The following is a 57671-nucleotide window of genomic DNA, read 5'->3' on the forward strand; positions in this document are numbered from 1 at the left end:
TCCATCGAGCCGAACACCGCGCCCGTGGCGAGGAAGACGCCGAGCAGCGGGGCGAGGCCGGGGGAGCGCAGCGGGGAGCGGGCGGCGGCGGCGCGCGGGGCCACCGGCGGTTCCGTGGCGCGCTGGGCCGAGAAGATCAGCACGCCCGTCATCAGGAGCACCGCGCCGGCCAGCGACCCCGCCTCCGGGAACAGGGCCGTGCACAGGAACGCGGCGGCCACCGGGCCGAGCATGAAGCACAGCTCGTCCACGGCCTGTTCGAAGGAGTTGGCGGTGTGCAGGGCCGCCGGGTCGCCGCGCAGGACGTGCGCCCAGCGCGCCCGGGACATCCCGCCGGTGTTGGGGGTGGTGGCGGTCGCGACGTAGGAGGCGAAGAGCGTCCAGTCGGGCGCGCCGAGGCGGACGCAGAGCAGCAGCGCCAGCGAGCCGAGCACCGCGACCGCGGTGGCGGGCACGGCGATACGGGCCTGGCCGTGGCGGTCGACCAGCCGGGCCGTCCACGGCGCGACCAGGGCGGTCGCGGCCAGTCCGGTGGCGGTGACGGCCCCGGCGAGGGCGTACGAGCCGCGCGCCCCGGCGATCATGATCACGGCGCTCACGCTGAACATGCCCATGGGAAGCCGGGCGATGAGGTTGCCCAGGGTGAAGGCGCGGGCGCCGGGGACGGCGAAGAGGCTGCGGTAGGGGGCGGTCCGGGCGGTCTTCCCGGGCGCCGTGCGGCGTGGCCCGCGGGGAGCGCGCTCGTACGGAGCGGGCCCGGCGAGCACCAGGGTGGAACCCGAGACGGTCATGATCTGCGGCATGTCCCGAGCCTCCCCGGACCGGGGCGCGGCCGTCCAACACCTGATCAGAGGCCATTTACGCACTTCCGTTGTCAACGGCCGTACGGTTGACTGCCGTCGTGACCCAGGACATCGACCCGCGGCTGCTGCGCGCGTTCACCGCCGTCGCCGAAGAGCTGCACTTCACCCGGGCCGCCGCCCGGCTCTTCGTCGCCCAGCAGGCGCTCAGCCGGGATGTGCGCCGGCTCGAACGCGACCTGGGCGCCGAGCTGTTCGTGCGGACCACGCGCGCGGTGGAGCTCACCGCCGACGGTGAGCGGCTGCTGCCGTACGCGCGCCGGGTGCTCGCCGCCCACGACGAACTGCGGGCGGCCTGGGCGATGGAGGCCCGGCCGCTGCTCGTCGACATCAGCGCTCCCGTCGGCACCGGCCACCGGGTGCTGACGCGCGCCCGGGAGGCGGCGCCCGGGCAGGAGTTCGTGGCGCGGTATCTCAGCGGGCTCACCGGGGCCGCGGCCGACATCCTCGCCGGGCGCCTCGACGTCTCCTTCGGCCGGGTCGCCGGGCTCGGCCCCTCGGTGCTCGCGGGCCTGGCGCACCAGCCGGTCCGCTACGAGCGGATGGCGGTGCTGCTGCCCGAGGGCCACCGCCTCGCGCGGCTCGCGGAGGTGCCCGTGGACGCGCTGGCGGGGGAGACGCTCTATGCGGGGGCGGGCAATCCGGCCACGGCCGAGTGGACGGATCTGGCCATGCGTCTCTTCACCGGGCGGGGTGCGGAACTGGCCGCTCCGTTCCCGGAGATCTCCGGGAAGGAGGAGTTCGCCCGGGTGGTGCTGGCACGCGGCTGGTCGGTGCTGGTCAGCACGGACTTCCTGGAGATACCGGGAATGGTGCTCCGGCCGCTGACCGCTCCCGTACCGCTGTCACCGGTGTCGCTGGTGTGGCGCAAGGGGCTGACCCACCCGGGTCTGGGGGTTCTGCGGGAGGTCGCCCGGCGGATGGGACAGGCGGCCGGGTGGCTTGATCTGCCCCCCAACAGCTGGCTCCCGGAGGAGGATCTGTCGCTGATGTCCGTGTAATGGCTTTCTGGTGTTCCAGTTGAGGAACAAGACCCGGCACACGAACGTGGCTCACAGCCGTGTGCGCTACATTCATTCCCCGGGTGCGGTGTGGTAGTGGGGGTGCGTGGAACGGGTGGGGACCCGATCCGGAACGCAGCGCCCGCTAGAGGAGTGCGCGCAACCCGCGAATCATCCAGTGGGGAAGTGCGTACGCAAAGTGGACAATTGGCGAAAAGATGCCCCCCAGGGGCGATCCCTGAATCCGGTCGAGGAGCCCCGCGGCCCGCTCGACGACTTCACGATGGAACTGAACGTCGCCGGGCGTCTGCCGGGCGACCCGTCGGCGCAGGACCCCGCACGGGCCCGGACGCAGAGCCGGCCCCCGTCCGCCCCTGAGGAGCGGACGCGCGTCCAGCCCCGCATCCCGTCCCAGCCGCAGCCCCGGATCCAGCCGCCGCAGGAGCAGACCCGGATCCAGCCGCAGGCGTACCCCGAGGCGCATCCGCAGGCGTACCCCCAGGGCCGGCCCGAGGCGCGGGTCCACATCCAGGCCCCGGTCGCGGGCGCCGACCCCGACGGCCCCGTCTTCGTGGACGAGAGCGGCCGTCGCGGCAAGAACCTGCGCCGGCTCGGCTGGGTCTTCGGCCTGGCATGCACCTGCTACGCAGTGATGCTCGTCGGCAGTCTGCTCGGCGGCAGCTCCCGCGCGCCGTGGCTCGGCATACCCGGGCCCGCCGCCAAGGAGAAGAAGACGGAGACCGTCCAGGTCACCCCCGCCCCCACCGAGTCGCACACGCCCCGCCCCACCACCAGGCCCGGCGTCCCCGCCAAGAGCAGGACGCACCCCTCGGCCACCGCCCCCGTGCGGGCCAAGACCTCCGGCACCCCCAAGCCGGCCAGGTCCAGTCACCCCGCCAAGCCCAGCACCGCCTCCCCGCGCCCCGGCACCTCGCAGACCGCGAAGCCGACCGGCGGCCACACGGCGGGCCCCGGCCTCCCCACCGGTTCGTCCGGCAGCCCGACGGGGCTGTCGAAGAAGCCGACTCCGCCCACTGGAGCCAGTACGTGAAAGCCCCTCGCCGCAAGACCCCCAGCACGGGTCCCGGTACCGCCCGCAAGCCCAGACGCCGCAGACTGCCGATGCGCTATCTGCTGCCCCTGCTCTTCCTCGTCGCCCTGCTCGCGATGCTGATGCTGCGCGGGTACGTCCACAACGAGATACTCGCCGACCACCGAATACGCCCCGAGGCGTCCACCGACCAGGTGCCCGAGCGCATCCTGGACGGCGGTCCGGTCATCGACGCTCGGGGCGCCGCCAAGCCCACCAGCCTCGACATCCCCAAGCACAAGCTGGTGCTCACCTTCGACGACGGCCCGGACCCCACCTGGACCCCGAAGGTGCTCGACCAGCTGAAGAAGTACCACGCGCACGGCGTCTTCTTCGTCACCGGCGCCAACGCCGCCCGCTACCCCGGTCTCATCAAGCGGATGGTCGACGAGGGCCACGAGGTCGGTCTGCACACCTTCAACCACCCCGACCTCTCCTACCAGTCGCACGCCCGGATCGACTGGGAGCTCGCGCAGAACCAGCTGGCCCTCGAAGGCGCCGCAGGCATCCGCACCTCCCTCTTCCGGCCGCCGTACTCGTCGTTCGCGGACGCGATCGACGACCAGAACTGGCCGGTGATCAAGTACGTGGGCAGCCGCGGGTACATCACCGCGCTGGACTCCACGGACAGTGAGGACTGGCAGCGCCCCGGCATCAAGACGATCATCAAGAACGCCACGCCCAAGCACGGCAAGGGCGCCATCGTCCTGATGCACGACTCCGGCGGCGACCGCTCGCAGACCGTGGCCGCGCTCGACACCTTCCTGCCCCAGCTCCAGGGCAAGGGCTACACGTTCGTGAATCTGACCGAGGCCCTGAACGCGCCCAGCGCGCACACCCCGGTCACCGGCATGGACCTGTGGAAGGGCAAGGCGTTCGTCTTCGCCGTCCAGGTCTCGGAGAGCAGCACCGACGTCCTGGTGGGCGGGCTCGCCGTGATCGGCGTGCTGGTCTTCGCCCGGTTCGGCCTGATGCTGATCCTGTCGTTCCTGCACGTGCGCAAGGTCCGCAGCCGCGGCTTCCGCTGGGGCCCCGAGGTCACCGAGCCGGTCTCGGTGATCGTCCCGGCGTACAACGAGCGCGAGTGCATCGCCAACACCGTGCGCTCGCTGATGGCCGGCGACCACCCCATCGAGATCCTCGTCGTCGACGACGGCTCCACCGACGGCACCGCGGACATCGTCGAGGCGATGTGGCTGCCGAACGTCCGGGTGATCCGCCAGCCCAACGGCGGCAAGCCCTCCGCGCTCAACAACGGCATCCGCAACGCCCGCCACGACATCGTCGTGATGATGGACGGTGACACGGTCTTCGAGCCGTCGACCGTACGCGAGCTGGTGCAGCCGTTCGGCGACCCGAGGGTCGGCGCGGTCGCGGGCAACGCCAAGGTGGGCAACCGCGACTCGCTCATCGGCGCCTGGCAGCACATCGAGTACGTGATGGGCTTCAACCTGGACCGCCGGATGTACGACGTGCTGGGCTGCATGCCGACCATCCCCGGCGCGGTCGGCGCCTTCCGCCGCACCGCCCTGGAGCGGGTCGGCGGCATCAGCGAGGACACCCTCGCCGAGGACACCGACGTCACCATGGCGATGCACCGCGACGGCTGGCGGGTGGTGTACGCGGAGAACGCGCGCGCCTGGACCGAGGCGCCCGAGTCCGTCCAGCAGCTCTGGTCGCAGCGCTACCGCTGGTCGTACGGCACGATGCAGGCCATCTGGAAGCACCGCGGCGCCGTCTTCGAGCGCGGCCCCTCGGGCCGCTTCGGCCGCGTGGGCCTGCCGCTGGTGTCGCTCTTCATGGTCCTGGCCCCGCTCCTGGCCCCCCTGATCGACGTGTTCCTCCTGTACGGCCTGGTCTTCGGCCCGACCCAGAAGACCGTGGTGGCCTGGCTGAGCGTCCTGCTCATCCAACTGGTCTGCGCGGCCTACGCGTTCCGCCTGGACCGCGAACGCCTCACCCACCTGGTGTCGCTCCCGCTCCAGCAGATCCTCTACCGCCAGCTGATGTACGTGGTGCTCCTCCAGTCCTGGATCACCGCCCTCACCGGCGGTCGCCTGCGCTGGCAGAAGCTGCGGCGCACGGGTGTGGTGGAGGCGCCGGGGGGCATTCCCAGCCAGCGCGGCAGCAAGGAGAACATCGACCGGAGGCCCGTCGGATGACCGCGCCGATACCCCAGCCCTTCGTCGAGGTGCCCGCGGCCGTGGCCGCGGTGAGCGCCGAGAAGAAGCCCAAGGCCTCGGGCCGCGACCGCTATCTGGACCTGCTGCGCTCGCTCGCCCTCGTCCGCGTGGTCGTCTACCACCTCTTCGGCTTCGCCTGGCTCTCGATCGTCTTCCCGTCGATGGGTGTGATGTTCGCGCTCGCCGGATCGCTGATGGCGCGCTCGCTGAGCCGGCCCGCCTGGAGCGTCATCCGCGGCCGGCTGCGGCGGCTGCTGCCGCCGATGTGGGCGTTCGGCGCGGTGATCCTCACCGCGATGTTCGCGGCGGGCTGGAAGCCGGACAAGGAGCAGGGCCTGTGGTGGTGGGCCAAGCTCTTCAACTACCTGGTGCCGGTGGGCACCCCGCCCTTCCCGTGGTCGATCGGCCACAAGGACGGCATGCTGGAGCAGACCTGGGCCGTCCAGGCCGCCGAGCCGCTCTGGTACCTGCGGGCCTATCTGTGGTTCGTGCTCGCCTCGCCGCTGCTGCTGAAGCTGTTCCGCAAGCTGCCCTGGCCGGTGCTGCTGGCCCCGCTGGCGCTGACGGCGGTCCTGGGGACCGGTGTGGTCACCATCCCCGGCGACACCGGCTCGGTGATCACCGACTTCGTCACCTACGCGGCCTGCTGGGTACTCGGCTTCGCGCACCACGACGGGCTGATCCAGCGGCTGCCGCGCTATCTGCTGGTGTCCTGTTCGTCGATGGTGATGGCGTTCGGCCTGTGGTGGGCCTCCGGGCACCCCACCCAGGACGGCTGGGACCTCAACGACATCCCGCTGGCCCAGGCCACCTGGTCGTTCGGCTTCTGCGCGATCCTGCTGGCGTACTCGCCGTCCTGGCCGGAACTGCCGGGCCGGCTGGCCCGCTACGACCGGCTGGTCACGCTCTCCAACAACCGGGCCGTCACGATCTACCTGTGGCACAACACGCTGATCGCGGCTGCCGTGCCGCTCCTCGACCAGCTCTGGAACGTCCCCGGGGTCGGCCCGCACTTCGACGGGTTTCTGACCACGACCTATGACGAGTGGATGTTCGTCCTGGTCTGGCCGCTGATCGGGCTGATGATCCTGTCCACGGGCTGGATCGAGGACGTGGCCGCCAAGCGCAGCCCCCGGCTGTGGCCGGACGGCAGGGTGCGGGGCCGCCGCAGGCGCTGACGGCGCCCCTGCCACCACCCGGCCGATCGCGGTACCCGAGGGCCCGGACCCATGCGTCCGGGCCCTCGTGCTGTGGCCGCCCCCGCTCCCACCCCCCTGTGCGACTGCGGACCCCACCCGTTCCCGCCCCACCCCCCTTCCCCCCAGGATCACCCCGTACAGGCGTGCTCACACAGCAGGGACCGATGCCGTGAGGGCGGGGGGCGAGGGCGGCGGCCTCACCGCATCCATTCACCCCCCGTGAACACAAGGTTGCGCGGCGGTCACGCGGCGGCACGGGGGTGAAATGCGGTCTCCCTACCGTCGGTGTCCGGAACCAGCCGGCGGTGACGGTCCCGTGCGCCGCAGCGCTACGACCCGTCGATCAGGGAGGCGTCATGAAAGGCCGTTGGATCGAGGAGTGGGATCCCGAGGACGAGGTGTTCTGGGAGCGGACCGGGGAGCGGATCGCCCGGCGGAACCTGTGGTTCTCGGTGTTCTCCGAGCACATCGGGTTCTCCATCTGGACCATGTGGTCGGTGATGGTGCTGTTCATGGGGCCCGCCTACCACGTCGACCCCGCGGGGAAGTTCTTCCTGATCTCGACCGCCACCGCCGTCGGAGCGGTCGTACGGATTCCCTACACCTTCGCCGTCGCCAAGTTCGGTGGCCGGAACTGGACCATCTTCAGCGCGCTGTCGCTGCTGGTGCCCGCGGGCGCCGCCTTCGCCGTGATGGAGCCCGGCACCTCGTACACCACCTTCATGCTCGTCGCCGCCCTCGCCGGTATCGGCGGCGGGAACTTCGCCTCCTCCATGACCAATATCAACTCCTTCTTCCCGCTGCGGAAGAAGGGGTGGGCCCTCGGGCTCAACGCGGGCGGCGGCAACATCGGGGTGCCCGTCGTGCAGCTCATCGGGCTGCTCGTCATCGGGACCGCGGGGGCCACGCACCCGCGGATCGTGCTCGGGGTGTACGTGCCGCTCATCGTGGCCGCGGCGCTCGGGGCCGCGCTGAAGATGGACAACCTCGCGCCCGTGAAGAACGACACCGGCGCCGCCCTGGAGGCCGTACGCGACCGGCACACCTGGATCATGGCGTTCCTGTACGTCGGGACCTTCGGGTCGTTCATCGGCTACAGCTTCGCCTTCGGGCTCGTCCTGCAGACCCAGTTCGGGCGCACCCCGCTCCAGGCCGCCTCCCTCACCTTCATCGGGCCGCTGCTCGGCTCGGTGATCCGGCCCATCGGCGGCTCGCTCGCCGACCGGGTCGGCGGCGCGCGGATCACCCTGTGGACGTTCGCCGCGATGGCCGCCGCGACCGGGGTCGTGATCTTCGCTTCCGTACAGAAGTCCCTCGGGGTCTTCCTCGTCGGCTTCATCGCGCTCTTCGTGCTCAGCGGACTCGGCAACGGCTCCACGTACAAGATGATCCCGGCGATCTTCCAGGCCAGGGCCGTCTCCGAGGGCATGGCGGGCGAGGCCGCGGCGGCGTACGGACGGCGGCTCTCCGGGGCCGCCATGGGGCTGATCGGCGCCGTCGGGGCGCTCGGCGGCCTCGGGATCAACCTCGCCTTCCGCCAGTCGTTCATGACGGGCGGCACCGGAACCGCCGCCTTCGTCTCCTTCCTCGCCTTCTACGCGGCGTGTTTCACGACCACTTGGGCGGTATACCTTCGCCGCCCGGTCCGGGCACGGACACCCTCCGAACCCGTATACGCCGAGGTCTAATAGGTCACACGGACCCTTGCGCGCCGCCCCCGCCGTAACGCGGGGGACACGCGCGCGAACCGAGCCTGTCACGCGGGGTTGGCAGGCTCGGGCCAGCCGCCGCACCACCCCGGTTGGAGAGCCATGGTCGACACACAGCACGGACCCCTCGCCGGGTTCACGGTCGGCGTCACCGCCGCCCGCCGCGCCGACGAGCTGGGGGCGCTCCTGCAGCGGCGCGGCGCCGCCGTGGTGCAGGCGCCCGCCCTGCGGATCGTGCCGCTCGCCAACGACGGCGAGCTGCTCTCGGCCACCAAGGAGCTGATCGACGAGCCGCCGCACATCGTCATCGCCACCACCGCGATCGGCTTCCGGGGCTGGGTGGAGGCCGCCGACGGCTGGGGGCTCGGCGAGTCGCTGCTCACCCGGCTCGGCGCCACCGAGCTGCTGGCGCGGGGGCCGAAGGCCAAGGGCGCGATACGGGCGGCCGGGCTCACCGAGGAGTGGTCGCCCTCGTCCGACTCGATGGCCGAGGTCCTGGACCGGCTCCTGGAGCAGGGCGTCGAGGGCCGCCGGATCGCCGTGCAGCTGCACGGGGAGCCGCTGCCGGGCTTCGTGGAGGCGCTGCGGGCCGGGGGCGCCCAGGTCGTCGGCGTTCCCGTCTACCGGTGGCTGCCGCCCGAGGACCTCGGCCCGCTCGACCGGCTGCTCGACCTCACCCTGACCCGCGGGGTGGACGCGCTCACCTTCACCAGCGCGCCCGCCGCCGCCTCCCTCTTCTCCCGGGCCGAGGAGCGCGGGCAGCTCCCCGAGCTGCTGCGCGCCCTCGACCGGGACGTGCTGGCCGCGTGCGTCGGGCCGGTCACCGCGCTGCCGCTCCAGGCGCGCGGGATCAAGACGGTCTCGCCCGAGCGGTTCCGGCTCGGGCCGCTGGTCCAGCTCCTCTGCTGCGAACTGCCCGCCCGGGCGCGGGCCCTGCCCATCGCCGGACGCCGGGTGGAGATCCGCGGCCACGCCGTCCTGGTCGACGGCGAGGTGCGGCCCGTCCCGCCCGCCGGGATGTCGCTGCTGCGCGCCCTCGCCCAGCAGCCCGGCTGGGTCGTCTCGCGGGCCGACCTGCTCCGGGCGCTGCCGGGCTCGGGCACCGACGAGCACGCCGTGGAGACCGCGATGACCCGGCTGCGTACGGCCCTGGGCGCCCCCAAGCTCATCCAGACCGTGGTCAAGCGCGGTTACCGGCTCGCCCTCGACCCGGCGGCCGACGCGAAGTACGCCGACGGCTGAGGAGCGGCCGGACCCAGGCACCGCCCCCCGGGCGCGGGCCGGTCCGGCCGCGCCGGCAGGAGGGCTTCCGGCGCCGCCGCCGGGCGGGCACTCTGGGGGTACGGCACGCACCGGCAACCCCCAAGGCGGTGGCGCATGTTGCGGTTCGACTCCGGGCGGATCTGTCTGGATCTGGTGGCGACCGGGGCGTACGACAGTGATCAGCTGGACAGCGCCGGGCGGCTGCGGCAGTGGCTCGTCGGCGCCGGGCTCGTGCCGCCGGGCACCCCGCTCCCGGAGGCGGACGGGCGGTGGCTGGCGCGCTTCGCCGACCTGCGCGAGCACATCGGGCAGCTGGTCGACGCCGAGCTCGGCGGGCGCGGCGGGGCGGCCACCGCGGCGCTGGAGCGGGTCAACGCCCTGGCCGCCGCCGCACCCCCGGGCGTACGTGCGATCCGCGGCGCCGACGGGCGGCTGGTGCGCGGCCTCAGCGGCGCCCCCGACTGCACCGCGCTGCTCGCCGTGGTGGCCCGGGACGCGGTGGAGCTGCTCACCGACCCGCAGGACCGGTCCCGGCTGCGCCGGTGCGAGGGCGACAACTGCTTCCGGCTCTATCTGGACACCTCCCGCGGGCGCCGCCGGCGCTGGTGCTCCAGCGAGGTGTGCGGCAACCGGGAGCGGGTGGCACGCCACCGGCGGCGCACGGCCGCCGCGGCTCTGTGAGACCCAGGGCGTGGTGCGAAAGTCCGGTCTGCCCCGCGACGCCCGGCACGCCCGGCGGCTGGTCAGCCCGGCCGACGGTCAGCCAAACATTTCTCGCCCGGCGTTTGAATGGTTACGGACAACCGCCCGTATGGAGAGGTGAGCCGGAACGCGACCCGCGCGCCGGCCGGGTCTCGACCGGGAGGTTCTGGTGCGCAAGGATGCCGCCGTGGCCGATGACCGTCCGCAAGGCGCCCGGCACCGCTCCGTCCCCGACGAGGAGCTGATGCGGGCGCTCTACCGCGAACACGCGGGCCCGCTGCTCGCGTATGTGCTCCGTCTCGTCGCCGGCGACCGCCAGCGGGCCGAGGACGTCGTGCAGGAGACGCTCATCCGTGCCTGGAAGAACGCCGGTCAGCTCAACAGAGCGACCGGTTCGGTCCGCCCCTGGCTGGTGACGGTCGCACGGCGCATCGTCATCGACGGCCACCGCAGCCGGCAGGCCCGGCCGCAGGAGGTCGATCCGTCGCCGCTGGAGGTCATGCCCGCGGAGGACGAGATCGACAAGGCGCTGTGGCTGATGACGCTCTCTGACGCGCTCGACGACCTGACACCCGCACATCGCGAGGCGTTGGTCGAGACGTACTTCAAAGGACGTACGGTCAATGAAGCGGCCGAAGTGCTGGGCGTGCCGAGCGGGACCGTCAGGTCCCGGGTGTTCTACGCCCTGCGGTCCATGAAACTCGCCTTGGAGGAACGGGGGGTGACGGCATGAGCACACCGGAGTACCAGTCCGAGCACGAGGCGGTCGCCGCGTACGCGCTCGGCATCCTCGACGACGCCGAGGCCACCGCCTTCGAGGCCCATCTCGCGGGCTGCGACCTGTGCGCGGCCGAGCTCGACCGGCTCGGCGGTCTGGAACCGCTCCTCGCCACCCTGAAGGAGTTCCCGGGCCCCGCCACCAGGCCGCTGCGCCCGGCGCCGCCGAGCATGAGCGAGCGGCTCATCGACGAGGTGGCGGCGCGCCGGGCCAGGCGCAGGCGCCGCACCACGTACCTGGTGGCGGCAGCCGCCGCGCTGATCGTGGGCGGCCCGGCGATCGCCGTGGTGGCCACCTCCGACGGCGGTACGCACCAGAGCGCGACCGTCGAGCCGCACCCGACCAGCCCGGCCGAGGACGCGTTCTTCAACCACATGACCCAGAAGGTGGCGGCGACCGACGCGACGACCGGCGTCACCGCCACCGTCGGCACCGAGAAGAAGGGCTGGGGCACCCACACCGTCCTCCAGCTGAAGAACGTGAAGGGCCCGCTCAAGTGCAGCCTCATCGCGATCGGCCGCGACGGCGAGCAGGAGACCGTGACGACCTGGGCGGTGCCCACGTGGGGGTACGGGATCAAGGACAGCCCGCACAAGGAGGCGGAGTACCCGCTCTATGTGCACGGCGGTACCGCCATGAACCGGGACCAGATTGACCATTTCGAGGTCCGGACCCTCGACGGCAAGGCCCTGGTGGACGTTCCGGCCTGACCGGTGACCGGCCGAGCGGCCGGTCACCGCCTGACAGACCCGCCCCCTTGGCGTACGGTTGACGGCTGCCCAATGCACGTCAGAAGGGGGCCCCCGGTGGCCGCGCAGGAAGCCGCTGTCGACTCGGTCAGAGACCGTGAGACCGGAGTCGAACAGGAACACCTGGACAGGGTGTACCGCCGCCTGGAGGAGAAGATCCACGAGGCGGAGTTCCTGATGAACGACGCCGCCCAGCGCGGCCAGGTGGGAACGCCCGGAGCCCTGGCGGAACGGGACGCCCAGGTCTTCCGGGCCGGGATCCACCTCAACCGCCTCAACAACGAGTTCGAGGACTTCCTCTTCGGCCGGATCGACCTCCTGCTCGGCCAGGACGGCAAGAAGGGCCCCGACGGGGCCTACACGGCCGTGGAGCCCGCCGAGGGGGCCGTACGGGAGGACGAGAGCGGCAAGTACGCCGAGATCGCCGAAACGCTCCACATCGGCCGTATCGGCGTCCTCGACTCCGACTACGCGCCGCTGGTCATCGACTGGCGCGCGCCCGCCGCCGCGCCGTTCTACCGCTCCACCCCGGTCGACCCGGGCCGGGTGGTGCGCCGGCGCGTCATCCGCTCCAAGGGCCGCAAGGTGCTCGGCGTCGAGGACGACCTGATGCGCCCGGAGCTCACCGCGACGCTCGACGGCGCCGAGCTGGCGGTGGTCGGCGACGGCGCCCTGATGGCCGCGCTCGGCCAGGCCCGCAGCCACACCATGCGGGACATCGTGGCGTCCATCCAGGCCGAGCAGGACCTGGTGATCCGGGCGCCCGCCGCGTCCGTCACGTATGTGGAGGGCGGGCCCGGCACCGGCAAGACCGCCGTCGCGCTGCACCGCGCCGCGTACCTGCTCTACCAGGACCGCCGCCGGTACGCGGGCGGCATCCTGATCGTCTCCCCGACCCCGCTGCTCGTGGCGTACACCGAGGGCGTGCTGCCCTCGCTCGGCGAGGAGGGCCAGGTGGCGATCCGGGCGGTCGGCAGCCTGGTCGACGGCGCCGAGGCCACGGCGTACGACGAGCCGGCCGTCGCCCGGATCAAGGGCTCCTCCCGGATGCTCCACGTGCTGCGCAAGGCGGCGCGCGGAGCCCTGGAGACCGCCGATCCGGCACGCGCCAGGACCCGGCGGGGCCACCCCGCCCGGGACAACGGCCAGCTCGCCCTCGGCGAGGAGGCCGGGCAGGGCGGTGAGGCCGGAAAGGGCGGGGAGGGCGGCGAGAAGGCCGCCGGGACGGCAGTCACCCCCACCCGGCTGCGGGTCGTCGCCTTCGGGCGGCGCGTCGAGCTGGAGGCCGAGGAGCTCCGCCGCATCCGGCACGCGGCGCTGTCCGGCACCGCGCCGGTCAACCTGCTGCGCCCGCGCGCCCGCAAGCTGCTGCTGGACGCCCTGTGGAGCAGATCGGGCGCGGCCGGCCGCCACACGGACCCGGAGCTGGCCGCCGAGCTGCGCTCGTCCTTCGACGACGACATCACCTCCGAGGACGCCTTCATCGCGTTCCTGGACGCCTGGTGGCCCGAGCTCACCCCGCGCGGGGTGCTCGCGGCGATGGGCGACGAGCGGCGCCTGGGCCGCTGGGCCCGGCGGGTCCTGACGCCCGGCGAGACCCGGCGCCTGGCCCGTTCCCTCTCCCGGTTGGACGCGAGCGGCCAGGGGCCCCTGTCGGTGCACGACGTGGCGCTCCTGGACGAGCTCCAGACGCTGCTCGGCACCCCGGCCAAGCCCCGCAGGAAGCGCGAGTACGACCCGCTGGACGCGCTCACCGGCCTGGAGGAGCTGATGCCGCAGCGCGAGGAGACCCAGCGCGAGCGCGCCGAGCGGCTGGCCCAGGAGCGCACCGAGTACGCCCATGTGATCGTCGACGAGGCGCAGGACCTCACGCCGATGCAGTGGCGCATGGTCGGCCGCCGGGGCCGCACGGCCACCTGGACGGTCGTCGGGGACCCGGCCCAGTCGTCCTGGTCCGACCCGGACGAGGCCGCCGCCGCGCGCGACGAGGCGCTGGGCTCGCGCCCGCGCCGCCGCTTCGAGCTGACGGTGAACTACCGCAACCCGGCCGAGATCGCCGAGCTGGCGGCCCGGGTGCTGGCGCTGGCGATGCCGGGGATGAAGTCCCCGGCGGCGGTCCGCTCCACCGGCGTCGAGCCGCGTTTCGCGGTGGCCGGTCCCGATCTCGCCCAGTCGGTGCGGGAGGAGGCGGCCCGGCTGCTGGAGCAGGTCGACGGCACGGTGGGCGTGGTCGTCGCGATGCGTCGCCGCGAACAGGCGGCGCGCTGGCTGGCGGGCCTGGGGGAGCGGGTGGTGGCGCTCGGCAGCCTGGAGGCGAAGGGGCTGGAGTACGATGCGACGGTGGTGGTCTCCCCGGCGGAGATCGCCGACGAGTCGCCCGCCGGACTGCGCGTGCTGTACGTGGCGCTCACCCGGGCGACCCAGCAGCTCACCGTGGTCTCGGGCCAGGGCGACGAGCCGGACGCGGACGGGGTGCCGGACCTGCTCCGGGACTGAGCGGCGGGACCCACCCGGGACCACCCGGAATGTCCGGAACGCCGGACTCCCCGGAAAATCCGCCGAAGTCAACCCGCGATGGTCGAATCACTTGCCGGAGTGGTTTGTTAGCCTGGTTACGGCACCGGCTCGATCCAAGCCCCCGGGCCCAACCTTAGTCGCTTCGAGCGACCACTTGCCGCGAGGCGAGCATGGCGGGCCGGTGTCTTCACGTGAGCGACAGGCCCACGTCATCTCCGGATGGCGTGGGCCTGTTGTGCTGTCCGTGGCTTCCGTCGACCGATCATCTCTCGTATGGTGGAAACTGTTTTCCGGAACGAGGGCCCCGTTACCGGCTACCAGCCGGTAGGTGCGAACATCGGATGGCGCTGCCCGGCGAGAGTCCGGGACGCGCTAGCAAAGAAGCTAGGGAAAGCAGAGGAACCCGGTCATGGCAACGGCGCCCAGCGTCTCGTACTCGATGACGGTCAGGCTGGAGGTGCCCGCCAGCGGAACGGCGGTCTCCCAGCTCACCACGGCCGTGGAGTCCTCCGGCGGTTCGGTCACCGGCCTCGACGTGACCGCCTCCGGCCACGAGAAGCTGCGGATCGACGTCACCATCGCGGCCACCTCCACCGCACACGCCGACGAGATCGTCGGGAAGCTGCGCGGCATCGAGGGCGTCACGCTCGGCAAGGTCTCCGACCGTACGTTCCTGATGCACCTCGGCGGCAAGATCGAGATGGCGTCCAAGCACCCCATCCGCAACCGTGACGACCTCTCGATGATCTACACCCCGGGTGTCGCCCGGGTGTGCATGGCGATCGCCGAGAACCCCGAGGACGCCCGCCGCCTCACCATCAAGCGCAACTCGGTCGCGGTCGTCACCGACGGCTCCGCCGTCCTCGGCCTCGGCAACATCGGCCCCAAGGCCGCGCTGCCGGTCATGGAGGGCAAGGCGGCCCTCTTCAAGCGGTTCGCCGGGATCGACGCCTGGCCGCTCTGCCTGGACACCCAGGACACCGACGAGATCGTCGCGATCGTCAAGGCCATCGCCCCCGGCTTCGCGGGCATCAACCTGGAGGACATCTCCGCCCCGCGCTGCTTCGAGATCGAGGCACGTCTGCGCGAGGCGCTGGACATCCCCGTCTTCCACGACGACCAGCACGGCACCGCGATCGTGGTGCTGGCCGCGCTGACCAACGCGCTGCGCGTGGTGGGCAAGGGCATCGGGGACGTACGGGTCGTCATGTCCGGCGCGGGCGCGGCCGGTACGGCCATCCTGAAGCTGCTGCTGGCGGCCGGTGTGAAGAACGCGGTCGTCGCCGACATCCAGGGCGTCGTCCACTCGGGCCGCGCGGACCTGAACGGCGCCGGCGCCGGCTCCGACATGGCCGCGCTGCGCTGGATCGCCGAGAACACCAACCCGGAGGGCCTGACGGGCTCGCTGCGCGAGGCCGTGGTCGGCGCGGACGTCTTCATCGGCGTCTCCGCCCCCAACGTCCTGAACGGCGACGACGTGGCCGCGATGGCCGAGGGCGCCATCGTCTTCGCGCTCGCGAACCCCGACCCCGAGGTCGACCCGGCCGTCGCCCGCCAGAGCGCGACCGTGGTCGCCACCGGCCGCTCGGACTTCCCGAACCAGATCAACAACGTGCTGGTCTTCCCGGGTGTCTTCCGCGGCCTCCTGGACGCCCAGTCGCGTACGGTCAACACGGACATGATGCTGGCCGCCGCGACGGCGCTCGCCGACGTGGTGACCGAGGACGAGCTCAACCCGAACTACATCATCCCGTCGGTCTTCAACGACAAGGTCGCGGGCGCGGTGGCGGGGGCGGTGCGTACGGCGGCCCAGGCGGCGTCCGCCTGAGCTCCGGCGCGTCGTGGGATGCGGGGCCGTGGAGCCGCCCGTAGGGTGGCGGACCATGAACCGCATCCGCCCCGGCGGTTCCAGCGAGTCTCCAGGGAGTCGACGGAGCGTCACCACGACGGGGGTCTGGCGCTTTTCGTGTGACTCCGAAGGGTGCCGGATTGGCTTTACCGCCACAGGTGGGGGCAGGATGCTCCCCCAAGGACTTCGTCCAGGGGGGACCCCCAGGACGCGAGGTCGTGCACACGGACCCGGGTCCGGGGACTGTCCGAGGGCCCTGGCAGCATCGGTTTCGCTGAACCCAACATGCGGCTTCCGCCGCGTGGCACGCCTCACAGGCAAGAAGAACACGGGAGTAAGAACATGAACCGCAGTGAGCTGGTGGCCGCGCTGGCCGACCGCGCCGAGGTGACCCGCAAGGACGCCGACGCCGTTCTGGCCGCTCTCGCCGAGACCGTCGGCGAGGTCGTCGCCAAGGGCGACGAGAAGGTCACCATCCCCGGCTTCCTGACGTTCGAGCGCACCCACCGTGCCGCTCGTACCGCTCGTAACCCGCAGACCGGCGACCCGATCGACATCCCGGCCGGTTACAGCGTCAAGGTCTCCGCGGGCTCGAAGCTCAAGGAAGCCGCGAAGGGCAAGTAAGCGCCCCTGAGCAGGCCGCTTAGCTGAAAGACAAGGGCGGCCACCCCCGTGGAGGGGGGTGGCCGCCCTTCGTCGCACCCGGGGCCGCCCGCTGCCCTTGCCGGGGGTTCGTCTGCGGGCCGGTGGGTGGCCGGTCGCGCAGTTCCCCGCGCCCCTAAGCCGCCCGGGGGTTCGTCTGCGGGCCGGTGGGTGGCTGGTCGCGCAGTTCCCCGCGCCCCTGATCGGCCCGGGGGTTCGTCTGCGGGCCGGTGGGTGGCTGGTCGCGCAGTTCCCCGCGCCCCCAAGCCGCCCGGGGTCGTCTGTCGGTTGTCTGTGGCCGGTCGCGCGGTTCCCCGCGCCCCCAGGTGCTCAGGGGCGCGGGGAACTGCGCGCGCAACCCAGCACGGTCCGCAGACGAAAGCATCCGGGGCCGGGCCGAAGGCTCCGGGGCGGGGCCGGGGCGCAGCGCCCGGAAACGACTCCGCCCCCTCCCGGCCCCCGGAGGGTTTAGGGAAGGGGCGGGGTGGGGGACAACCCCCCGGACTCAGCTCAGCGCACCGTTCGGCAGCTCCACCTTCGCCCCCAGCTCCACCAGCTTCTCCATGAAGTTCTCGTAGCCACGGTTGATCAGATCGATCCCGTGCACCCGCGACGTCCCCTGCGCCGCCAGCGCCGCGATCAGGTACGAGAACCCGCCCCGCAGGTCGGGAATGACCAGATCCGCGCCCTGGAGCTTCGTGGGCCCGCTCACGACCGCCGAGTGCAGGAAGTTGCGCTGTCCGAAGCGGCAGTCCGAGCCGCCCAGGCACTCCCGGTACAGCTGGATGTGCGCGCCCATCTGGTTGAGCGCCGACGTGAAGCCGAGCCGCGACTCGTACACCGTCTCGTGGACGATCGACAGCCCCGTGGCCTGCGTCAGGGCCACGACCAGCGGCTGCTGCCAGTCGGTCTGGAAGCCGGGGTGGACGTCCGTCTCCAGCGCGATCGACTTCAGCTGACCGCCGGGGTGCCAGAAGCGAATGCCCTCGTCGTCGATCTCGAAGGCGCCGCCGACCTTCCGGTACGTGTTCAGGAACGTCATCATCGAGCGCTGCTGCGCGCCGCGGACGTAGATGTTGCCCTCGGTCGCCAGCGCGGCCGACGCCCAGGAGGCGGCCTCCAGCCGGTCCGAGAGGGCGCGGTGGGTGTACCCGCCGAGCTTGTCGACACCGGTGATCCGGATCGTCCGGTCCGTGTCCATGGCGATGATCGCGCCCATCTTCTGCAGTACGCAGATGAGGTCCTCGATCTCGGGCTCCACGGCCGCGTTGGAGAGCTCGGTCACACCTTCGGCCAGCACGGCCGTGAGCAGCACCTGCTCGGTCGCGCCCACCGACGGGTACGGCAGCCGGATCTTGGTGCCGCGCAGCCGCTGCGGCGCCTCCAGGTACTGGCCGTCCGCGCGCTTCTCGATCGTCGCGCCGAACTGCCGCAGCACCTCGAAGTGGAAGTCGATCGGCCGGCCGCCGATGTCGCAGCCGCCCAGGCCAGGGATGAAGGCGTGGCCGAGGCGGTGCAGCAGCGGGCCGCAGAGCAGGATCGGGATGCGGGAGGACCCCGCGTGCGCGTCGATGTCCGCGACGTTCGCGCTCTCGACGTGCGACGGGTCGAGCACCAGCTCACCCGGCTCCTCACCGGGGCGGACCGTCACGCCGTGCAGCTGCAGCAGGCCGCGTACGACGCGCACGTCACGGATGTCGGGCACATTGCGCAGCCGGCTCGGACCGCTGCCGAGCAGGGCGGCGACCATCGCCTTCGGCACGAGGTTCTTCGCGCCGCGAACGCGGATCTCGCCCTCCAGCGGGGTGCCGCCGTGGACAAGCAGTACATCGTCTGTGCCGGTCATGTATCTCGCGTTCCGGAATCGTCGGGCAGGGGGCCAGAGAAAAGGGTAAGGGGCTTCTACCCATGTCCTGTATGGCCAAGGGGGGTTCGCAAGCGTAATGAATTCGCCACAACACGCTCCGTTCGGGCCCGTTCGGCGCAGGGTCACCATCGGGGCCGGCCGGACGAGCCGGTGCGCCCCATTGCTGCCGTGCGCTCCCCCTCGGGGCCCAAGATGCGGGATCATGTCGGCATGACCGAGGTGTCCTCGCTCACAGGGCGGCTGCTCGTCGCCACCCCCGCCCTCGCGGATCCGAACTTCGACCGCGCGGTGGTGCTGCTCCTCGACCACGACGAGGAGGGCTCGCTCGGCGTGGTCCTCAACCGTCCGACCCCGGTGGGTGTCGGCGACATCCTGGAGCCGTGGGCGTCCCTCGCCGGTGAGCCCGGCGTGGTCTTCCAGGGCGGCCCGGTGTCGCTGGACTCCGCGCTCGGCGTCGCCGTCATCCCCGGCGACGAGGGCCCCCTCGGCTGGCGCCGGGTGTACGGGGCGATCGGCCTGGTCGACCTGGAGGCGCCGCCGGAGCTGCTCGCCGCGGCCCTCGGCTCGCTGCGGATCTTCGCCGGGTACGCGGGCTGGGGACCGGGCCAGCTGGAGGCCGAGCTGACGGACGGGGCCTGGTACGTGGTGGAGTCCGAACCCGGTGACGTCTCCTCGCCGGAGCCGGAGTCCCTGTGGCGTGCGGTGCTGCGCCGGCAGCGCAGCGAGCTGGCGATGGTGGCGACGTACCCGGACGACCCTTCGCTGAACTGATGCCGCCGCGCTTCAGTACGCTAGGAACTTATGAGCACTCTTGAGCCCGAGCGCGGGGCAGGTACGGGGACCCTCGTCGAGCCGACGCCGCAGGTGTCGAACGGCGACGGCGACCACGAGCGCTTCGCCCACTACGTCCAGAAGGACAAGATCATGGCGAGCGCGCTCGACGGCACCCCCGTCGTCGCGCTCTGCGGCAAGGTCTGGGTGCCGGGCCGCGACCCGAAGAAGTACCCGGTGTGCCCCATGTGCAAGGAGATCTACGAGTCCATGGGCGCGGGTGGCGACAAGGACAAGGGCGGCAAGGACGGCAAGGGCGGGAAGTAGCGCCCCCTTCGGGCTGCGGTGCGCCGTCGTCCGCGGACCGTGCCGGATAGCGGCGCGACCAGCCGCAGGCGGCCCGCCCCGCGGGCCCCGCGCCCGCACAGGCGGCCCTCCCTCGCATGAGTAGCCCCCGCAGGCCCCCGCGCCGCCGGGGCTACCGTGTGCCCCATGCCCCTGGACTTGGTGGATCTCGTTCCGGCGCCCGTCTCCGTGGAACACGGGGAGGGCGCCTTCGTCCTGCGGGAGGCGACCGCGCTCGCGGCCGGCCCCGGCACCGAGGGCGTGGCCCACTGGCTGCGGTCCGTCCTCGGCGCGGCGCTCGCCCGCCCGCTGCCGCCGGGGGAGCCCGGCGCCCCGGACACCGTGACCCTGCGCCTCGACGCGGCCCTCGCCCCCGAGGCGTACCGGCTCACCGTGGGGACGGCGGCGGTCGAGCTCGTCGGCGGCGGCCCGGCCGGGGTGTTCTGGGGTGCGCAGACCTTCCGTCAGCTGCTCGGCCCCGACGCGTACCGCAAAGCGTGCGCGGACCCGGGCGCGGAGCGCGCCGTCGCCCGCCAAGTCGTCCAGGACGCGCCCCGGTTCGCCTGGCGCGGCCTGATGCTGGACGTTTCACGCCACTTCATGCCGAAGGACGGCGTGCTGCGCTACCTGGATCTGCTCGCCGCGCACAAGCTGAACGTCTTCCACTTCCACCTCACCGACGACCAGGGCTGGCGCGTGGAGATCAAGCGCTTCCCCCGGCTCACGGAGGTCGGCGCCTGGCGCTCGCGGACCAAGTACGGCCATCGCGCCTCGCCGTTGTGGACCGAGGAGCCGCACGGCGGCTTCTACACCCAGGACGACATCCGCGAGATCGTCACGTACGCCGCCGAGCGGCATATCTCGGTGGTTCCGGAAATCGACATCCCCGGCCACTCGCAGGCGGCCATCGCCGCATACCCGGAACTGGGCAACACCGACGTCATCGACACCACCCGCCTCTCCGTCTGGGACACCTGGGGCGTCAGTCCGAACGTACTCGCCCCCACTGACAACACCCTCCGCTTCTACGAGGGCGTGCTGGAGGAGGTGTTGCGGCTCTTCCCCGCCGCCACGTCGCCGTTCGTCCACATCGGCGGCGACGAGTGCCCCAGGGACCAGTGGAAGGCGTCCCCGGCCGCGCGGGCGCGCATCGAGGAGCTGGGGCTCGCCGGTGAGGACGAGCTCCAGTCGTGGTTCATCCGCCACTTCGACCGCTGGCTCACCGAGCGGGGCCGCCGCCTCATCGGCTGGGACGAGATCCTGGAAGGCGGTCTGGCGCCCGGCGCCGCCGTCTCCTCCTGGCGCGGCTACGCGGGCGGCATCGAGGCCGCCCGGGCCGGTCACGACGTGGTCATGTGCCCCGAGCAGCACGTCTACTTGGACCACCGGCAGGCCGACGGCCCCGACGAGCCGATGCCGATCGGATACGTACGGACGTTGGAGGACGTCTACCGCTTCGAGCCCGTTCCCCCCGAGCTGACGCAGGCCGAGGCGCGGCACGTACTGGGCACTCAGGCCAATGTCTGGACCGAGGTGATGCGGGACCAGGGGCGCGTGGACTACCAGGTGTTCCCCCGGCTCGCGGCGTTCGCCGAGGTGGCGTGGTCGGCGCTGCCCGCCCCCGCCGCGCGCGACTTCGCCGGGTTCGAGCGCCGAATGCGCGCCCACTACGCGCGACTTGACGCCCTCGGTGTCGGCTACCGGCCGCCCGGCGGCCCGTTGCCCTGGCAGAAGCGCCCGGCCCCCGAAAACATGGAAGGCGGCCTCGGACGCCCGATCGACGGGTCGCCCCCAAACGTGTGAGCCGAGCGGCAAGACGGTGACCGGCCGTCCGCGACCCTGGAACGGTGATCCGTGACGTCTCGTACGGATAAGTCGTACAACCACCGTGAATCCGGACCATTCCCCTGGTCGGGGACGGAACTGCCCTTCGCGGACCCTCGCGTCGAGCGGCTCGGAAGATGTGCCAGAGTTGCCACGTCCGGGCTGTGAGCACGTACCGTACGGCCAACGCGCAGCAACACAGCCACACACTGGCGGGACAGTCGGGACGGCCGGGACACCGGGAAGGGGCAGCTGGGTTGACCACGCACGCACCGCAGGCGGCGCAGTCGGTGACACTGCCGGCCTCGCTCGACGAGGCCGTGGCGGCGCTCGCCGCCATGCCCGCCGCCGTGCCCGTCGCGGGCGGCACCGATCTGATGGCGGCGGTGAACCGGGGCCTGCTGCGCCCCGCGGGCCTCGTCGGCCTCGGCCGGATCAACGAGATCCGCGGCTGGCAGTACCAGGACGGCCACGCCCTGCTGGGCGCGGGGCTCACGCACGCGCGGATGGGGCGCCCGGACTTCGCGGCGCTCATCCCGGCGCTCGCGGCGGCGGCGCGCGCCGCCGGACCCCCGCAGATCCGCAACGCGGGCACCCTGGGCGGCAACATCGTCACCGCGGCGCCCACCGGCGACGCGCTGCCCGTGCTGGCCGCGCTGGAGGCCACGCTGGTCATCGCGGGCCCCGAGGGCGCCCGCCGGGAGATCCCGGTGTCGCACCTGCTGGCCGGGCGCGAACTGCTGGCCCCCGCCGAACTCATCGGCCATGTCCGCGTGCCCCTGCTGCACGCCCCCCAGGTGTTCCTGAAGGCGACCGGCCGCACCGGCCCCGGCCGCGCCACCGCCTCGGTCGCGGTCGTCCTGGACCCGGCCCGGCGCGGGGTGCGCTGCGCGGTGGGCGCGATCGCGCCGATGCCGCTGCGGCCCCTGGAGGCCGAGCGCTGGATCGCCTCCCTGATCGACTGGGACGGCGAGCGGGCGGCGCTGGCCCCGGAGGCGCTGAGTGCCTTCGGCGAGTACGTGGCCGCCGCCTGCATCCCGGACCCGGCACCGGCGGCCGACGGCACGGAGCCCCCCGCGCTGTCGCCCGCCGTCCTGCACCTGCGGCGCACGGTCGCCGCACTGGCCCGACGAGCACTGGGGAGGGCGCTGTCGTGAGCGACAACCACGGCAACCACGGCAACCGCGGCGACCACGGCGAGCACACTGCCGAAGGAGCACGGGGGACGGGCGGCTGGCAGCCGGTCCCGCAGGGCGGCGAGTACGACGACGGCGCGACCGCCTTCGTCCAGCTGCCCGCCGACCTGGACGCGCTGCTCGGCGGCGACCCGCTGGCCGCGCCCGGGCACGGCTATGTGCCGCCGATGATCGTGCCGTTGACGCCCGCCGCCGCGACCGATCCGGCCTCGACCGGCGCCTGGACCTTCCCGGCGCCGCCGGCCGAGCCGGACCGGGGCGAGAGCCAGGTGCGGTCGGTGCGGTGGCCCGACGCGTCCGCGCACCCGCGGCCCGAGCCGGACCCGCTCAGCGATCCGCTGGGCGAGGCTCCGCGGGACCGGCACGCCACCGGCCAGTGGACGTTTCCGGACGACCCCGCGCTGAACGGACAGCCCAGCGGTCAGTGGACGATCCCGGTCGCCGGTGGTGAACTGCCGGATGAATCGGGCGAATTCAGTACATCCTCTCTGATCGAGCAGTGGGGTACGACCCCTCCGGCGACCCTGCCCGGCGGCGCCGCCGCGCCCTGGGCGACCGAACAGCCGCAGCCGCACCCCGAACCGCACCCCGAGCCGCCGGCCGAGCCCGAGCCCGCCGTGGAGGCGAGCCCCGAGGCCGCCGACGCGCGCGTGGAGGACTTCGCGCAGGCACACCACCAGGCGGCCCTGGACGCCCGCCACCAGGCCTCCCCGGACCTTTCGGCGCCCCTGGACGCCCCGGCGGCCCCCGGGCCCGTACGCGAGGAACCGGTCCTGTCCTGGAACGCGCCCCACCCCGGCGCGACCCTGCCCGGCGGCGCACCCGCGCCCTGGGCGGCGGCGCTGGCGACGGAGGTACGGCAGGAGCTCCCCGAGGAGCGGCACGAGCACGAGCACGGGCGCGAATTCGGGCACGAGCGCGAGGACGTCCGGGCGGAGGGGGAGGCGCCGGACGCCTCCGGCGCCGAGCCGGCCGACGCGGAGCCGGTCGCCGTTCCGCTGCCGGCCGCCGAGCCGATGCCCGGGACCGGGCACGCGGACCGGCGTCCCGTCCACGTGGACGAGCTTCCCGGCCACGCCGATGAGCTTCCCCTCCACGCCGAGCCGGCCCAGCCGCTCCCGGAGGCCGAGCCCGAGCCGCAGCCGGAGCCCGAGCTCGTCCCGGAACCGGCCTCCGTACAGGAAGCGGCACCGGCCCCCGAGCCGGGCCCCGTATCCGCGCTCCACCCCGAACCCGTATCCGCGCTCCACCCCGAGCCCGAGCCGCAGCTGCCGCCCGCCGCCGACCTGGAGCACCCCCGCGCCTCCTACGTCCTGCGCGTCAACGGCACCGACCGCCCCGTCACCGAGGCGTGGGTCGGCGAGTCGCTGCTCTATGTGCTGCGCGAGCGCCTGGGGCTCGCCGGGGCCAAGGACGGCTGCTCGCAGGGCGAGTGCGGCGCGTGCAACGTGCAGGTGGACGGCCGTCTCGTGGCCTCCTGCCTGGTGCCCGCCGCCACGACCGCGGGCTCCGAGGTACGGACGGTCGAGGGCCTCGCCACCGACGGCGAACCCTCCGACGTCCAGCGCGCGCTGGCCGCGTGCGGGGCCGTGCAGTGCGGTTTCTGCATCCCCGGCATGGCCATGACCCTCCACGACCTGCTGGAGGGCAACCACGCGCCGACCGAGCTGGAGACCCGGCAGGCGCTCTGCGGCAACCTGTGCCGCTGCTCCGGCTACCGGGGCGTGCTCGACGCCGTACGCGAGGTGGTGGCCGGGCGCGAGGCGCAGACGGCCCCGCCCGGCGACACGGCGGGCCAGCCTTCGGGCCGGCCGGCCGGGCAGCCCGCGGCAACCACCGAAGAAGCCCGTATTCCGCACCAGGCGGGCCCCGGCGCGGGCGGCGTCCAGCCCTCGCACACGCACGACGGAGGCATGGCGTGAGCAACGACGCGGCCACCGCGACGACCGCGGCCACCACGGCGGTCGACGGCGCGGGCACCGGTCCCGAGCAGGCCGCCGTGCCCACCCACGGGCTCGGCGCCCCGCTCCGCCCCGCCGACGCGCGCGCCAAGGCCGAGGGCACCTTCCCGTACGCCTCCGACCTGTGGGCCGAGGGTCTGCTGTGGGCGGCCGTGCTGCGCTCGCCGCACGCCTCGGCCCGGATCGTCTCCATCGACACCTCGGCCGCGGCCGAGATGCCGGGCGTACGGGCCGTGGTGACCCACGCCGACGTGCCCGGTGACGCGGCGCACGGCCGGGGGGTCGCGGACCGCCCGGTCTTCGCCTCCGACGTCGTACGCCACCACGGCGAGCCGATCGCGGCCGTGGCCGCCGACCACCCCGACACGGCCCGGCTGGCGGCGGCGGCCATCGCGGTCGAGTACGAGCTGCTGGAACCGGTCACCGACCCGGAGAAGGCGTTCGGCGCCGAACCGCTGCACCCCGACGGCAATCTGATCCGCCACATCCCGCTCCAGTACGGCGACCCGGACGTGACCGGCGAGGTCGTGGTGGAGGGCCTGTACCGGATCGGCCGCCAGGACCCGGCGCCGATCGGCGCCGAGGCCGGGCTCGCGGTGCCGCGCCCCGACGGCGGCGTGGAGATCTACACCGCCTCCACCGACCCGCACGCCGACCGGGACCTCGCGGCGGCGTGCTTCGGCCTGGACCCGGAGCGCGTGAAGGTGGTCGTCACGGGCGTGCCCGGCGCCACCGGCGACCGCGAGGACCTGGGCTTCCAGCTGCCGCTGGGCCTGCTCGCGCTGCGCACCGGCTGCCCGGTGAAGCTGACGGCGACCCGCGAGGAATCCTTCCTGGGCCACGCCCACCGCCACCCCACCCTGCTGCGCTACCGCCACCACGCGGACGCGGAGGGCCGCCTGGTCAAGGTGGAGGCGCAGATCCTTCTGGACGCGGGCGCGTACGCGGAGGCGTCGTCCGAGTCGCTGGCCGCCGCGGTGGCCTTCGCCTGCGGCCCGTACGTGGTCCCGCACGCCTTCGTCGAAGGCTGGGCGGTCCGTACGAACAACCCGCCCTCCGGCCACGTCCGGGGCGAGGGCGCGATGCAGGTGTGCGCGGCCTACGAGGGCCAGATGGACAAGCTGGCGGCCAAGCTGGGCCTGGACCCGGCGGAGCTGCGTCTGCGCAACGTCCTGGCGACGGGCGACCTGCTCCCGACCGGCCAGACGGTGACGTGCCCGGCCCCCGTGGCCGAACTGCTCACGGCCGTACGGGACTTCCCCCTGCCCACCCTCCCCAAGGACGCCCCGGAGGACGACTGGCTGCTGCCGGGCGGCCCCGAGGGCGCGGGCGAGCCGGGCGCGGTGCGCCGGGGCGTCGGCTACGCCGTCGGCATGGTGCACATGCTCGGCGCCGAGGGCACGGACGAGGTGTCGACGGCCACGGTCAAGGTGCACGACGGCGTGGCCACGGTGATCTGCGCGGCGGTCGACACCGGCCAGGGCTTCACGACGCTGGCCCGCCAGATCGTCCAGGAGACGCTGGGCATCGAGGAGGTCCACGTGGCCCCCGTCGACACGGACCAGCCCCCTGCGGGCCCGGCGTCGCACGGCCGCCACACCTGGGTGTCCGGGGGAGCGGTGGAGCGGGCGGCGAAGATGGTCCGCACGCAGCTGCTCCAGCCGCTGGCGCACAAGTTCGGCATGTCCACGGAGCTGCTCCAGATCGCCGACGGCAAGATCACGTCGTACGACGGCGTGCTGTCCACGACGGTCACCGAGGCGATGGACGGCAAGGAGCTCTGGGCCACGGCCCAGTGCCGCCCGCACCCCACCGAGCCCCTGGACGAGACGGGCCAGGGCGACGCCTTCGTGGGCCTGGCGTTCTGCGCGATCCGCGCGGTGGTGGACGTGGACATCGAGATCGGCTCGGTCCGCGTGGTGGAGCTGGCGGTGGCCCAGGACGTGGGCCGCGTCCTCAACCCCGCGCAGCTTGCGGCCCGTATCGAGGCGGGCGTGACCCAGGGCGTGGGCGCGGCGCTGACGGAGAACCTCCGCACGGCCCGCGGCCTGGTCCGCCACCCCGACCTGACGGGCTACGCCCTTCCCACGGCCCTGGACGCCCCCGACATCCGCATCGTGAAGCTGGTGGAGGAGCGCGACGTGGTGGCCCCCTTCGGCGCGAAGGCGGCGAGCGCGGTCCCGGTGGTGACGAGCCCGGCGGCGATCGCCTCGGCGGTCCGCGCGGCAACGGGCCGCCCGGTCAACCGCCTCCCGATCCGCCCGCAGGCGGCGGTGGTGACGGCGGGGAACCCGTAGGGGGCTGACGGGCTGAGGGGTGGCGCGCTGACGAGCTGAGGGGTGGCGCGCTGAGGGGCCGGGCGGGACGAGACCGATGCGTCCCGCCCGGTTTTGTCGTGGGACGGGAACCCATCCGGTCACAGACGTGTCCTCGCAAGAGAAGCGATCGGTCAAGACCGAAAGCAGAGGGAGGAGTTCAGTCTGTCAGCGGTGCTGACTACAGTTACTTTCGGAGCTGTACGGGGAACGGCGAACGGGGAGGCGACTGTGGCGCAGGACGGCAGCGGGGGCGCGGCGCCCGGAATGGACGCGCTGGTGCCGGTGCTCGGGATGATGCCCGGGTTCGGGGCGGCGGCCGGTGCCGCCGTGGCGGCGGCGGCGGACATGGCCCGCGAGGCCGAGTCGATGCTCACGTTCAAGAAGCGGGTCGACGCGCTGCTCACCGAGCTCAACGAGTCCGAGGCGTCCTCGGTGAAGATCGGCGCGGACCGACTGGCCAAGTCGGAGCTGGGACCGGACTCCTTCAAGGAGAGCGCGTTCCTGTACGGGGTGTACGAGGTCGTCCACGAGCAGATCAGCCAGCTCTCCAAGGCGCTGAGCATGCAGATCGAGGGCCTGTGCATCGCCGTACTGGCGGCGGAGAACGGGTACGACGGCGTGGACGCGGACGTCCGCGACCGTATGCGCACGATCAGTGACGAGCTGCACAAGCAGTACGACGCGTACGGGCCGGGGACGGCCCCGGGCACGTCGCCGCAGGCCACCGGGCCCGCGCCGGACAAGGGCGCGACGGGCGGCACGATCTGATGGACGCGGCGGACGAGGCGGACGAGGCGGCCAACGACGCGGCGTACGCGGCGCTCGCCGCGTACGTGACGGGGGACGACGGGAGTCGGGGAATGGTGGTGCGACGGGATGGCTGAGAACAAGGGCCGCAGCAGTGAGGGCGCGCAGGGGGCGCAGGGCGCGCCGAAGACGCCGCCGGTGGAGCGTACGGACTTCGAGTCCAAGTCCCACCAGGAACTGTGGACCATGGTCCAGGGGATGAAGGGCGACTCCGCCCACGGCCTGGCCCAGAAGCTGGCGAAGGCGGCCACGACGATCACGAAGATCGGCGACGACCTCAAGCTGCACATGAGCAGGGTGGTCTGGCAGGGCGAGGGCGCGAAGGCGTTCACGGACTGGGGCCACGACGCGGCCATGGCCACGCTGGAACTGGGCAAGTACAGCCAGGACGCCTCGGGTTGGCTCGCCTCGGTCTCGCACGCGATCACCCAGGCGAAGTCGGCGGTCCCGGAGTACGACCCGGCCCTCAAACAGCAGGCGACCGACACCCAGAAGCTGTACATCGCGGCCCACCACGACCCCGACGGCCAGAAGGACGCCCGCGACGCGTCGGCGAAGCTGACCGGCCTCAACGAGAAGATGGAGGGGCAGCGGCAGGAGGCGGTGCGCGAGCTGAAGCGGCTCGCGGATGTGTATGTGCAGTCGGGGGAGCAGGTGGCGGGGTTGCGACCGCCGGTGTTTCCGCCGCCGCCGGCGGCTTTCGTGCCGGCGGACGACGGGCGTAATGAGATGACGCATGTGAGTGGCAGCCAGTCGTCCTCGAGTCGGAGCGGCGGTACTTCCACCACCCGGACCGGTGGTCACACGTCCAAGGCCATGGTGACGCCGGACGGCACCACCGTTGCCACAGGGCTGCCGCACACCGTCACTCCGAGTGTGGCGATGCCGACTCCCGTTCATGACCTACCGGTCGCGACGGCGATCGACGGCGTCAACACCCTGCCTCCACCTACCCATGTCACGCCCACCGGGCCGACTGGCACCCCGACCCCGTCACCTGTCGGTAGACCCGACGTCATGCCGACGCCGCCCGTCGGGATCGTCCCGCCCACCTTCACCGGCAGCGGGAAGGTCGGGGTGCCGGAACCGGGCGTCCTGGGCGGTCGGCAGGCGACAGGCGGTCTCCGTGGCCCCGGGCTTCCCGGGCGCGGCACTGTGGGGGGCCTGCCCCCGAGCGCGCTGCCGCGAGAGCCCGGCATCGTCGGCGGCCGACCCGTACCGCCCGGTGAAGGCCGGCCCACGAGCGGCATCCCCCGGGGCACCGTCGTCGGCGACGAGGGCCGACAGGGCCTCAGAGGCACTCAGGGCATGCAGGGCCGTCCGCCGATGGGCCAGGGCGCGGGTGGCCATGTGGGCGGCGGCGGAGGCCGGGGAGGCTTCTCCGGTGGACGCCGTCTGGCGGGCGAGCCCGGCGGCATCGTCGGTGGGCGCCCGACCGAGCCGGGCGCCCGGAGCGGCCGTCCGTTCACGGAGGGCGGCTCGGGTCTCGTACGCAACGGCACGGCCGAAGGTGAATCGCGAGCCGGTCGTTCCGGCGGCCGAGGGATGATTCCGCCCGGTACGCACGGCCCCGCCGGGCGCCGCGACGAGCGCGAGGGCGAGCGCCCGGACTACCTCACCGAGGACGAGGAGACCTGGCAGCAGAGCGACCGCCGTATCGTGCCGCCTGTAATCGACTGAGCCCTACGAAGGAAGCGCATGCCTACCAGCAGCCATCGGGTAACGAGGCACGGCCGTGCCGTGTCCCTCCTCTTGGGAACGCTGCTGGTGGGCGTTGCCGCCGCCACGCCCGCGCAAGCCGACACGGTCCGCGAGCGGCAGTGGCATCTCGACGCCATGCAGGCGGAGGAGATGTGGAAGACCAGCACGGGCAAGGGGATCACGGTCGCGGTCATCGACAGCGGCGTGGAAGGCGATTTGCCGGACCTGCAAGGGCAGGTGCTGCCCGGAATCGACCTCTCCAAGCAGCAGGGGGACGCCCAGACCGACTACAAGGGGCATGGAACCGCCATGGCCTCCTTGATCGCCGGAACGGGCAAGAGGTCGGGCGGTAACGGGGCCTACGGTTTGGCGCCCGGCGTGAAAATCCTGCCGATTCGCATGCCCCCGTCGGACGAAGGGTCGAAGCTCAGGGACGTCGCCAAGTTCGTCCAGAAGTTGAGCGAAGCCATTCGCTCCGCCGCGGACCACGACGCCAAGGTGATCAATATTTCGCTGGGCGCGGAGCAAGGGTCGGATGAGCTCACCAGCGCCGTGAAGTACGCCTCCAGCAAGGGAGCGTTGGTGTTCGCCTCCGTCGGCAACAGCGGCGACAAGGGCAATCATGTTGAATACCCGGGCGCAACGCCCGGCGTAGTAGGCGTAGCAGCCGTAGACAGGAAGATCGAGGCAACCAAGGAGTCCGAGCACGGCCCGCAGGTCGATCTCGCCGCCCCCGGCGACGAAATGACGGAGGCCTGCGGCGGCGGTACCCAGATCTGCCTCAGCCACGGCACCAGTGACGCCACCGCCCTCGCCTCCGCCTCCGCCGCCCTCATCTGGTCCAAGTACCCCCAGTGGACCAACAACCAGGTCCTGCGCGTCCTGCTCAACACCGCCGGCGGCCCCAAGAACGGGGACAAGCGCAGTGACTACATCGGATACGGCGTCGTCCGTCCCCGCGTCGCCCTGAAGACCCCCGGCGACCCGGGGCCGGCCGACGAGTGGCCGCTGCCCGACCTGGCCCCGGCCGGGACGCCGCAGGGATCCGCCTCCCCGACCCCGACGCCCACCGCCTCGGACAAACCCGCACCCGCCGAGGCCGCCGCGCCCGACTCGGACGACGGGGGCGGTAACACCGGCCTGTGGGTCGGACTCGGCGCGGCGGGTGTCGTCGTGGTGGCGGTGGCGGTCCTGCTCGTACGGTCACGCCGCCGCACCCCGTAAGCCACACGGGCGACACGCACACCACCTACAGCACCTGCAAACCCCAGCACCCACGACCTCGTCAACACACCACCCGCCCCATCCCAGCCATTCAGGGGGGATGAAACGGCCACGTCCTCCCATAGCCGGAGGATGTGCTGGCGCGAAGAGCGGGCCCTCCGTACGGTTTGGGATCGGTAAAGAGTCGTCCGGGGGCGTACGGGGGCAGGGTCCGCATGTCGTTCGAGGAAGAGTGGCGTCAGGCGCAGGAGAGTGCGGCTGCGAACGTGGCGATGCGGCTGAACCGCGTCGACGACGGGCCGGGCGGCCCGGCCGCTGCCGACCTGAGCGTGCGGCGCGACGACCTCGGTGTGGTCGGCGGGGACGCCTTCAAGCTCCACGACGGGCTCAGGCGCGACGGCAATCACGCCCGCGAATCCACCGGGGCCGCGGCGACCGCGCTCACCGCCCGCAACTTCACCTGCGGCGCCGAACTCGCGAAGGTCCGCGCCAAGTGGGACACCCAGCTGCGTACCCTCAGCGACGCCTGCGCGCAGATCTCCAACCATCTCGACTACTCGATGGCCGCGCACGCCAAGGACGACGAGCGCGTCGGGGGCGAGCTCCTTGCGGTGTCGCGGATCGACGAATACCTGAAGTAGACGAACAGAGGACGACGACCTGACGTCCAGGACTTGGGGCGGGCGTCAGGCGCCGGGCACGTACAGGGACTTCGAGCCATCAAGGTCGGTATCAGGACATGCTCACGTACGACGACGTGGTCAACGCGCCGCTCGACAAGCTGAAGACCGCGGTCGACGACTGGTCGGACATGGTCACCCGTCTCAAGACCCTCGCCGAAGAGGCCCGCAAAGGCATGAAGGCGCACGCCGACAAGGCGGACTGGGCGGGGGTGAACGCGGGGGTCACCAAGCAGTTCATCGACAAGACGGCGAAGGAGTTCGAGGACGCGGCGGCGGAGGCGAAGGGGATCCACGCGGTTCTGGCGGACGGGTACGCGGCGTTCAAACGGGCCAAGGACGAGTTACAGAAGATCGTCGACGGTTCGGAGAAGACAGGGATCGTGGTGGACGCCCAGGGCCGGGTCACGGCCCGCTACTCGCTTTCCGGCGACTACACCGCCCGCCACGATCCGGGCATCTCCCTCGAACTGCAGAAGCAGAAGGACAACCTCGCGCAGTGGCAGCAGCGCATCAAGGCGCTGGTCGACGAGTGCGACGATGCGGACGAGGCGCTGCGGCGGGCTCTGGCGGCGAACGTCACCGACGCCAACAACTTCACCACGCCCCGGTTCTCCAGTCTGGACGCGGAAGAGGCGCAGCGTGCGCTCGATCTCGCCTCCAAGGGGCGGGCCCTCACTCACACCGAACTCAATCAACTCAACGAGCTGTTGCGGGACAACCATGGCTCGGCGGAGTTCACCACGACCTTCTACTCGAAGCTGGGACCGAAGGGCGCGCTGGAGTTCTTCGGGCAGTTGTCGACCGACACGTACGACTACGCCAAGGTGGACAAGGAGCGGCTCAAGGACGTCCAGGAGCTGCAGAAGAACCTCGGGCTCAGTCTGGCCACGGCGACTGATCCCGACAATAAGTGGCATCTGCCGGACACTTGGGGCACGGAGCTGCGAAAGCTTGGCACGCAGAGGATTCCGCTGGCCAAGTACGACATGAATCCTCCGTACGGCTATCAGCTGCTCGGCGGCATCATGAGATACGGGAACTATGATCCCAAGTTCCTCGACCCGATCGCTGAGCATGTGGTTCAGCTGCACCAGAAGAACCCGTACCTGTTCGCCGACACGAAGCCGGTCGGGGGCTGGCAGAAGAACCCGTTCAACCCCTCTGGTGTGAACGGTTCCGGCTACGACCCGGTGACGTCCATGCTGGAGGCGCTCGGTCACAGCCCGGAGGCGTCGAAGCAGTTCTTCTCGGCGGATCCGACCGCGTACAACGAGGACGGCGCGGTCAAGGATGGCGTCGCGGATTTGGGTAAGGACAAAGACGGTCAAGCGATCACGAACTATCTCGACGTGTTCGCGAGCGAGGACTACAAGTCCTTTCCCGACATCGAAGGCCACGATGCGGGCGACGCCAAGAAGTCCGCGTCCTACATGCCGGACGCGTTCGGACACGCGCTGGAGTCGGCGACACTCGGGCATGCGTGGGACGACCCGCATCCGCAGTTGCGACGGGACGAGACGTCGGCGGAGATCATGCAGGACGTGGTCACCAAGTACGGCGCCGAGCCGAAATTGCTCAAAAAACAGGAGGCCATGGCCGACAGCCTCGGAAACATGGGGGCGGGATACATGGATGACATTCATTGGGCCATTGACGACCGTCGAACGGACAGTGTGTTCGCGCCGGGCAAAAACACAAGTGCGCATGCACAATTCGAACAGGGGGACGTGCGCCAGTTCCTGAGCACGCTGGGGCAGCATCCGGACGCGTACGCCACCATGGCCACGGCCGACCGCATCTATACGACCAGCACGCTTGAGGCTCAGGTCGGCGCGAACGGCACGATCCATGAAGGAGCAGTGCGCCAAGCCCTGCGGACCGGTGCCGAGGTGCAGGGGATGCTCGACCAGTCGCGGGCCGATCAGGTCGAGGCCGAAGGAATGAAGATGCATGAGGAGTACGAGAAGGCGCACGCGAAACGGTCTGCCTGGGTCGAGTTCGGTACGACGTCCGCGATGGCAGCCGGTGTGGCCTTCCTGCCGGCCACAGCGGCGTCGGCCGGGGCGGCTGCCGTCCTCGTCCCGCTCGCTATGGACACCGGACACGGCGCCCTGGAGCAGATCACCGGTCAGGTGATCGGCGACTGGTCGGACAAGTCTGTGGACGAGCACAAGGAAAAGATCGAAGACCTCACTCGTGAGCAGAAGACAGCCATTTTTCGAGCCGGTGAGTACAGTGCCGAGTCACCTATGAAGCACTTCATGGAGTACCACAGAATCCGTTCCAGGAGTGATTTCGGACAGGATTTGCAGGACGCGATGGACATGGGGTACGCGAAAGGCAACGCGCGCGAGAACCAGCAGGGCAATGACCCCGAAACGGGCTGACATGGAGGGAGGTTCACGGCCCATGCTGCGAGGGGGAAGGGCGTGGTGCGGCCGGACGTGGTATGCGTCCCTGACCGTGCTGGGGGCGCTCGCGCTGGTGGCGTGCGGTGGCGGAGCTGACGCCGACGGTGATAGTGGGCCCAAATTCCTGGGCGCAGATGAGTTGTGTGACAGGGCCTTCTCCGGTCAGGGTGCCGCGGCGCTGGAGACCGTGACCGGGGCGAAGCTCTTCCACCCGCACCCGGCACACCAAGGCGTGCTCAAGACAGCGGCCGACTTGGAGGAGGACTTTCGGCGTGGGGGTTCCAGTGCGCGCGAGCGGACTCTGTGTTCCGTCTACAGGAAAGGCGGAAACGATTTTACGGACGCCCGCCTGACGTTCGGATTCGTCGGCAAGTACGAACTCGACGGCGGCGACCTCGCTGCCGGCCAGCACCCATATGCCATGGGCAAGCGGGCGTCCGCAGGAGTTAAGAGGTCGTATCTCTTCTTCGAGTGCGCAACCCCGAAACTGCCCGGTTCCGTGGAGCGCCCCGCTCTCATCGGCGGTGAAATCTCGGACCGTTACCCACCGGACAAGGAGACCAGGCCCTTGTGGGAAGCCAGCCTGACGGCTCTGCACTCCGCCGCCCTGGCCCTGGCCAAGCAACTCGGTTGCGCACACGACGGTGGTCTGCCAGCCACGCCGACACTCGTTCCCGTGTCGCGTTAGGGGTGCGCCGAAGCGGTAAGAGCGGGCACCCCCTGTGCCGTGGGGGCGCCCGCTCTCGGGTGTTGCTGGAGGCCGTGGCGGGAATCGAACCCGCGTAACTCGCTTTGCAGACGAGCCCCTGAGCCACTCGGGCACACGGCCATGTGCTGACTTCCTTGACCGTAGGGGGCGCGGGGGAGGCAGCGGAAGGCCCGGGCGGGGGCTGCAATGTGACTGCCATGTCGCGTTCATGTGCGGCCTCGTGGAGGGCCGCGGGGCGGAAGCGGGCGGAGGTCGGGCTTACGACCAAATGCTGATCCGCGGCACCTCCTCTGGACAGGGGTCAAAGCCTTCCTCGGCCCTTACTGTGGGCCCATGAGCGCCCTGGAACCAGCCGACGCCGACGTCACCCCGTCCCCCAGCCCCGACCCCTCCAGCCCCGACGCCCCCGGCCCCGGCACCCCCGGCATCCTCGGTAAAACCCACCGCGCGCTCAGCATCGGCACCATCGCCGTCGTCGTCCTCATCGCCTTCGAGGCGACCGCCGTCGGGACCGCCATGCCCGTGGCGGCGCGGGAGCTGGACGGGGTGTCGCTGTACGCGTTCGCCTTCTCCGCGTACTTCACGACCAGCCTGTTCGGCATGGTCGTCGCCGGGCAGTGGGCCGACCGGCGGGGGCCGCTCGGGGCGCTGGCGGTCGGGATCGCCGCGTTCGGGGCGGGGCTGCTGCTGTCCGGGACCGCCGTGAACATGTGGACCTTCATCGGCGGGCGGGCCGTGCAGGGGCTCGGTGGCGGGCTGGTCATCGTGCCGCTGTACGTCGTGGTCGGGCGCGCCTACCCCGAGCACATGCGGCCCGCGATCATGGCCGCCTTCGCGGCGAGCTGGGTGGTGCCCTCGGTGGTCGGGCCGCTGGCCGCCGGCAGCGTCACCGAGCACCTCGGGTGGCGGTGGGTGTTCGTGGGCATCCCCGTACTCGTCGTCTTCCCGCTCGCGCTCGCGCTGCCCGCCATCCGCCGGATGGCCTCCGGGCCCGCCGACCCGGACGCGCCCGCCCAGCCCTTCGACCGCCGTCGTATCCGGCTGGCGCTGATGATCTCGCTGGGGGCCGGGCTGCTCCAGTACGCCGGGCAGGACCTCCGCCCGCTCTCGCTCCTGCCGGCCGTGGCCGGCGCCGCGCTGCTGGTGCCCGCCGTCGCGGGGCGGCGCGCGCTGCTGCCGCGCGGTACGTACCGCGCGGTGCGGGGGCTGCCGTCCGTCGTACTGCTCCGGGGGATCGCGGCGGGGTCATTCATCGCGGCGGAGTCGTTCGTACCGCTGATGCTCGTGACGCAGCGGGGGATGTCGCCGACCATGGCCGGGCTGTCGCTCGCGGTGGGCGGGGGGACGTGGGCGCTCGGCTCGTACGTGCAGGCGCGGCCGTGGGCCGAGCCGTACCGGGAGCGGCTGATGGTGGTGGGGATGCTGATGGTCGCCTCCGCCATCGCGGCGGCGCCGAGCGTGCTGGTGTCGTGGGTGCCGGTGTGGGTGGTGGCGGTCGCCTGGGGCGTGGGGTGCTTCGGCATGGGCATGGTCATCGCGGCGACGAGTGTGCTGCTGCTGAAGCTCTCGGCGCCGGAGGAGGCGGGGACGAACTCCGCCGCCCTCCAGATCTCGGACGGCCTGTCGAACGTGCTGCTGCTCGCGGGGGGCGGGGCGGCGTTCGCGGCGCTCGGCGGGGGGTCCGTGGGGGCTGCGCACGATGTCGCCGTGGCGGGTGGGGTGGCTGGGGCGGCTGGGCATCCGGGGGCGTTCGTGGCGGTGTTTCTGCCGATGGCGGTGGTTGCGGGGGTGGGGGCGTGGGTGGGGGTCCGGTTGCGGGGGGTTCGCCCCTCCCCGCCCCTTCCCTAAACCCTCCGGGGGTGGGGTGGGGTGGGAGCGGTGGGGGAGGGGGAAGGAGGTTTCCCGGGGACTCCGTCCCCGGCCCCCTGGCGGGGCTTCGCCCCTGCGCCCCTTGTGCCCCTGGCGGGGCTTCGCCCCTGCGCCCCTTGTGCCCCTGGCGGGGCTTCGCCCCTGCGCCCCTTGTGCCCCTGGCAGGGCTTCGCCCCTGCACCCCTCGCGCCCTGTGTGCCCCCGGGGCCCGATACGTGTCCCGCCCCCGCACCCCCACCCCGAAGCGAATTCCCGCCCCCCCGCACCCCCTGTGACCCCCCTCACCCCCCCGCCCCGTCACCCCCGGTGCCCCCCACCCCCACCGGTAAGGTGGCCCGGTTGTCGTACGTACGTGACCGTGGGCGCCGCGTCGGCCGGACCGCCGTGGAGCCCCTGGCACGCCCGGACAGACGCCGCCGCACCCACCTCAAGACCCACACCCGAACCCAGACCCGCCCGCCCCCGATCGTGCGAACCGGAGACCGTGACTACTACCGCCTCCCACCACCTCTCGCCCGCCTTTCCCGGACGTGCCCCCTGGGGTACGGCCAACAAGCTGCGTGCCTGGCAGCAGGGGGCGCTGGAGAAGTACGTCCAGGAGCAGCCGCGTGACTTCCTCGCCGTCGCCACGCCCGGCGCCGGCAAGACGACGTTCGCGCTGACGCTCGCGTCGTGGCTGCTGCACCACCACGTCGTGCAGCAGATCACCGTCGTCGCACCGACCGAGCACCTGAAGAAGCAGTGGGCGGAGGCCGCCGCGCGGATCGGTATCCGGCTGGACCCCGACTACAGCGCGGGGCCGCTGAGCAAGGACTACCACGGGGTCGCCGTCACGTACGCCGGTGTGGGCGTGCGCCCCATGCTCCACCGCAACCGCTGCGAGCAGCGCAAGACCCTAGTCATCCTGGACGAGATCCACCACGCCGGTGACTCCAAGTCCTGGGGTGAGGCCTGCCTCGAAGCCTTCGACCCCGCCACCCGGCGGCTCGCCCTGACCGGTACCCCCTTCCGGTCCGACACCAATCCGATCCCCTTCGTCACGTACGAGGAGGGCAACGACGGCATCCGGCGGTCCTCCGCCGACTACACCTACGGGTACGGCAACGCCCTCGGCGACGGTGTCGTCCGGCCGGTCATCTTCCTCTCCTACAGCGGCAACATGCGCTGGCGCACCAAGGCCGGTGACGAGATCGAGGCGCGGCTCGGGGAGCCGCTCACCAAGGACGCCATCTCGCAGGCCTGGCGCACCGCCCTCGATCCGCGCGGCGACTGGATGCCGAACGTGCTGCGCGCCGCCGACCAGCGGCTCACCGAGGTCCGCAAGGGCATCCCGGACGCCGGCGCCCTCGTCATCGCCTCGGACCAGGACTCCGCCCGCGCCTACGCCAAGCTCATCCGGGAGATCACCGGCAGCAAGGCCACCGTCGTCCTCTCCGACGACACGGGTGCGTCCAAGAAGATCGACGAGTTCAGCCACAGCGACGACCGGTGGATGGTCGCCGTCCGGATGGTCTCCGAGGGCGTCGACGTGCCCCGGCTCGCCGTCGGCGTGTACGCCACCACGATCTCCACGCCCCTCTTCTTCGCCCAGGCCGTCGGCCGTTTCGTACGGTCGCGGCGGCGCGGCGAGACCGCGTCCGTCTTCGTGCCGACCATCCCCACCCTGCTGGGCTTCGCCTCCGAGATGGAGGTCGAGCGGGACCATGTGCTCGACAAGCCGAAGAAGGAGGGGGAGGAGGACCCGTACGCCGAGGAGGACAAGCTCCTCGCCGAGGCCGAGAAGCAGCAGGACGAGGACACCGGCGACCAGGACATGCTGCCCTTCGAGGCCCTGGAGTCGGACGCCGTCTTCGACCGGGTGCTCTACGACGGGGCCGAGTTCGGTATGCAGGCCCACCCGGGCAGCGAGGAGGAGCAGGACTACCTCGGGATTCCCGGGCTCCTCGAACCCGACCAGGTGCAGCTGCTGCTCCAGAAGCGGCAGGCGCGGCAGATCGCGCACAGCCGGCAGAAGCCCGCCGAGCAGGCCGACCTCCTGGAGATGCCCGCCGAGCGGCGGCCCGTCGTCTCCCACAAGGAACTGCTGGAACTGCGCAAGCAGTTGAACACCATGGTGGGCGCGTACGTCCACCAGAGCGGCAAGCCGCACGGTGTCATCCACACCGAGCTGCGGCGGGTGTGCGGCGGACCGCCGAGCGCGGAGGCCACGGCCGGGCAGATCCGTGAGCGGATCAAGAAGGTGCAGGAGTGGGCCACGCGGATGAAGTGACCGGTGGTGAAGTGACCGGTGATGAAGTGGCCGGTGTGGAGCGCGCGTCCGGGCAGTAGCGGGGCGGCGGGTCCGGCTGCGGCGCCGGGGCCCGGTCAAGGGTCCCGGCGGCCCGGAAGCGGGTCCCGAATCAGGAGGAAAACCACGGGTCGTCCCCGTGCGCGCCCGGATTCTGGACGAGGGCTTCCGCTGAGCGGGACCGGTCGCTACTGTCCCGGCCATGCAAAACGCCCCGTGGCAGCGCCGCCGCGGAGCGCAGCCGGTGCCATGGCCTGCCGGCGGCCTCTGTGCGCGTCGCCGATGGGACCGGTGCCGCGATCCTGTGGGGAGCCGCCGCGACTCACCGTAAGGAGTGGGCGTCGTGACCGCGGAGACCTCCCAGACGCTCGACCGGGGACTGCGTGTCCTCAAGCTGCTCGCCGACACCGATCACGGCCTGACCGTCACCGAGTTGTCCAACAAACTCGGCGTCAACCGGACGGTGGTCTACCGTCTGCTCGCCACACTGGAACAGCACGCTCTCGTACGGCGTGATCTGGGCGGTCGCGCCCGGGTCGGCCTCGGGGTGCTGCGCCTGGGCCGGCAGGTCCATCCCCTCGTACGGGAGGCCGCCCTGCCCGCCCTGCGCTCGCTCGCCGAGGACATCGGCGCGACCGCTCACCTCACCCTGGTCGACGGGGCCGACGCGCTCGCCGTCGCGGTCGTCGAGCCGACCTGGACCGACTACCACGTGGCCTACCGGGCCGGGTTCCGCCACCCGCTCGACCGGGGCGCCGCGGGCCGCGCCATCCTCTCCGCCCGCCAGGCCGGCGGCCTCGTCGACCCCGGCTTCACCCTCACCCACGGCGAACTGGAGGCCGGGGCGAGCGGCGCCGCCGCGCCGCTGGTCGGGATCACGGGGATAGAGGGGAGCGTGGGCGTGGTGATGCTCGCGGACGCGGTACCGGAACGGGTCGGACCGAGGGTGGTGGACGCGGCCAGGGAGGTCGCGGACGCGCTGCGGTGATCCCCGGGACCCGTAGGGCCCGGGGCCCGAGCCCGGCGTGCGGGCCCGGCGCGATGCCCCGGCCGTGTCCGGGTCCCGTCCCCGTGTGATGTCCGGGCCGAGCCCCGGCGGTGTCCGGCCCTGCACCGGTGCCGTGTCCGGGCCCAGCCCCCGCCGGGCTTCCCGCGCGCCCCGATACATTGGGTCCGTGCATCCCCGTCACTCACGCCTCCGCAACCTCGCCATCGGCTCCGCCCCCGTCGTCGCGCTGCTCGCCGTCGTCGGCTTCGCGCCGCTGCCGTTCTCGGTGGCCGAGCCGGGGCCGACCGCGAACGTGCTCGGGGACGACAAGGGCAAGCCGGTGATCACCATCGAGGGCAGGCCCGCCCGGCCCACCACCGGGCAGCTGCGGATGGTGACCATCGTGGCGACCGGCCCCTCCGCCAGCGTGGGGATCTCCGACGTCGTCCGGGCCTGGTTCCGCACCGACCAGGCCGTCATGCCCCGCAACTCGGTCTACCCGAGCGGCGGCAGCGACGAGGAGATCAGCGAGCACAACCAGGCCGAGATGAAGGAGTCGCAGGACAGCGCCACCGCCGCCGCGCTGAACTACCTCCACCTCGCTCCGAAGCAGGTCAAGGTCACCCTCAACCTCGCCGACGTCGGCGGGCCCAGCGCCGGGCTGCTCTTCTCCCTCGGCATCGTCGACAAGCTCCACGGCAACGGCACCGGCGGTGACCTCACCGGCGGCCGGACGATCGCCGGTACGGGCACGATCGACGCGGACGGCAGTGTCGGCGCGGTCGGCGGCGTCTCGCTAAAGACGCGGGCCGCGCGGCGGGACGGGGCGAGCGTCTTCCTCGTACCGAAGGACGAGTGCTCGGACGCGCGCGCCGAGCTGCCGCACGGTCTGCGGCTGATCCCGGTCACCACGCTGTCTGGGGCCGTGTCCGCGCTGAAGGCGCTGGACAAGGGCGGGGACGTACCCAGCTGCTAGAGCTGCGGCCCGCCCGCCTGCCAGGCCTGACCCGCCTGCCGGGCCCCGTGCTCAGCGCGCCGCGACCGCCCGTTGCGGCTTCGACTCGGCGTCCCCGCGCGGGAGTCGGTCGTCCATCCCCCGCCACGCCGGGAACACCAGCGGGCTCAGCGTCGTCGCCAGATACACCGCGCCCACCGCCAGCAGCGCCCCCCGCGCCCCGACGCCGTCCACCAGCAGGCCCGCGCCCAGGCCGCCCACCGGCATCGCCAGCTCGCAGCCGGCCGTCAGGGCGCCGGAGACGCGGCTGCGCAGCTCCTGGGGGACGCGTTCGTACGTCACCGTCGTCAGGATCGGGTTGAGCATGCCGCCCGCGAGGCCGCCGAGCGCCATCGTGACCGCGAGGGGCAGCGCGGAGCCGGTCAGCGCGGCCACCACGAAGCGGGGCGCGCCCGCCAGGACGAAGGCGGTGGTGAACACCGCGCGCCTGGGGAACCGGTGGCCCACCGCGCCGTACAGCAGCGCGCCCAGCAGTCCGCCCGCCCCGAACGCGGCGGTGACCAGGCCGAGTTGGGCCGAGCCGCCCAGTTCGCGTTCGGCGTGCACGGGCAGCAGGACCGCGTTCCAGCCCTGGTCGAGGCCGTTGGTGACCATGACCATCACGCTGACCGCGAGCAGCAGCCGGGCGCGCAGCAAGTACGTGTACGTCTCGCGCAGTTCGGCCCGGTAGGTGGTGAGGGAGACCGGCGCCGCGTCCCGTACCGGCTCGGCCGCGCGGATACCGCGTATGCCGAGGGCGACCAGCAGCGCGGACGTACCGAACGTCGCCGCGTCCAGGAGCAGGACGGATGCGGCGCCGGCCAGCGCGATCAGCAGACCCGCGAGGGCCGCGCCTGCCATCCGAGCGCCGCGCTGCACCGCGTCGAAGAGACTGGCCGCGCGGGTCAGGGTGGTACCGGCGCGTTCGGCGAGGTCGGGCACCAGGACGTACCGGGCGGTGCGGCCGGGGGTGGCGGCCAGCCCTTCCACGGCCATCAGCGCACACAGCAGCCAGAAGGGGAGCGCGCCCGCGAGGTGGAGCAGCGGGACGGCGCCGACGGCGAGCGCGCAGAGGAGGTCGGAGCCGACGCTCACCCGCCGCCGCCCCAGCCGGTCGATGACCGGCCCGCCGACCAGCGCGGCCACCACGATCGGCAGGGTGGCGCAGAAGGCCACCACGCCGGCCCGCCCCGCGCTCCCGGTGGTCTCCAGGACGAACCAGGGAACGCCGATCAGGGTCAGTGAACTCCCGGCCGTGGAGATGGTGTTGGCGGCGAGGACGGCGGCCAGGGGAGTGCGGCTACGCCCCTGCCCGCCCGCTTTCCCGCGCCCCCCGGCCACCTCGCCGTGCCCCCCGTCGCCGCTCATGCGATACGGGTGCGGTGACGCGGCGGGGCGGGCCGGGCCAGGCGGGTGCCCAGCGCGACCAGCGCGAGGCCCGTCCGGGTGCGTATGCGATGGCGTGCGGGGCGCGGTGCGAGCGCGTGGTCGGCCGCGGCCTCGCGCAGTTCGGCGGCGCGGTACTCGTGCAGGGTGAGGTACGTGTCGGGCAGCATGGTGCGTGATCCCTTCGCCGGTCCGGGGTTTCGCGTCAGCGGCTCTTGCGCGGGAACGCGTGGAGGTGGACGCGGACCTGGGCGGTGTCCTCGGCGTCCGCGTGGGCCAGGTCGCGGTAGGTCTCGATGAGCGCGTGCGTCTTGTCGTTCAGCTCGCGCAGCTGGGCGGGGGTCAGCCGCAGGGTGAAGTCGCTCATGTCGGCGTTGGCGGACCACTCGTCGGACCACTCGTTCATGGTCCCCAGCCAGGTCGAGAGCTCCTGGGTGTGGATGGTCGCGACCTCGTGCAGGAACAGGTCGACGGCGCCGCGCACCTCGGGGTCCGCGTCGTGGTGCAGCTCCTCGGTGAAGCTGGTGCCCTCGTGGGTCGCCCGCCACCAGCGCTCGCGGCCCCTGCCGTGCTCGGGCGCGTCCTCGACGAAGCCGTGCGTGGCGAGCTGGCGCAGGTGGTAGCTGGTGGCGCCGCTGGACTCGCCGAGCCGTTCGGCCAGTTGGGAGGCGGTGGCCGGGCCGTCGTGGCGCAGCGCGCCGAGCAGCCGGATGCGCAGGGGATGGGCCAGGCCCCGCAGTGAGCGCGCGTCGAGCAACCGCTCGCGCGGCTCGGGGTGGGCGGTGTCCGGTTTCGGGTCGTCGTTCTCGGTCATGGGACAACCGTAGGGCTACAAAGAAGTCGTTGCAACCCGTTCTTTGCATCTATTCTTTTGCATCGGGATCTTTGTACGCGGCGATCAGTGCGGGCCGACGGGGGTGTCCGTCCCTCAGCCTCTGACCGAGTCCTCCGCGGCCTGCTCCACGAGCGGGATGATCCGCAGCGGAACGGGGTTCTCCATGACGATCGCCGTGGAGGCCCGGACGATCCCCTCGAAGCCGACGACACGGTCGATCACCCGCTGGAGATCGGCGTTGGAGCGGGCCACCAGCCGGCAGAGCATGTCCCCGTGGCCGGTGGTGGTGTGCAGCTCCAGGACCTCGGGCACGGTGGCCAGATGTGCCCGTACGTCCGCGCCCTGGCCCTGTTTGATCTCCAGGGTCGCGAAGGCGGTCACCGGATAGCCGAGGGCCGCCGGGTCTACGTCCGGGCCGAAGCCCCGGATGACCCCGTTCGTCTGGAGGCGGTCGAGCCTCGCCTGCACGGTGCCGCGCGCCACGCCGAGCCTGCGGGACGCCTCAAGAACCCCGATACGCGGCTCCCGTGCCAGCAGCACGATGAGCCGCCCGTCCAGATGATCGATCGCCATGAGCCTCTCCCGATGGTCACGATGTACAGAAAGCAGGGCGCCGCCGGTGGTCGACTGGGCAGATTGACCACCCCTGACGCAAACTATTGCGCACCTTGCGGGACGGGGGGAGCCTGCCGCTATGACTGAGACCATCGATCACACGCCCGACACCGCCCGGCAGGCCGACCCCTTCCCGGTGAAGGGAATGGACGCGGTCGTCTTCGCCGTGGGCAACGCCAAGCAGGCCGCGCACTACTACTCGACCGCCTTCGGTATGAAGCTCGTCGCCTACTCCGGACCGGAGAACGGCAGCCGCGAGACCGCCTCGTACGTCCTGACCAACGGCTCCGCCCGTTTCGTGTTCACCTCCGTCATCAAGGCGTCCACCGACCACGGCCGCTTCCTGGCCGACCATGTGGCCGAGCACGGGGACGGCGTCGTGGACCTCGCGATCGAGGTACCGGACGCGCGCGCCGCCTACGAGTACGCCACGGCGCACGGCGCGACCGGCCTGGCCGAGCCGTACGAGTTGAAGGACGAGCACGGCACGGTCGTGCTGGCCGCGATAGCCACGTACGGCAAGACCCGCCACACCCTGGTCGACCGGTCCGGCTACAGCGGCCCGTACCTGCCCGGGTTCGTCGCGGCCGACCCGATCGTCGAGCCGCCCGCCAAGCGCACGTTCCAGGCCATCGACCACTGCGTGGGCAACGTCGAGCTCGGCAGGATGAACGAGTGGGTGGCGTTCTACAACAAGGTCATGGGCTTCACGAACATGAAGGAGTTCGTGGGCGACGACATCGCGACCGAGTACAGCGCGCTGATGTCGAAGGTGGTCGCGGACGGCACGCTGAAGGTCAAGTTCCCGATCAACGAGCCCGCGATCGCGAAGAAGAAGTCGCAGATCGACGAGTACCTGGAGTTCTACGGCGGTGCGGGCGTCCAGCACATCGCGCTGGCCACGAACGACATCGTCGCGACGGTACGGGCGATGCGCGCGGCGGGTGTGGCGTTCCTGGACACCCCGGACTCGTACTACGACACGCTGGGCGAGTGGGCGGGCGAGACGCGGGTGCCCGTGGAGACCCTGCGCGAGCTGAAGATCCTGGTGGACCGGGACGAGGACGGCTACCTCCTCCAGATCTTCACCAAGCCGGTGCAGGACCGGCCGACGGTCTTCTTCGAAATGATCGAACGGCACGGTTCCATGGGATTCGGCAAGGGCAACTTCAAGGCGCTGTTCGAGGCGATCGAGCGCGAGCAGGAGAAGCGCGGCAACCTGTGACCCGCAACTCCCCTCGCGCGCGGAGCAGTTGAAGTACCTTCACGATCACGCGGCCCCCACGACCTGACCTGTGGGGGCCGCGGCTGTTCCCGCCCGGGGGTCGTCCCCGGGCGGGCGGCCGGGCTACGGGGCCTGTCTGTGCGGCGTGGCCGACCCGTACATGTCCTTCGGACCCCCCTCCGGCAGCTCCCCGAGGCCCTTCAGCGCCTCGCGCGCCGCCCGCGCCAGCAGCGGCGAGAAGTACGGATTGGTCCGCAGCGCCTCGTCGAGGTCGCGCCGCGCCGGGCCGTACTGGCCGAGCTCCCGCTCCAGCATCCCGCGGTGGTAGGAGAACAGCGCGGTCCGGCCGCCCTTCTCCGCCGCCGCGTTCGCGAACGCCAGGCCCTCCTCCGGCTCCCCGGCCCGGTACAGCGCCCACCCCAGCGCGTCCCCCACCGCCGCGCTCGGCGCGCGCCGCCACTCCGCGCGCAGCCGCTCCACCGCCGACTCCGGGGCGCCGTGGTCGGCCTCGAAGCGGCCGAGGACGAGCGCGTCCCGCACCCCGTGGCCTTCGTCGGCGGCGGCCCGCGCCCGCAGCCGGGCGTACTGGGCGCGGGCGTCGGCCCCGAGCCCCAGCGACTCGTACAACTCGCCCAGTTCCAGCAGGTAGTCGGGGCGGGGCAGCCGCGCGACCGCCGCCGCGTAGTCGCGGCGCGCCGCCGCCGTACGGCCGAGCGCCAGCTCCGCACGGGCCCGTCCCGCCAGCGCCGCGTGCGCGCCCGGATCCGTGCGCAGCGCCGCCGAGTGCTGGGCGAGCGCCTCCGCGGGCTCGCCCCGGTCCCACGCCAGGTCCCCCAACTGCCGCAGGCAGTCCGCCTTCTGGGCCGGTGTGGTGGCGTGCGCCGCCGCCTCGGTCAGCGACGCCGCCGCGTCCTCGCGCCAGCCCCGCTCCCGGTACACCGCGCCCGCCGCGGCCAGCGCCCGGGAGCCGCCGCGCAGATCGAGCAGCTTCTCCACCGCCCCGCCCGCGCCCTTGAGGTCGCCCAGGCCCGTGTACGCGTCGACCAGCACCGGATACACCGTCCAGCGCTTCGGGTCGCTCCCGCGCACCTCCTCGGCGATGGTCCGCGCCGCCGCGTAGTCGTGCCGCGCGCCGGCCAGCGCCGCCAGACCGATCCGGGCGTCCGCGTTGCCCCGGGCGGCCGGCCGGACCGCCAGCGAGCGGCGCAGGGCCCACTCGGCGCGCGGATAGTACGAGGAGTCCGCCGACCGCAGCCCGCGCCCCAGATAGGCGGCGCCGAGCACCGCCCAGGAGGCGTCGTCCGAGGGGTGCGCGCGCACCCACGCCCGCCGGTCGGCGATCAGCGCGGTCAGATCGGCGGCCGAGGCGGGCACCCCGGCCCCGACGGCCGTCAGCGCCCGTGCGACCGGCCCCGGCGCCGGCGGCGGCACATCGCGGACGGCCGCGATCCGGGTCTGCGGCAGGACCACGAGGACCCCGGCGGTCAGCAGCGCGGCCACCGCCGCGCCGATCATCGTGCGGCGCGCGGTGCGGGCGGGCGGCGGCCCGGCCGGCTCCAGTGGCGTCGGCCGGGCCGGCGGCGGCAGCGTCAGGGGCCGTCGGCGCGGCGGCCATTCGTCTTCGGTCTCCATGGCGTTCACTGTGCGTCGATACGAAGAGCACATACCGCCCGCGCCCGCCGGGCCGCGCGGACTTCACACCGATGGCCCCGGGTGCCAGGCTGGGATCATGAACGATGGAGCCGAGCCCGTCGCCGCGCCCGCCCCCGGACCGGGCGGCACCCTCCTCGACCGGCTGCGCGCGGGCCTGCCCGCCGACGCGCTGATCACCGACCCGGACGTCACCGCCTCCTACACCCACGACATGGCGAGCTTCTGCGCCGCCGGGGCGCCCGCCGTGGTGGTGCTGCCGCGCACGGTCGAGCAGGTCCAGCACGTCATGCGCACCGCCACCGAGCTGCGCGTCCCGGTCGTGCCGCAGGGCGCCCGTACCGGCCTGTCCGGCGGCGCCAACGCGACCGAGGGCTGCGTCGTGCTGTCCCTGGTCCGGATGGACCGCATCCTGGAGATCAGCCCGGTCGACCGGGTCGCGGTCGTCGAGCCGGGCGTCGTCAACGCCGTACTCTCCCGGAAAGTCATGGAACACGGGCTCTACTACCCGCCGGACCCGTCCAGTTGGGAGCAGTGCACCATCGGCGGGAACATCGGCACCGCCTCGGGCGGCCTGTGCTGTGTGAAGTACGGGGTGACCGCCGAGTACGTCCTGGGCCTCGACGTGGTCCTCGCCGACGGCCGTCTGCTAAAGACCGGCCGGCGCACCGCCAAGGGCGTCGCCGGATACGATCTGACCCGGCTCTTCGTCGGCTCCGAGGGCAGTCTCGGCATCGTGGTGAAGGCCGTACTGGCGCTCAGGCCGGCGCCGCCCCCGCAGCTGGTGCTCGCCGCCGAGTTCCCGTCCGCGACCGCCGCCTGCGAGGCGGTCTGCGCGATCATGGAGCGCGGCCACACCCCGTCGCTGCTCGAACTCATGGACAACACGACCGTACGGGCCGTCAACCGGCTGGCGAACATGGGGCTGCCGGAGACCACCGAGGCGCTGCTGCTCGCCGCCTTCGACACTCCCGACCCCGCCGCCGACCTGGCCGCCGTGGGGGAGCTGTGCAGGGCGGCCGGGGCCGTCGAGGTGGTGCCCGCCGAATCCGCCGCCGAGTCCGAACTGCTCCTTCAGGCGCGGCGGTTGTCGCTCACCGCGCTGGAGACCATCAAGCCCGCCACGATGATCGACGACGTGTGCGTACCGCGCTCCCGGCTCGCCGAGATGCTGGCCGGGACCTCTGCGATCGCCGCCAAGTACGACCTCACCATCGGCGTCTGCGCGCACGCCGGGGACGGCAACACCCACCCGGTCGTCTGCTTCGACGCGGCCGACGAGGACGAGTCGCGGCGGGCCCGCGAGTCCTTCGACGAGATCATGGCGCTCGGTCTGGAGCTGGGCGGCACGATCACCGGCGAGCACGGCGTCGGCGTACTGAAGAAGGAGTGGCTGGCCCGCGAACTCGGCCCGGTCGGCGTGGAGATGCAGCGCGCCGTCAAGCGGGCCTTCGACCCGCTGGGGCTGCTGAACCCCGGCAAGCTGTTCTGAGAAACCGTTACGCCGGAGTCCCGGCCCGTCACGCACCCTCCTCCGGCCGGGACTCGTCCGAGGGCCACGGGTCGTTGAGATACAGCTCCTCGGCGCGGCTGCGGCCGGTCGTGGTGGCGAGCAGCTCGGCCAGACCGTCGTCGATACCGAGCTGCTCGGTCTCGGAACCCGGCGGGACCACCCGCAGCGTCCGCTCCAGCCACGCCGACACCTGGGCGGACGGCGCCTCCAGGAGCGCGTCGCCGTCCGGCGAGCTGAGCGCCATCAGAACCACACCGCGCCCGTCCACCTTGGTGGGCCAGATCCGGACGTCACCGTGGCCGCACGGCCGGAACACCCCCTCGACGAGCAGCTCACGGGCGAAGGTCCAGTCGACGGGGTGGTCGGTGCCGACATGGAAGGTGACGTGCACGGCGTACGGATCGTCCGTGCGGTAGGTCAGCCGGGCCGGGACCGGGATGCTGCGCTCGGGCGACAGCACGAGTTTGAGCTCCAGCTCGCGTTCCACCACGGTGTGCATGACAGTGCCTTTCCTCTCCGCGTACGCGGTCCGGGAACGGGCCGCACCAGGTGAGAGCGGGGTACGGCGCTGCTATGACGCGACTTCCCGAAGATTTTTCCGGCGGCCCGGCGGGCGGGCCCCGACGAGGGTCGCGACCGGCGCCATGGGCGGGTGAAAGGCTTCCGGATGTTGACCGGATAGTGGTCGGTACCGACGGACCCGCCCGGGGGCCCTCGCCCGTCTGGTAGATGTGGACCCTTGTATTGACGAGGCCCACGAGCAGATACGGGACCGTGATGAGCGCCCCCACCCCGGCCACCGGCGACGGCACCCCCCTCGCCGGCTTCTATCCAGACCCGTCCATCCCCGGATATGTCCGGTACTGGAACGGCGCCGCCTGGGTGCCCGGTACGAGCCGGCCCGCCCCGGCGGAGGGCGAGGCCATGCCCGTCCCGCCCGCCGGCGCGGCCCCGGCGGCCCCCGCCCTCGCCTCGGCCCCGCCGATGCCCGCGCCCGCGGTGGAGGAGACCGGGCCGGTCTTCCTCGACGAGACCGGCCCCGCGCCCCTGCACGGCAGCCGCCCCGAGCCGGGCCCCGTCTGGCACGCGGACGCCTCCCACCAGTCGGGCTTCGGCGACGACGCGGCGCGGCGGATCTCCTGGGGCCGGCCGGGGGACCCGGCACCGGGACGGACGGGACAGACGGGCCGGCCGGAGCAGGCGGGCCGGGCCGGGCAGGCGGGACCTGGCGGGCAGGGGGGCCCAGGCGGGCAGGCGGGACGGCCGGAGCAGCACGGACAGGCGCTCCAGCCCCTTCCCGCGCAGCCGCTTCCCGCTCAGCCGCTCCCCGCGCAGCCCTTCCCCGCGCAACCCCTCCCAGCGCAGCCCCTCCAGGCGCAACCCTTCCCGGCTCAGCCCCTCCCCGGTCAGCCGCTTCCCGGTCAGCCCGAGACCGGTCGGCCGCAGCCGCAGCCGTTGCCGCTGCCCGCCGGGTCGGCGTCCGAGCGGTCTGGGGGGCCCGTGTCCTCGCCCGCCGGCCCGGCCCCCGTCCCGCCGGGCCAGGGGCACGGCCAGAGCCCGTCGGGGGCGCCGTTGCCGGTGCAGTCGCTGCCCGCGCAGCCGTTGCCGGGCCGGTCGCGGCAGGGGGACCCGCGCGCCGGGGACGACCCGCGCGTGGCCGACCCGCGCGGTGCCGGGCCGCAGGGCGCCCCGCGGCCGGTCCAGCCCGCGCCCGTCCGGGCCGCGCTGCCGTCGGCGCCGCTCGCCCCGCAGCCCGTTCCCCAGCCGCAGCCCGCGCCCGTACCGCAGTCGCAGCCGCAGTCCGAGCCGCCCGCCTCGCCCGTCACCACCGGGCCGGGCGGCGGGTCGGCGTCCTGGGCGCAGCAGGTGCACCGGCTGGCACGGCCCGACGAGCCGTCGGGGCCGGGGGAGCCCGTGGTGCCGTGGAAGCCGCCCGTGGAGGACCCGTTCCTGCGCGCCGCGCGGGCGCAGACCGCGGCCCGCCCCGCGGGGCCCGGCCGGCGCCTCGCCGCCCGGCTGGTGGACACCGCGGTGCTCGGCGCGGCCGTCGCCGCGCTCGCCATACCGCTCGGCATCAAGGCGGCCGACCACATCCAGGGGAAGATCGACGCCGCGAAGCTCTCCGGCGAGACGGTGACGGTCTACCTCCTGGACGGCACCACCGCGGGCTACCTCGCCATCGTGCTCGGCGCCTTCCTGCTCCTCGGGGTCCTCTACGAGGCGCTGCCCACCGCCAAGTGGGGCCGCACCCTGGGCAAGCGGCTGCTGCGGGTGCAGGTGCGCGACATCGAGTCGCACGAACCGCCCGCCTTCGGCGCGGCCCTGCGCCGCTGGCTGGTCTACGGCGTCCTCGGGGTGCTCGCCGTCGGGGTGCTCAACGTGGTGTGGTGCCTCTTCGACCGCCCCTGGCGGCAGTGCTGGCACGACAAGGCGGCCCGCACCTTCGTCGCGGGGACCTGAGCGCGGCGCCGGGAAGGGGGGTGCGGCGGCGGCCGTACCCCGAACGGGCCCCGTGCCGTTGCGGGGCCCCACCCCGCGCGGTCGACTGCGGGCATGAGCCACGAACCGCCGCCCGGCCAGCCGCCCGAGGAGGACCCGTTCCTCAAGAAGCCGTCCGAGCCCTCCGAGCCCCCTCCCGGCTGGAGCCAGGGGCCGCCCCCCGGCGGCGGGACCCCACCCCCGGGCGGCGGCGCCCCTCCCCCCGGCGGCGGTCCGTACGGAAGCCCTCCCCCCGGGAGCCCCTACGACCAGCCGCCCCCCGGGTCGCCCTACGGCGGCCCGCCGCCCCCGTACGACCCGTACGGCGGCGGGAACCGGTACGGCGGCCCCGACCCGCTCAGCGGGATGCCGCCGCTCGCCGACTTCGGGCGGCGCCTGCTGGCCCGGATCATCGACGCGCTGTTGATCGCGATCCCGCTCGCCCTGCTGGAGTGGGCGTCCTCGGACCGCTGGGTGTACGAGACGAGGACCGGCGAGGACACCTCCGACGTCATCGGCCGTGCGTACAGCGGCAGCGGGCTCGTCTGGAACCTCATCGGCATCGTGGCGTACCTCGCCTACGACACCATCATGCTCAAGCGTGACGGTCAGACGGTCGGCAAGAAGCTGCTGAACCTGCGCGTCGCGATGCTCAACGACGGCAGTGTGCCCACCACGAGCGCCGCGCTGGCCCGGACGGCCGTGCTCTGGCTGCCCGCCCTGCTGTGCTGTCCGTGTCTGTGGCAGATCATCCTGATCATCACCATCCTCACGGACAAGCCCTACCGGCAGGGCCTGCACGACAAGGCCGGCAAGACGGTGGTGGTGTCCACCGCCCACTGACCGCGTGCGGGCCGGCTGCGAGGTGCGTCAGCTCCGCACCGAGTCGGCCGGGACGCGGACCCCGGGCTCGGCGCTCTCGCCGACGGCGGCGGCACGGTTCGTACGGACCGTGCGCGCCGCCTTCGGCATGGGCACCGTCATGGCGACCAGCAGTCCCAGCAGAAGCGCGGCGAGCACTATCACGCCCACACCGACACCCGAGTCGGTCTGGGAGAGAAGAATCATGGCCACGGTCGAGAAGACGACGGTGGCCGAACCATAGGCGAGCTGTGCTGCGGTAGGACGCGGCATGGCGGTATCCGTCCTCGGGGGCAGGCATCGGATGGGGGCGGGTCTCTCGACCGGGCAACCGGATCGCACTGTCAAGCGACTCTACGTCGGTGCTTGCCCCTGCGGAACCGATGGTAAGCGTGACCTAACCCACGGTGCCGGAGCACAGGGGGCGCACGGAGTCATTCGGTATTCCATCAGGTGGGACAGGCGCACCTGATGTCCCGGTTGGGTAGCACATCGGAACCGTTCGGATACCGGAACTTCCGCTCTGCATAATGTAATTGCCTGACTCAAGTCAAGATCTGTCTTTTCCTTGGCAACTCCGGTCCAATGTCGTCACTTGAGACGCGTGCCGCGCACCGGAGACCAGACCCCTCACCCCCGGTCCGTGCCCGGCCGCGGGGGAGGACATCATCAAGTGACCAGCAACAGACGAGCGGTCAGAGCTGCCGCCATACTCGTGGCCCTTGCCACGACCGGCGCGATAGGTTCCGCGTTCGCCACCGCCCAGGCCGACTCCAAGAGCCCGGCCCCCGTCGAGCGGCGCGACCCGGGCACCGTCTCGGGCAAGCACGTCGACAACATCCCGGGCCCGTTCACCAAGCAGCGTGAGCAGCAGCGCCAGGCGGCGCTGGAGAAGGTCATCGCGGGCGACAAGAAGGTGCAGCAGCGCGGCGCCTCCAAGGTCGTCCAGCTGGACGACAAGAAGTACGTCGAGCTCGCCCGGGAGAAGACCGACAAGATCTTCACGATCCTGGTGGACTTCGGCGACCAGGTCGACAACACCACCATGTTCGACCCGGACGGCCCGACCGGCCCCAAGCCCCCGGTCGTCAAGTACGGCGGCACCCCCGGCCCGGCGCACAACACGATCAAGCAGCCGGACCGCACCAAGGACAACTCCACCGCCTGGCAGGCGGACTACAGCCGGCAGCACTTCCAGGACCTGTACTTCGGGACCGGCAAGAACGCCGACGGTACCGAGAAGCACTCCCTGAAGACGTACTACGAGAAGACCTCCTCGGGCCGCTACTCGGTCGACGGCACCGTCACCGACTGGGTGCGCGTCCCCGCGAACGAGGCCCGCTACGGCTCGAACTACTGCGGCGCCACCAACTGCTCCAACGTGATGGACCTGGTCCGCGACGGCGTCAACGCCTGGGCCGCGGACCAGAAGGCCAAGGGCCAGACCACCGAGCAGATCAAGGCGACCCTGGCGCAGTACGACCAGTGGGACCGCAACGACTTCGACAACGACGGCAACTTCAACGAGCCCGACGGCTACATCGACCACTTCCAGATCGTCCACGCGGGCGAGGACGAGTCGGCCGGCGGCGGCGCCCAGGGCACCAACGCCCTGTGGGCCCACCGCTCGTACGCCTACGGCACGGACGCGGGCAAGACCGGCCCCGCCAACAACCGGGCCGGCGGCACGCAGATCGGTGACACCGGCATCTGGGTCGGCGACTACACGATGCAGCCGGAGAACGGCGGCCTCGGCGTCTTCGCGCACGAGTACGGCCACGACCTCGGTCTGCCGGACCTCTACGACACCACGAACACCGCCGAGAACTCGGTCGGCTTCTGGTCCCTGATGTCGGCCGGCTCCTGGCTGGGCACCGGCAAGGACTCGATCGGCGACATGCCGGGCGACATGACCGCCTGGGACAAGCTCCAGCTGGGCTGGCTCAACTACGGCACGGCCAAGGCCGCGACGCAGTCGACCACCAAGCTGGGTGTCTCGGAGTACAACACCAGCGACAAGCAGGCGCTCGTCGTCGAGCTGCCGAAGAAGCCCGTCACCACCACGGTCGTGAAGCCCGCCGAGGGCACCAAGCAGTGGTGGAGCGGGATGGGTGACAACCTCAACAACACCCTGACCCGCCCGGTGGACCTGACCGGCAAGTCCAAGGCCTCCCTGGACCTGTCCGGCTGGTGGGACATCGAGCTGGACTACGACTTCCTGTACGCCGAGGCCTCCACGGACGGCGGCGCCACCTGGACCGCGCTCGACGGCACCGCCGACGGCAAGCCGATCAGCCGCGACCCCAGCGACAAGCCGGCCCTGACCGACGCCTCGGGCGCGTACAAGAAGCTCTCGTACAACCTGGACGCCTTCGCGGGCAAGAAGATCGACCTCCGCTTCCGCTACCAGACGGACGGCGGCGCGGGCGGCAAGGGCTTCACCGCCGACGCGATCACCGTGAACGCCGACGGCGCCGCGCTCTTCACCGACGGTGCCGAGGGCGACGACAACGGCTGGACGTCGAAGAACTTCTCCCGCATCGGTGAGTCGTTCACCAACGACTACGCGCAGTTCTACATCGCGGAGAACCGCCAGTACGTGTCGTACGACCAGACCCTCAAGGTCGGCCCGTACAACTTCGGCTTCGCCAAGTCCCGCCCGTCGTGGGTGGAGCACTACGCGTACCAGCCCGGACTGATGATCTGGCTGTGGGACCTCTCCCAGAAGGACAACAACGTCTCGGTCCACCCGGGCCAGGGCCAGATCCTTCCGGTGGACGCCCACGCCAAGCCGCTGAAGTGGGCCGACGGCACGCTGATGCGCAACAAGATCACGCCGTTCGACGCCGCGTTCAGCTTCTACCCGACGAACGCGATCACGCTGCACAAGGCCGACGTGGCGACCACGGTCCGCTCGCAGCCCGGCGTGCCGATGTTCGACGACCACCGGGGCACCTACTGGTACCAGGAGAACCCCACGGGAAGCGTGAAGGTTCCTGACACCAACACCCGGATCTCGATCGTCCAGCAGCCCAAGGACGGCTCGTCGATCACCGTGAGGGTTGGTCCGTCGACCAAGTAGTTCTAAAAACCGCAGGTCAAACCATGATCGGCCGTCGCCCTCTAGCGGGCGGCGGCCGATCGTGTTTAGGTGCGTTCTACGAGTCCTTATTGACACGACGTCTCACGGGGGAGCGGTACGCCATGCCTGGCGGAGGTTTCAGCAAGCTGCCGAACGGCAGCGTCGTCGTCGCGCTCACGCTGCCGTCCCCCGCCGGGGACGGCCGCAAGGTGCGCGTCCTGGTCCATGCGGCCAACCGGGCCCGCGCCCTGACCCGGCTGCGGAACCTGGGGCTGCGCGCGGTCTATCTGCGCGGCAACACCGAGCCGCCGACACCGGACGAGATCACGGCGGTCCTGCACCACCCGGACGGCCTGCTGTGGCGCACGGCGCCGGAGGAGCTCAAGGAGCTCTGGCACCCGATAAGGGCCCTGCTGCGGCCCTGACCCCGGCCGCGGCCCGGGTCAGCCCACCGGTTTGCCCGACAGCTCCGCGCCCGCGGACCGCAGCTCCTCGATCGCCCGGGCGGTGGTCTCCGCGGAGACACCGGCGGTCAGATCGAGCAGCACATGGGTGGCGAAGCCGGCCCGCACCGCGTCCAGCGCCGTCGCCCGCACACAGTGGTCGGTCGCGATGCCGACCACGTCGACCTCGGTGACCTCCCGCTCGCGCAGCCAGTACGCCAGCCCCACGCCGTTCTCGTCGCGCCCCTCGAAGCCGCTGTACGCGGCGGCGTGGGCACCCTTGTCGAAGACGGCGTCTATGGCGCCACTGGCGACCGCCGGGGCGAAGTTCGGGTGGAAGCCCACGCCCTCCGTCCCCGCCACGCAGTGCACCGGCCAGGAGCGCTCGTAGTCGGGGTGCGCCGAGAAGTGGGGGCCCGGGTCGATGTGGTGATCGCGGGTGGCCACCACATGGCGGTACACGGACCCGGCGGCCTGCCCGATCAGGTCGGTGATGGCAGCGGCGACGTCGGAGCCGCCCGTGACCGCGAGGCTGCCGCCCTCGCAGAAGTCGTTCTGAACGTCCACGACGATCAACGCGCGGTGCATGTCGGCTGTCCTTCGGTCAGGGAGCTGTTCAACGAGCGTAGAGACTCAGCCCCCGGCGCGGCAGGGGGCAATTGGTGCGCAAAGGCCCCGAGGTGCGGTTTCACACGTACTCCGTGGGCAGCACCGGCTCGCCCCGGGAGAGCTGCATCGCGGACATCGGCAGTGTCCCGCGTGCCGCGATGTGCCGCTCCCGGGCGGCGTCCAGCGGCTCCCGGGCGACCACCGCGCCGCCCTTGACCAGCTCGGCCAGGAGCTGCCGGCCGGCGAGCTCGGGCGGCACCGGCCCGGTGCCCACGACCTCGGCCTCGGCGATCCCCTCCGCGTCGGTGCGCCGGGCCGCCCACTTGCGTCCGCCGATCGAGGACTTGCCGCCCATCGACTTCTTCGCCACCGGCACCAGCGGCGCCTTCGGGTCCGCGCTGTCCGCGCGGGCGACCAGCTTGTAGACCATGGAGCAGGTGGGGTGCCCGCTGCCGGTGACGAGCTGGGTACCGACCCCGTACGCGTCCACGGGCGCCGCCGCGAGCGAGGCGATGGCGTACTCGTCCAGGTCGGAGGTGACCACGATCTTCGTGCCGGTGGCGCCCAGCTCGTCGAGCTGCTGGCGCACCCGGTGGGCGACGAGCAGCAGGTCCCCGGAGTCGATCCGCACCGCACCCAGCTCGGGCCCGGCGATCTCCACGGCGGTACGGACCGCCTCGGCCACGTCGTAGGTGTCCACCAGCAGGGTGGTGCCCCGGCCCAGCGAGTCCACCTGGGCCCGGAAGGCGTCCCGCTCGCTGTCGTGCAGCAGGGTGAAGGCATGCGCGCTGGTGCCGACGGTCGGGATGCCGTAGCGGAACCCGGCCGCCAGGTCCGAGGTGGTGGTGAAGCCGCCCACGTACGCGGCCCGCGCCGAGGCGACCGCGGCCAGCTCGTGGGTGCGCCGGGCGCCCATCTCGATCAGCGGGCGGCCGGCGGCGGCTGCGGACATCCGGGAGGCCGCGGCGGCGATCGCCGAGTCGTGGTTGAGGATCGACAGGATCACGGTCTCCAGGAGCACGCACTCCGCGAAGGAGCCCTCCACCCTCAGGATGGGGGAGCCCGGGAAGTAGACCTCGCCCTCCGGATAGCCCCAGATGTCACCCGAGAAGCGGTAGGAGGCCAGCCATTGGAGGGTCGGCTCGTCGACGATCGCCCGCTCGCGCAGGAAGCCGAGGACGCCCGCGTCGAAGCGGAAGTTCTCCACCGCGTCCAGGACCCGGCCGGTCCCGCCCACCACGCCGTAGCGGCGCCCGTCCGGCAGCCGCCGGGTGAAGACCTCGAAGACCGACCGCCGGTCGGCCGTCCCGGCGCGCAGTGCCGCCTGGAGCATGGTCAGCTCGTACTGGTCGGTGAAGAGCGCGGTCGACGGCACGTCCACCGGCAGCCCAAGGTCCGCAGCGTTCACAACCGGTTACCTCGCCTTTCCGTTCCGGCTGTCGACCGGGTCGGCCGGGGGCCCGGGGGGATTCCCCGGGAAGTGGCAGCCATGGGCGGGATGCTACTCCACTTTGCGTCAGACTGACGATTTCGGGGGCCCGTTTGTGCGACCGCGGTCCCCGGGTGGCAGCATGGGGTAAGTGAGTGTGGCTCCTGTAGAGATCGAACGGCCCGAGTCGGCGGAAGAGACCTTCGCCGTCCCCGAACCCGATGTGCCGTGGGTGACGCTCGTCCACAACGACCCCGTCAACCTGATGAGCTACGTCCAGTACGTCTTCCAGAGTTACTTCGGCTACCCCAAGGACAAGGCCCGCAAGCTGATGCTCGACGTGCACCACAAGGGGCGGGCCGTGGTCTCCAGCGGCAGCCGCGAGGAGATGGAGCGCGACGTGCAGGCGATGCACGGGTACGGGCTGTGGGCCACCCTCACCCAGGACCGCGGCTGATGGCCGGCTACTTCGAGGCGCTGCCCGGCGGCGGCGCGGCCGTCGCGCTCGACGAGGTCGAGATCGCCATCCTGCGCTCCCTGTCCGTGCAGCTCCTGGAGCTGATCGGCCCCGGCGACGAGCCGATGGACGGCGAGGACCCGCTGGCCGCGCTCTTCGCCGAGGGTCCCAGCGAGCCGCCCGCCGACCCCGCGCTCGCCCGGCTCTTCCCGGACGCCTACGACAGCGGCGAGAGCGACGAACTGCGTGCCTCGGCGGCCGAGTTCCGCCGCTTCACCGAGAACGACCTGCGCGCCCGCAAACGCGAGGACGCGCTCGCGGTGGTGCGCACCCTGGACGCGCTCGCCCCGCAGGGTGACGGCGGCGCGGTGCTGAAGCTGACGCCGGAGGACTCCCGGCGCTGGCTGGGCGCCCTCAACGACCTGCGTCTGACCATCGGCACCCGGCTGGAGGTCACCGACGAGGACGAGAGCGGCGAGCTGTACCGGCTGCCCGACGAGGACCCGCGTAAGCCGATGGTCATGGCCTACCTCTGGCTCGGCGGGCTCCAGGAGACGCTCGTCGAGACGCTGATGGCCTGAACGGCCGCCG

The 57671-nt window shown here is 72.3% G+C and carries 47 protein-coding genes and 1 tRNA gene (1 of these 48 only partly in view); 36 read left to right on the forward strand and 12 right to left on the reverse strand.

The window, feature by feature from the left end; translation table 11 throughout:
* Positions 1–803, reverse strand: partial view of an MFS transporter gene (locus tag ACZ5ID_RS15380; protein ID WP_468897562.1) — the 5' portion only. It extends 487 nt beyond the left edge of the window; the window shows 803 of its 1290 coding nt (coding positions 1–803); the start codon lies at positions 801–803; its stop codon lies beyond the left edge, outside the window.
* A 98-nt stretch (positions 804–901) separates the two neighbouring features.
* Between ACZ5ID_RS15380 and ACZ5ID_RS15385 the strand changes: the two genes are divergently transcribed.
* The 12 genes from ACZ5ID_RS15385 to ACZ5ID_RS15440 all read left to right on the forward strand — a co-directional run bounded on the left by ACZ5ID_RS15385 (position 902) and on the right by ACZ5ID_RS15440 (position 16524).
* Positions 902–1861, forward strand: coding sequence for a LysR family transcriptional regulator (locus ACZ5ID_RS15385; RefSeq protein ID WP_468897564.1), 960 nt, complete (start codon positions 902–904; stop codon positions 1859–1861).
* A 283-nt stretch (positions 1862–2144) separates the two neighbouring features.
* Entirely contained in the window at positions 2145–2912 is a 768-nt protein-coding gene (locus ACZ5ID_RS15390; protein ID WP_468897566.1) for a hypothetical protein, read from the forward strand.
* A 71-nt stretch (positions 2913–2983) separates the two neighbouring features.
* A complete protein-coding gene (locus ACZ5ID_RS15395) occupies positions 2984–5113 on the forward strand; it encodes a bifunctional polysaccharide deacetylase/glycosyltransferase family 2 protein (RefSeq protein WP_468897968.1) in 2130 nt (709 codons plus the stop codon).
* Positions 5110–6312: an acyltransferase family protein gene (locus ACZ5ID_RS15400; protein ID WP_468897567.1), complete on the forward strand. Its 1203-nt coding sequence runs from the start codon at positions 5110–5112 to the stop codon at positions 6310–6312. Before ACZ5ID_RS15395 ends, ACZ5ID_RS15400 begins: the two co-directional genes overlap by 4 nt.
* A 377-nt stretch (positions 6313–6689) precedes the next feature.
* Positions 6690–8021 carry an MFS transporter gene (locus ACZ5ID_RS15405; protein ID WP_468897569.1) on the forward strand — a complete coding sequence of 444 codons (1332 nt, stop codon included), beginning with the start codon at positions 6690–6692 and terminating at the stop codon, positions 8019–8021.
* Between the two features lie 123 nt (positions 8022–8144).
* Positions 8145–9284: a uroporphyrinogen-III synthase gene (locus ACZ5ID_RS15410; protein ID WP_468897571.1), complete on the forward strand. Its 1140-nt coding sequence runs from the start codon at positions 8145–8147 to the stop codon at positions 9282–9284.
* Between the two features lie 135 nt (positions 9285–9419).
* Positions 9420–9986, forward strand: coding sequence for a CGNR zinc finger domain-containing protein (locus tag ACZ5ID_RS15415; RefSeq protein ID WP_406554293.1), 567 nt, complete (start codon positions 9420–9422; stop codon positions 9984–9986).
* A gap of 190 nt (positions 9987–10176) precedes the next feature.
* The gene (locus ACZ5ID_RS15420; RefSeq protein WP_101388525.1) at positions 10177–10740 is read left to right on the forward strand and encodes a sigma-70 family RNA polymerase sigma factor; all 564 of its coding nucleotides are present in this window, start codon (positions 10177–10179) and stop codon (positions 10738–10740) included.
* The gene (locus ACZ5ID_RS15425) at positions 10737–11495 is read left to right on the forward strand and encodes an anti-sigma factor family protein (RefSeq protein WP_468897573.1); all 759 of its coding nucleotides are present in this window, start codon (positions 10737–10739) and stop codon (positions 11493–11495) included. Before ACZ5ID_RS15420 ends, ACZ5ID_RS15425 begins: the two co-directional genes overlap by 4 nt.
* 72 nt (positions 11496–11567) lie before the next feature.
* Positions 11568–14030, forward strand: a complete 2463-nt coding sequence (locus ACZ5ID_RS15430) for a HelD family protein (RefSeq protein ID WP_468897574.1) — start codon at positions 11568–11570, stop codon at positions 14028–14030.
* Between the two features lie 430 nt (positions 14031–14460).
* Entirely contained in the window at positions 14461–15879 is a 1419-nt protein-coding gene (locus ACZ5ID_RS15435; protein ID WP_468897576.1) for an NAD-dependent malic enzyme, read from the forward strand.
* A 363-nt stretch (positions 15880–16242) separates the two neighbouring features.
* Positions 16243–16524 (forward strand): HU family DNA-binding protein, encoded by a 282-nt coding sequence (locus ACZ5ID_RS15440; RefSeq protein WP_015033921.1) that lies wholly within the window; start codon positions 16243–16245, stop codon positions 16522–16524.
* A 523-nt stretch (positions 16525–17047) separates the two neighbouring features.
* Here ACZ5ID_RS15440 and murA read toward each other — a convergent pair.
* On the reverse strand, positions 17048–18388 hold the full coding sequence (gene murA / locus ACZ5ID_RS15445) for a UDP-N-acetylglucosamine 1-carboxyvinyltransferase (RefSeq protein WP_468897577.1): 1341 nt from the start codon (positions 18386–18388) through the stop codon (positions 17048–17050).
* Positions 18389–18619: 231 nt separating this feature from the next.
* Between murA and ACZ5ID_RS15450 the strand changes: the two genes are divergently transcribed.
* The 12 genes from ACZ5ID_RS15450 to ACZ5ID_RS15505 all read left to right on the forward strand — a co-directional run bounded on the left by ACZ5ID_RS15450 (position 18620) and on the right by ACZ5ID_RS15505 (position 34338).
* Complete coding sequence (locus ACZ5ID_RS15450) at positions 18620–19180, forward strand: YqgE/AlgH family protein (RefSeq protein WP_358837677.1); 561 nt, start codon at positions 18620–18622, stop codon at positions 19178–19180.
* Positions 19181–19210: 30 nt separating this feature from the next.
* Positions 19211–19507, forward strand: coding sequence for a DUF3039 domain-containing protein (locus ACZ5ID_RS15455; RefSeq protein WP_468897578.1), 297 nt, complete (start codon positions 19211–19213; stop codon positions 19505–19507).
* A gap of 165 nt (positions 19508–19672) precedes the next feature.
* On the forward strand, positions 19673–21328 hold the full coding sequence (locus tag ACZ5ID_RS15460) for a beta-N-acetylhexosaminidase (protein ID WP_468897580.1): 1656 nt from the start codon (positions 19673–19675) through the stop codon (positions 21326–21328).
* A 278-nt stretch (positions 21329–21606) separates the two neighbouring features.
* Complete coding sequence (locus ACZ5ID_RS15465; protein ID WP_468897581.1) at positions 21607–22506, forward strand: FAD binding domain-containing protein; 900 nt, start codon at positions 21607–21609, stop codon at positions 22504–22506.
* Positions 22503–24467: a (2Fe-2S)-binding protein gene (locus ACZ5ID_RS15470; RefSeq protein WP_468897582.1), complete on the forward strand. Its 1965-nt coding sequence runs from the start codon at positions 22503–22505 to the stop codon at positions 24465–24467. Before ACZ5ID_RS15465 ends, ACZ5ID_RS15470 begins: the two co-directional genes overlap by 4 nt.
* Complete coding sequence (locus ACZ5ID_RS15475) at positions 24464–26803, forward strand: xanthine dehydrogenase family protein molybdopterin-binding subunit (protein ID WP_468897583.1); 2340 nt, start codon at positions 24464–24466, stop codon at positions 26801–26803. The genes ACZ5ID_RS15470 and ACZ5ID_RS15475 overlap by 4 nt, the downstream gene beginning before the upstream one ends.
* A 249-nt stretch (positions 26804–27052) precedes the next feature.
* Positions 27053–27592, forward strand: coding sequence for a hypothetical protein (locus ACZ5ID_RS15480; RefSeq protein ID WP_468897585.1), 540 nt, complete (start codon positions 27053–27055; stop codon positions 27590–27592).
* 108 nt (positions 27593–27700) lie between these two features.
* Positions 27701–29311 carry a WXG100 family type VII secretion target gene (locus ACZ5ID_RS15485; protein ID WP_468897587.1) on the forward strand — a complete coding sequence of 537 codons (1611 nt, stop codon included), beginning with the start codon at positions 27701–27703 and terminating at the stop codon, positions 29309–29311.
* A gap of 60 nt (positions 29312–29371) precedes the next feature.
* Positions 29372–30556, forward strand: coding sequence for a type VII secretion-associated serine protease mycosin (gene mycP / locus ACZ5ID_RS15490; protein WP_468897589.1), 1185 nt, complete (start codon positions 29372–29374; stop codon positions 30554–30556).
* Between the two features lie 215 nt (positions 30557–30771).
* The gene (locus ACZ5ID_RS15495; RefSeq protein ID WP_468897591.1) at positions 30772–31197 is read left to right on the forward strand and encodes a hypothetical protein; all 426 of its coding nucleotides are present in this window, start codon (positions 30772–30774) and stop codon (positions 31195–31197) included.
* A gap of 98 nt (positions 31198–31295) precedes the next feature.
* Complete coding sequence (locus tag ACZ5ID_RS15500; protein ID WP_468897592.1) at positions 31296–33626, forward strand: hypothetical protein; 2331 nt, start codon at positions 31296–31298, stop codon at positions 33624–33626.
* Positions 33627–33648: 22 nt separating this feature from the next.
* Positions 33649–34338, forward strand: a complete 690-nt coding sequence (locus ACZ5ID_RS15505; protein ID WP_468897594.1) for a hypothetical protein — start codon at positions 33649–33651, stop codon at positions 34336–34338.
* Positions 34339–34404: 66 nt separating this feature from the next.
* On the opposite strand, the gene ACZ5ID_RS15510 is transcribed toward ACZ5ID_RS15505, so the two are convergent.
* Positions 34405–34479 (reverse strand) — tRNA-Cys (locus ACZ5ID_RS15510).
* Between the two features lie 213 nt (positions 34480–34692).
* Here ACZ5ID_RS15510 and ACZ5ID_RS15515 point away from each other — a divergent pair.
* The 4 genes from ACZ5ID_RS15515 to ACZ5ID_RS15530 all read left to right on the forward strand — a co-directional run bounded on the left by ACZ5ID_RS15515 (position 34693) and on the right by ACZ5ID_RS15530 (position 40479).
* A complete protein-coding gene (locus ACZ5ID_RS15515) occupies positions 34693–36207 on the forward strand; it encodes an MFS transporter (protein ID WP_468897596.1) in 1515 nt (504 codons plus the stop codon).
* Positions 36208–36712: 505 nt separating this feature from the next.
* Complete coding sequence (locus ACZ5ID_RS15520; RefSeq protein WP_468897598.1) at positions 36713–38497, forward strand: DEAD/DEAH box helicase; 1785 nt, start codon at positions 36713–36715, stop codon at positions 38495–38497.
* A gap of 361 nt (positions 38498–38858) precedes the next feature.
* Positions 38859–39503: an IclR family transcriptional regulator gene (locus tag ACZ5ID_RS15525; protein ID WP_283143297.1), complete on the forward strand. Its 645-nt coding sequence runs from the start codon at positions 38859–38861 to the stop codon at positions 39501–39503.
* 187 nt (positions 39504–39690) lie between these two features.
* Positions 39691–40479, forward strand: coding sequence for a YlbL family protein (locus ACZ5ID_RS15530; RefSeq protein ID WP_468897600.1), 789 nt, complete (start codon positions 39691–39693; stop codon positions 40477–40479).
* A gap of 51 nt (positions 40480–40530) precedes the next feature.
* Here the strand turns inward: ACZ5ID_RS15530 and ACZ5ID_RS15535 are convergent, their stop codons facing one another.
* From ACZ5ID_RS15535 to ACZ5ID_RS15550, 4 genes are all read right to left on the reverse strand, one after another.
* Positions 40531–41865: an MFS transporter gene (locus tag ACZ5ID_RS15535; protein WP_468897602.1), complete on the reverse strand. Its 1335-nt coding sequence runs from the start codon at positions 41863–41865 to the stop codon at positions 40531–40533.
* On the reverse strand, positions 41862–42053 hold the full coding sequence (locus ACZ5ID_RS15540; protein WP_468897603.1) for a hypothetical protein: 192 nt from the start codon (positions 42051–42053) through the stop codon (positions 41862–41864). Before ACZ5ID_RS15540 ends, ACZ5ID_RS15535 begins: the two co-directional genes overlap by 4 nt.
* Positions 42054–42088: 35 nt before the next feature.
* On the reverse strand, positions 42089–42697 hold the full coding sequence (locus tag ACZ5ID_RS15545; RefSeq protein WP_468897605.1) for an ArsR/SmtB family transcription factor: 609 nt from the start codon (positions 42695–42697) through the stop codon (positions 42089–42091).
* A 114-nt stretch (positions 42698–42811) separates the two neighbouring features.
* Positions 42812–43291, reverse strand: coding sequence for an Lrp/AsnC family transcriptional regulator (locus tag ACZ5ID_RS15550; protein ID WP_468897606.1), 480 nt, complete (start codon positions 43289–43291; stop codon positions 42812–42814).
* Between the two features lie 121 nt (positions 43292–43412).
* On the opposite strand from ACZ5ID_RS15550, the gene hppD reads away from it, so the two are divergent.
* Entirely contained in the window at positions 43413–44558 is a 1146-nt protein-coding gene (gene hppD, locus ACZ5ID_RS15555) for a 4-hydroxyphenylpyruvate dioxygenase (protein ID WP_468897608.1), read from the forward strand.
* Between the two features lie 123 nt (positions 44559–44681).
* Here hppD and ACZ5ID_RS15560 read toward each other — a convergent pair whose 3' ends face one another.
* Complete coding sequence (locus ACZ5ID_RS15560) at positions 44682–46190, reverse strand: hypothetical protein (RefSeq protein WP_468897609.1); 1509 nt, start codon at positions 46188–46190, stop codon at positions 44682–44684.
* A 97-nt stretch (positions 46191–46287) separates the two neighbouring features.
* On the opposite strand from ACZ5ID_RS15560, the gene ACZ5ID_RS15565 reads away from it, so the two are divergent.
* Entirely contained in the window at positions 46288–47700 is a 1413-nt protein-coding gene (locus ACZ5ID_RS15565) for an FAD-binding oxidoreductase (RefSeq protein WP_468897611.1), read from the forward strand.
* A gap of 28 nt (positions 47701–47728) precedes the next feature.
* Here the strand turns inward: ACZ5ID_RS15565 and ACZ5ID_RS15570 are convergent, their stop codons facing one another.
* Entirely contained in the window at positions 47729–48220 is a 492-nt protein-coding gene (locus ACZ5ID_RS15570; RefSeq protein WP_468897613.1) for an SsgA family sporulation/cell division regulator, read from the reverse strand.
* 278 nt (positions 48221–48498) lie between these two features.
* On the opposite strand from ACZ5ID_RS15570, the gene ACZ5ID_RS15575 reads away from it, so the two are divergent.
* Positions 48499–50181: an RDD family protein gene (locus tag ACZ5ID_RS15575; RefSeq protein ID WP_468897615.1), complete on the forward strand. Its 1683-nt coding sequence runs from the start codon at positions 48499–48501 to the stop codon at positions 50179–50181.
* A gap of 93 nt (positions 50182–50274) precedes the next feature.
* Entirely contained in the window at positions 50275–51042 is a 768-nt protein-coding gene (locus tag ACZ5ID_RS15580; RefSeq protein ID WP_468897617.1) for an RDD family protein, read from the forward strand.
* 27 nt (positions 51043–51069) lie between these two features.
* Here ACZ5ID_RS15580 and ACZ5ID_RS15585 read toward each other — a convergent pair whose 3' ends face one another.
* Positions 51070–51333, reverse strand: coding sequence for a hypothetical protein (locus tag ACZ5ID_RS15585; protein ID WP_406554148.1), 264 nt, complete (start codon positions 51331–51333; stop codon positions 51070–51072).
* 400 nt (positions 51334–51733) lie between these two features.
* On the opposite strand from ACZ5ID_RS15585, the gene ACZ5ID_RS15590 reads away from it, so the two are divergent.
* Both ACZ5ID_RS15590 and ACZ5ID_RS15595 read left to right on the forward strand, forming a co-directional pair.
* Positions 51734–54142: an immune inhibitor A domain-containing protein gene (locus ACZ5ID_RS15590; RefSeq protein WP_468897619.1), complete on the forward strand. Its 2409-nt coding sequence runs from the start codon at positions 51734–51736 to the stop codon at positions 54140–54142.
* A gap of 122 nt (positions 54143–54264) precedes the next feature.
* Positions 54265–54567 carry a hypothetical protein gene (locus ACZ5ID_RS15595; RefSeq protein ID WP_468897621.1) on the forward strand — a complete coding sequence of 101 codons (303 nt, stop codon included), beginning with the start codon at positions 54265–54267 and terminating at the stop codon, positions 54565–54567.
* Positions 54568–54585: 18 nt separating this feature from the next.
* Here ACZ5ID_RS15595 and ACZ5ID_RS15600 read toward each other — a convergent pair whose 3' ends face one another.
* Positions 54586–55173: a nicotinamidase gene (locus tag ACZ5ID_RS15600; protein WP_468897623.1), complete on the reverse strand. Its 588-nt coding sequence runs from the start codon at positions 55171–55173 to the stop codon at positions 54586–54588.
* Positions 55174–55273: 100 nt separating this feature from the next.
* Positions 55274–56602 (reverse strand): nicotinate phosphoribosyltransferase, encoded by a 1329-nt coding sequence (locus ACZ5ID_RS15605; protein WP_406554144.1) that lies wholly within the window; start codon positions 56600–56602, stop codon positions 55274–55276.
* Positions 56603–56774: 172 nt separating this feature from the next.
* On the opposite strand from ACZ5ID_RS15605, the gene clpS reads away from it, so the two are divergent.
* Together clpS and ACZ5ID_RS15615 are read left to right on the forward strand one after the other, a co-directional pair.
* The gene (gene clpS, locus ACZ5ID_RS15610; RefSeq protein ID WP_067159503.1) at positions 56775–57080 is read left to right on the forward strand and encodes an ATP-dependent Clp protease adapter ClpS; all 306 of its coding nucleotides are present in this window, start codon (positions 56775–56777) and stop codon (positions 57078–57080) included.
* A complete protein-coding gene (locus ACZ5ID_RS15615) occupies positions 57080–57661 on the forward strand; it encodes a DUF2017 domain-containing protein (protein ID WP_468897625.1) in 582 nt (193 codons plus the stop codon). Before clpS ends, ACZ5ID_RS15615 begins: the two co-directional genes overlap by 1 nt.
* The last annotated feature ends 10 nt before the right edge of the window (positions 57662–57671 follow it).

It is taken from the genome of Streptomyces sp. NPDC031670, from assembly GCF_055580545.1.

Excerpts from the sequence above, each read along its gene's own strand:
- ACZ5ID_RS15410 (WP_468897571.1), top strand. The coding sequence starts at position 8,145 with ATGGTCGACACACAGCACGGACCCCTCGCCGGGTTCACGGTCGGCGTC.
- ACZ5ID_RS15440 (WP_015033921.1), top strand. The coding sequence starts at position 16,243 with ATGAACCGCAGTGAGCTGGTGGCCGCGCTGGCCGACCGCGCCGAGGTG.
- ACZ5ID_RS15540 (WP_468897603.1), bottom strand. The coding sequence starts at position 42,053 with ATGCTGCCCGACACGTACCTCACCCTGCACGAGTACCGCGCCGCCGAA.
- ACZ5ID_RS15585 (WP_406554148.1), bottom strand. The coding sequence starts at position 51,333 with ATGCCGCGTCCTACCGCAGCACAGCTCGCCTATGGTTCGGCCACCGTC.
- ACZ5ID_RS15460 (WP_468897580.1), top strand. The coding sequence starts at position 19,673 with ATGCCCCTGGACTTGGTGGATCTCGTTCCGGCGCCCGTCTCCGTGGAA.
- ACZ5ID_RS15430 (WP_468897574.1), top strand. The coding sequence starts at position 11,568 with ATGCACGTCAGAAGGGGGCCCCCGGTGGCCGCGCAGGAAGCCGCTGTC.
- ACZ5ID_RS15425 (WP_468897573.1), top strand. The coding sequence starts at position 10,737 with ATGAGCACACCGGAGTACCAGTCCGAGCACGAGGCGGTCGCCGCGTAC.
- ACZ5ID_RS15405 (WP_468897569.1), top strand. The coding sequence starts at position 6,690 with ATGAAAGGCCGTTGGATCGAGGAGTGGGATCCCGAGGACGAGGTGTTC.
- ACZ5ID_RS15395 (WP_468897968.1), top strand. The coding sequence starts at position 2,984 with ATGCGCTATCTGCTGCCCCTGCTCTTCCTCGTCGCCCTGCTCGCGATG.
- ACZ5ID_RS15515 (WP_468897596.1), top strand. The coding sequence starts at position 34,693 with ATGAGCGCCCTGGAACCAGCCGACGCCGACGTCACCCCGTCCCCCAGC.
- ACZ5ID_RS15400 (WP_468897567.1), top strand. The coding sequence starts at position 5,110 with ATGACCGCGCCGATACCCCAGCCCTTCGTCGAGGTGCCCGCGGCCGTG.
- murA (WP_468897577.1), bottom strand. The coding sequence starts at position 18,388 with ATGACCGGCACAGACGATGTACTGCTTGTCCACGGCGGCACCCCGCTG.
- ACZ5ID_RS15415 (WP_406554293.1), top strand. The coding sequence starts at position 9,420 with ATGTTGCGGTTCGACTCCGGGCGGATCTGTCTGGATCTGGTGGCGACC.
- ACZ5ID_RS15560 (WP_468897609.1), bottom strand. The coding sequence starts at position 46,190 with ATGGAGACCGAAGACGAATGGCCGCCGCGCCGACGGCCCCTGACGCTG.
- ACZ5ID_RS15500 (WP_468897592.1), top strand. The coding sequence starts at position 31,296 with ATGCTCACGTACGACGACGTGGTCAACGCGCCGCTCGACAAGCTGAAG.
- ACZ5ID_RS15450 (WP_358837677.1), top strand. The coding sequence starts at position 18,620 with ATGACCGAGGTGTCCTCGCTCACAGGGCGGCTGCTCGTCGCCACCCCC.
- ACZ5ID_RS15550 (WP_468897606.1), bottom strand. The coding sequence starts at position 43,291 with ATGGCGATCGATCATCTGGACGGGCGGCTCATCGTGCTGCTGGCACGG.
- ACZ5ID_RS15505 (WP_468897594.1), top strand. The coding sequence starts at position 33,649 with ATGCTGCGAGGGGGAAGGGCGTGGTGCGGCCGGACGTGGTATGCGTCC.
- ACZ5ID_RS15390 (WP_468897566.1), top strand. The coding sequence starts at position 2,145 with ATGGAACTGAACGTCGCCGGGCGTCTGCCGGGCGACCCGTCGGCGCAG.
- ACZ5ID_RS15455 (WP_468897578.1), top strand. The coding sequence starts at position 19,211 with ATGAGCACTCTTGAGCCCGAGCGCGGGGCAGGTACGGGGACCCTCGTC.
- ACZ5ID_RS15535 (WP_468897602.1), bottom strand. The coding sequence starts at position 41,865 with ATGAGCGGCGACGGGGGGCACGGCGAGGTGGCCGGGGGGCGCGGGAAA.
- ACZ5ID_RS15435 (WP_468897576.1), top strand. The coding sequence starts at position 14,461 with ATGGCAACGGCGCCCAGCGTCTCGTACTCGATGACGGTCAGGCTGGAG.
- ACZ5ID_RS15575 (WP_468897615.1), top strand. The coding sequence starts at position 48,499 with ATGAGCGCCCCCACCCCGGCCACCGGCGACGGCACCCCCCTCGCCGGC.
- ACZ5ID_RS15495 (WP_468897591.1), top strand. The coding sequence starts at position 30,772 with ATGTCGTTCGAGGAAGAGTGGCGTCAGGCGCAGGAGAGTGCGGCTGCG.
- hppD (WP_468897608.1), top strand. The coding sequence starts at position 43,413 with ATGACTGAGACCATCGATCACACGCCCGACACCGCCCGGCAGGCCGAC.
- ACZ5ID_RS15485 (WP_468897587.1), top strand. The coding sequence starts at position 27,701 with ATGGCTGAGAACAAGGGCCGCAGCAGTGAGGGCGCGCAGGGGGCGCAG.
- ACZ5ID_RS15545 (WP_468897605.1), bottom strand. The coding sequence starts at position 42,697 with ATGACCGAGAACGACGACCCGAAACCGGACACCGCCCACCCCGAGCCG.
- ACZ5ID_RS15565 (WP_468897611.1), top strand. The coding sequence starts at position 46,288 with ATGAACGATGGAGCCGAGCCCGTCGCCGCGCCCGCCCCCGGACCGGGC.
- ACZ5ID_RS15615 (WP_468897625.1), top strand. The coding sequence starts at position 57,080 with ATGGCCGGCTACTTCGAGGCGCTGCCCGGCGGCGGCGCGGCCGTCGCG.
- ACZ5ID_RS15580 (WP_468897617.1), top strand. The coding sequence starts at position 50,275 with ATGAGCCACGAACCGCCGCCCGGCCAGCCGCCCGAGGAGGACCCGTTC.
- ACZ5ID_RS15570 (WP_468897613.1), bottom strand. The coding sequence starts at position 48,220 with ATGCACACCGTGGTGGAACGCGAGCTGGAGCTCAAACTCGTGCTGTCG.
- ACZ5ID_RS15595 (WP_468897621.1), top strand. The coding sequence starts at position 54,265 with ATGCCTGGCGGAGGTTTCAGCAAGCTGCCGAACGGCAGCGTCGTCGTC.
- ACZ5ID_RS15600 (WP_468897623.1), bottom strand. The coding sequence starts at position 55,173 with ATGCACCGCGCGTTGATCGTCGTGGACGTTCAGAACGACTTCTGCGAG.